Origin of the sequence: Hymenobacter artigasi (assembly GCF_012275535.1) — a bacterium.
Lineage (GTDB): Bacteria > Bacteroidota > Bacteroidia > Cytophagales > Hymenobacteraceae > Hymenobacter > Hymenobacter artigasi.
Genome location: NZ_JAAVTK010000006.1, coordinates 229,334 through 285,346, shown reverse-complemented (window position 1 = coordinate 285,346; position 56,013 = coordinate 229,334). Strand labels below are relative to the sequence as shown.

At 63.7% G+C, this 56,013-nt stretch carries 53 protein-coding genes (2 of these 53 only partly in view); 21 read left to right on the top strand and 32 right to left on the bottom strand.

All coding sequences use genetic code 11. From position 1 onward, the window contains the following. The 3 genes in view from HBN54_RS12265 to HBN54_RS12255 are tightly spaced (at most 48 nt apart) and all read left to right on the top strand, a layout consistent with a single transcriptional unit that may run on beyond the window. Positions 1-541 carry the end of an ABC transporter permease gene (locus tag HBN54_RS12265; protein ID WP_168673499.1) on the top strand. Its footprint begins 647 nt before the window's first position, so 541 of the gene's 1,188 nt are visible here — the last part of the coding sequence; its start codon lies off the left edge, out of view; its stop codon occupies positions 539-541. A 48-nt stretch (positions 542-589) separates the two neighbouring features. After that, positions 590-1,894: a PP2C family protein-serine/threonine phosphatase gene (locus tag HBN54_RS12260; RefSeq protein ID WP_168673498.1), complete on the top strand. Its 1,305-nt coding sequence runs from the start codon at positions 590-592 to the stop codon at positions 1,892-1,894. 6 nt (positions 1,895-1,900) lie between these two features. Next, positions 1,901-2,461: a DinB family protein gene (locus HBN54_RS12255; protein WP_168673497.1), complete on the top strand. Its 561-nt coding sequence runs from the start codon at positions 1,901-1,903 to the stop codon at positions 2,459-2,461. A gap of 2 nt (positions 2,462-2,463) precedes the next feature. On the opposite strand, the gene HBN54_RS24000 is transcribed toward HBN54_RS12255, so the two are convergent. Both HBN54_RS24000 and HBN54_RS12245 read right to left on the bottom strand, forming a co-directional pair. Next, entirely contained in the window at positions 2,464-3,951 is a 1,488-nt protein-coding gene (locus HBN54_RS24000) for an O-antigen ligase family protein (RefSeq protein ID WP_168673496.1), read from the bottom strand. After that, entirely contained in the window at positions 3,948-5,030 is a 1,083-nt protein-coding gene (locus HBN54_RS12245) for a GumC domain-containing protein (RefSeq protein WP_168673495.1), read from the bottom strand. The genes HBN54_RS24000 and HBN54_RS12245 overlap by 4 nt, the downstream gene beginning before the upstream one ends. A gap of 189 nt (positions 5,031-5,219) precedes the next feature. Here HBN54_RS12245 and HBN54_RS23995 point away from each other — a divergent pair, with 189 nt between their 5' ends. From HBN54_RS23995 to HBN54_RS12220, 5 genes are all read left to right on the top strand, one after another. Next, the gene (locus HBN54_RS23995; RefSeq protein ID WP_317170214.1) at positions 5,220-6,650 is read left to right on the top strand and encodes an oligosaccharide flippase family protein; all 1,431 of its coding nucleotides are present in this window, start codon (positions 5,220-5,222) and stop codon (positions 6,648-6,650) included. Positions 6,651-6,790: 140 nt separating this feature from the next. Further along, a complete protein-coding gene (locus tag HBN54_RS12235) occupies positions 6,791-7,936 on the top strand; it encodes a glycosyltransferase family 4 protein (protein WP_168673493.1) in 1,146 nt (381 codons plus the stop codon). A 61-nt stretch (positions 7,937-7,997) separates the two neighbouring features. After that, positions 7,998-8,543, top strand: a complete 546-nt coding sequence (locus HBN54_RS12230; protein WP_168673492.1) for a hypothetical protein — start codon at positions 7,998-8,000, stop codon at positions 8,541-8,543. Beyond that, positions 8,543-9,247, top strand: a complete 705-nt coding sequence (locus HBN54_RS12225; protein WP_168673491.1) for a polysaccharide deacetylase family protein — start codon at positions 8,543-8,545, stop codon at positions 9,245-9,247. The genes HBN54_RS12230 and HBN54_RS12225 overlap by 1 nt, the downstream gene beginning before the upstream one ends. After that, complete coding sequence (locus HBN54_RS12220) at positions 9,244-10,362, top strand: glycosyltransferase (protein ID WP_168673490.1); 1,119 nt, start codon at positions 9,244-9,246, stop codon at positions 10,360-10,362. The genes HBN54_RS12225 and HBN54_RS12220 overlap by 4 nt, the downstream gene beginning before the upstream one ends. Positions 10,363-10,545: 183 nt before the next feature. Here HBN54_RS12220 and HBN54_RS12215 read toward each other — a convergent pair whose 3' ends face one another. Next, the gene (locus HBN54_RS12215; protein ID WP_168673489.1) at positions 10,546-12,069 is read right to left on the bottom strand and encodes a M56 family metallopeptidase; all 1,524 of its coding nucleotides are present in this window, start codon (positions 12,067-12,069) and stop codon (positions 10,546-10,548) included. Then, positions 12,059-12,448, bottom strand: a complete 390-nt coding sequence (locus tag HBN54_RS12210; protein WP_168673488.1) for a BlaI/MecI/CopY family transcriptional regulator — start codon at positions 12,446-12,448, stop codon at positions 12,059-12,061. The genes HBN54_RS12215 and HBN54_RS12210 overlap by 11 nt, the downstream gene beginning before the upstream one ends. 153 nt (positions 12,449-12,601) lie before the next feature. Between HBN54_RS12210 and HBN54_RS12205 the strand changes: the two genes are divergently transcribed. Beyond that, on the top strand, positions 12,602-13,369 hold the full coding sequence (locus HBN54_RS12205) for a TatD family hydrolase (protein WP_168673487.1): 768 nt from the start codon (positions 12,602-12,604) through the stop codon (positions 13,367-13,369). A gap of 313 nt (positions 13,370-13,682) precedes the next feature. Here the strand turns inward: HBN54_RS12205 and HBN54_RS12200 are convergent, their stop codons facing one another. The 4 genes from HBN54_RS12200 to HBN54_RS12185 form a co-directional block, all read right to left on the bottom strand. Continuing rightward, positions 13,683-14,033 (bottom strand): hypothetical protein, encoded by a 351-nt coding sequence (locus HBN54_RS12200; RefSeq protein WP_168673486.1) that lies wholly within the window; start codon positions 14,031-14,033, stop codon positions 13,683-13,685. Positions 14,034-14,083: 50 nt separating this feature from the next. Continuing rightward, positions 14,084-15,409, bottom strand: a complete 1,326-nt coding sequence (locus tag HBN54_RS12195) for a PAS domain-containing protein (protein ID WP_168673485.1) — start codon at positions 15,407-15,409, stop codon at positions 14,084-14,086. Positions 15,410-15,522: 113 nt separating this feature from the next. After that, complete coding sequence (locus HBN54_RS12190) at positions 15,523-15,882, bottom strand: hypothetical protein (RefSeq protein ID WP_168673484.1); 360 nt, start codon at positions 15,880-15,882, stop codon at positions 15,523-15,525. Between the two features lie 102 nt (positions 15,883-15,984). After that, the gene (locus HBN54_RS12185; RefSeq protein ID WP_168673483.1) at positions 15,985-17,283 is read right to left on the bottom strand and encodes a PAS domain-containing protein; all 1,299 of its coding nucleotides are present in this window, start codon (positions 17,281-17,283) and stop codon (positions 15,985-15,987) included. Between the two features lie 422 nt (positions 17,284-17,705). Between HBN54_RS12185 and HBN54_RS12180 the strand changes: the two genes are divergently transcribed. Continuing rightward, on the top strand, positions 17,706-19,946 hold the full coding sequence (locus tag HBN54_RS12180; protein WP_168673482.1) for a TonB-dependent receptor: 2,241 nt from the start codon (positions 17,706-17,708) through the stop codon (positions 19,944-19,946). A gap of 227 nt (positions 19,947-20,173) precedes the next feature. Here HBN54_RS12180 and HBN54_RS12175 read toward each other — a convergent pair whose 3' ends face one another. Then, on the bottom strand, positions 20,174-20,839 hold the full coding sequence (locus HBN54_RS12175) for an outer membrane beta-barrel protein (RefSeq protein WP_168673481.1): 666 nt from the start codon (positions 20,837-20,839) through the stop codon (positions 20,174-20,176). 140 nt (positions 20,840-20,979) lie between these two features. Continuing rightward, complete coding sequence (locus HBN54_RS12170) at positions 20,980-21,687, bottom strand: outer membrane beta-barrel protein (protein WP_168673480.1); 708 nt, start codon at positions 21,685-21,687, stop codon at positions 20,980-20,982. Between the two features lie 239 nt (positions 21,688-21,926). Here HBN54_RS12170 and HBN54_RS12165 point away from each other — a divergent pair, with 239 nt between their 5' ends. From HBN54_RS12165 to HBN54_RS12155, 3 genes are all read left to right on the top strand, one after another. Then, on the top strand, positions 21,927-22,646 hold the full coding sequence (locus HBN54_RS12165; protein ID WP_168673479.1) for a hypothetical protein: 720 nt from the start codon (positions 21,927-21,929) through the stop codon (positions 22,644-22,646). A 155-nt stretch (positions 22,647-22,801) separates the two neighbouring features. Beyond that, positions 22,802-23,935 carry a sensor histidine kinase gene (locus HBN54_RS12160; protein ID WP_168673478.1) on the top strand — a complete coding sequence of 378 codons (1,134 nt, stop codon included), beginning with the start codon at positions 22,802-22,804 and terminating at the stop codon, positions 23,933-23,935. A 105-nt stretch (positions 23,936-24,040) separates the two neighbouring features. Continuing rightward, entirely contained in the window at positions 24,041-24,853 is an 813-nt protein-coding gene (locus HBN54_RS12155; RefSeq protein ID WP_168673477.1) for a LytR/AlgR family response regulator transcription factor, read from the top strand. 55 nt (positions 24,854-24,908) lie between these two features. Here the strand turns inward: HBN54_RS12155 and HBN54_RS12150 are convergent, their stop codons facing one another. The 6 genes from HBN54_RS12150 to HBN54_RS12125 form a co-directional block, all read right to left on the bottom strand. Next, complete coding sequence (locus HBN54_RS12150) at positions 24,909-25,493, bottom strand: Uma2 family endonuclease (RefSeq protein ID WP_168673476.1); 585 nt, start codon at positions 25,491-25,493, stop codon at positions 24,909-24,911. A gap of 37 nt (positions 25,494-25,530) precedes the next feature. Beyond that, on the bottom strand, positions 25,531-26,319 hold the full coding sequence (locus HBN54_RS12145) for a LytR/AlgR family response regulator transcription factor (RefSeq protein ID WP_168673475.1): 789 nt from the start codon (positions 26,317-26,319) through the stop codon (positions 25,531-25,533). Between the two features lie 70 nt (positions 26,320-26,389). After that, positions 26,390-27,424 carry a sensor histidine kinase gene (locus HBN54_RS12140; RefSeq protein WP_168673474.1) on the bottom strand — a complete coding sequence of 345 codons (1,035 nt, stop codon included), beginning with the start codon at positions 27,422-27,424 and terminating at the stop codon, positions 26,390-26,392. 20 nt (positions 27,425-27,444) lie between these two features. Then, positions 27,445-27,876, bottom strand: a complete 432-nt coding sequence (locus HBN54_RS12135) for a DUF3995 domain-containing protein (RefSeq protein ID WP_168673473.1) — start codon at positions 27,874-27,876, stop codon at positions 27,445-27,447. Between the two features lie 57 nt (positions 27,877-27,933). Continuing rightward, positions 27,934-28,779: a hypothetical protein gene (locus HBN54_RS12130; protein ID WP_168673472.1), complete on the bottom strand. Its 846-nt coding sequence runs from the start codon at positions 28,777-28,779 to the stop codon at positions 27,934-27,936. Between the two features lie 62 nt (positions 28,780-28,841). Next, positions 28,842-29,282, bottom strand: a complete 441-nt coding sequence (locus HBN54_RS12125; protein WP_168673471.1) for an ABA4-like family protein — start codon at positions 29,280-29,282, stop codon at positions 28,842-28,844. Between the two features lie 155 nt (positions 29,283-29,437). On the opposite strand from HBN54_RS12125, the gene HBN54_RS12120 reads away from it, so the two are divergent. Continuing rightward, a complete protein-coding gene (locus tag HBN54_RS12120) occupies positions 29,438-30,133 on the top strand; it encodes a hypothetical protein (protein WP_168673470.1) in 696 nt (231 codons plus the stop codon). A 28-nt stretch (positions 30,134-30,161) separates the two neighbouring features. Here the strand turns inward: HBN54_RS12120 and HBN54_RS12115 are convergent, their stop codons facing one another. The 4 genes from HBN54_RS12115 to HBN54_RS12100 form a co-directional block, all read right to left on the bottom strand. Further along, positions 30,162-31,016 (bottom strand): DUF481 domain-containing protein, encoded by an 855-nt coding sequence (locus tag HBN54_RS12115; protein ID WP_168673469.1) that lies wholly within the window; start codon positions 31,014-31,016, stop codon positions 30,162-30,164. Positions 31,017-31,020: 4 nt separating this feature from the next. Further along, a complete protein-coding gene (locus tag HBN54_RS12110; RefSeq protein WP_168673468.1) occupies positions 31,021-32,124 on the bottom strand; it encodes an AMP-binding protein in 1,104 nt (367 codons plus the stop codon). 32 nt (positions 32,125-32,156) lie between these two features. Continuing rightward, positions 32,157-32,606, bottom strand: a complete 450-nt coding sequence (locus HBN54_RS12105; RefSeq protein WP_168673467.1) for a hypothetical protein — start codon at positions 32,604-32,606, stop codon at positions 32,157-32,159. Positions 32,607-32,726: 120 nt separating this feature from the next. After that, positions 32,727-33,038: a rhodanese-like domain-containing protein gene (locus HBN54_RS12100; protein WP_168673466.1), complete on the bottom strand. Its 312-nt coding sequence runs from the start codon at positions 33,036-33,038 to the stop codon at positions 32,727-32,729. Positions 33,039-33,163: 125 nt separating this feature from the next. Between HBN54_RS12100 and HBN54_RS12095 the strand changes: the two genes are divergently transcribed. Beyond that, positions 33,164-33,352 (top strand): hypothetical protein, encoded by a 189-nt coding sequence (locus HBN54_RS12095; protein WP_168673465.1) that lies wholly within the window; start codon positions 33,164-33,166, stop codon positions 33,350-33,352. Between the two features lie 268 nt (positions 33,353-33,620). On the opposite strand, the gene menB is transcribed toward HBN54_RS12095, so the two are convergent. The 4 genes from menB to HBN54_RS12075 form a co-directional block, all read right to left on the bottom strand. After that, complete coding sequence (gene menB / locus HBN54_RS12090) at positions 33,621-34,445, bottom strand: 1,4-dihydroxy-2-naphthoyl-CoA synthase (RefSeq protein WP_168673464.1); 825 nt, start codon at positions 34,443-34,445, stop codon at positions 33,621-33,623. Positions 34,446-34,562: 117 nt separating this feature from the next. Beyond that, positions 34,563-36,287, bottom strand: coding sequence for a 2-succinyl-5-enolpyruvyl-6-hydroxy-3-cyclohexene-1-carboxylic-acid synthase (gene menD / locus HBN54_RS12085; protein ID WP_168673463.1), 1,725 nt, complete (start codon positions 36,285-36,287; stop codon positions 34,563-34,565). 113 nt (positions 36,288-36,400) lie between these two features. Next, positions 36,401-37,636: a chorismate-binding protein gene (locus HBN54_RS12080; protein WP_168673462.1), complete on the bottom strand. Its 1,236-nt coding sequence runs from the start codon at positions 37,634-37,636 to the stop codon at positions 36,401-36,403. Next, on the bottom strand, positions 37,637-38,074 hold the full coding sequence (locus HBN54_RS12075) for a hotdog fold thioesterase (protein WP_168673461.1): 438 nt from the start codon (positions 38,072-38,074) through the stop codon (positions 37,637-37,639). 133 nt (positions 38,075-38,207) lie between these two features. Between HBN54_RS12075 and HBN54_RS12070 the strand changes: the two genes are divergently transcribed. From HBN54_RS12070 to HBN54_RS12045, 6 genes are all read left to right on the top strand, one after another. Continuing rightward, a complete protein-coding gene (locus HBN54_RS12070; protein ID WP_168673460.1) occupies positions 38,208-38,831 on the top strand; it encodes a histidine phosphatase family protein in 624 nt (207 codons plus the stop codon). A 186-nt stretch (positions 38,832-39,017) separates the two neighbouring features. Further along, positions 39,018-40,751 (top strand): pyruvate dehydrogenase complex dihydrolipoamide acetyltransferase, encoded by a 1,734-nt coding sequence (locus tag HBN54_RS12065; RefSeq protein WP_168673459.1) that lies wholly within the window; start codon positions 39,018-39,020, stop codon positions 40,749-40,751. A gap of 153 nt (positions 40,752-40,904) precedes the next feature. After that, the gene (locus tag HBN54_RS12060; RefSeq protein WP_168673458.1) at positions 40,905-43,499 is read left to right on the top strand and encodes a TonB-dependent receptor; all 2,595 of its coding nucleotides are present in this window, start codon (positions 40,905-40,907) and stop codon (positions 43,497-43,499) included. Positions 43,500-43,623: 124 nt separating this feature from the next. Continuing rightward, the gene (gene hslV / locus HBN54_RS12055; protein WP_168673457.1) at positions 43,624-44,166 is read left to right on the top strand and encodes an ATP-dependent protease subunit HslV; all 543 of its coding nucleotides are present in this window, start codon (positions 43,624-43,626) and stop codon (positions 44,164-44,166) included. A 157-nt stretch (positions 44,167-44,323) separates the two neighbouring features. Then, positions 44,324-45,295: a deoxyhypusine synthase family protein gene (locus HBN54_RS12050; protein ID WP_168673456.1), complete on the top strand. Its 972-nt coding sequence runs from the start codon at positions 44,324-44,326 to the stop codon at positions 45,293-45,295. A 135-nt stretch (positions 45,296-45,430) separates the two neighbouring features. Further along, positions 45,431-46,033 (top strand): OmpA family protein, encoded by a 603-nt coding sequence (locus tag HBN54_RS12045; protein ID WP_168673455.1) that lies wholly within the window; start codon positions 45,431-45,433, stop codon positions 46,031-46,033. A gap of 268 nt (positions 46,034-46,301) precedes the next feature. On the opposite strand, the gene HBN54_RS12040 is transcribed toward HBN54_RS12045, so the two are convergent. The 8 genes from HBN54_RS12040 to HBN54_RS12005 all read right to left on the bottom strand — a co-directional run. Beyond that, positions 46,302-47,609 (bottom strand): cystathionine gamma-synthase family protein, encoded by a 1,308-nt coding sequence (locus tag HBN54_RS12040; RefSeq protein ID WP_168673454.1) that lies wholly within the window; start codon positions 47,607-47,609, stop codon positions 46,302-46,304. A 164-nt stretch (positions 47,610-47,773) separates the two neighbouring features. After that, the gene (locus HBN54_RS23245; protein WP_210428045.1) at positions 47,774-48,895 is read right to left on the bottom strand and encodes a flavin monoamine oxidase family protein; all 1,122 of its coding nucleotides are present in this window, start codon (positions 48,893-48,895) and stop codon (positions 47,774-47,776) included. Between the two features lie 470 nt (positions 48,896-49,365). Further along, positions 49,366-49,614 carry a heavy metal-binding domain-containing protein gene (locus HBN54_RS12030; RefSeq protein ID WP_168673284.1) on the bottom strand — a complete coding sequence of 83 codons (249 nt, stop codon included), beginning with the start codon at positions 49,612-49,614 and terminating at the stop codon, positions 49,366-49,368. Positions 49,615-49,689: 75 nt separating this feature from the next. Then, a complete protein-coding gene (locus HBN54_RS12025) occupies positions 49,690-51,162 on the bottom strand; it encodes an efflux RND transporter periplasmic adaptor subunit (RefSeq protein ID WP_168673453.1) in 1,473 nt (490 codons plus the stop codon). Next, complete coding sequence (locus HBN54_RS12020) at positions 51,155-52,567, bottom strand: efflux RND transporter periplasmic adaptor subunit (RefSeq protein WP_168673452.1); 1,413 nt, start codon at positions 52,565-52,567, stop codon at positions 51,155-51,157. Before HBN54_RS12020 ends, HBN54_RS12025 begins: the two co-directional genes overlap by 8 nt. Then, complete coding sequence (locus HBN54_RS12015) at positions 52,545-53,789, bottom strand: TolC family protein (protein ID WP_168673451.1); 1,245 nt, start codon at positions 53,787-53,789, stop codon at positions 52,545-52,547. Before HBN54_RS12015 ends, HBN54_RS12020 begins: the two co-directional genes overlap by 23 nt. Positions 53,790-54,006: 217 nt before the next feature. After that, complete coding sequence (locus HBN54_RS12010; RefSeq protein WP_168673450.1) at positions 54,007-55,899, bottom strand: efflux RND transporter permease subunit; 1,893 nt, start codon at positions 55,897-55,899, stop codon at positions 54,007-54,009. A 104-nt stretch (positions 55,900-56,003) separates the two neighbouring features. Beyond that, positions 56,004-56,013, bottom strand: partial view of an efflux RND transporter permease subunit gene (locus HBN54_RS12005; protein ID WP_235955506.1) — the end only. Its footprint extends 1,349 nt past the window's final position; the window shows 10 of its 1,359 coding nt (coding positions 1,350-1,359); its start codon lies off the right edge, out of view; its stop codon occupies positions 56,004-56,006.

The following is a 56,013-nucleotide window of genomic DNA, read 5'->3' as shown; positions in this document are numbered from 1 at the left end:
CGGCGGCTGGGTCGATTCCGTTTTGCTGGGGGTGATGACCGTGGTGTGGAGCATTCCGGGCATCATGCTGGTCATTGCTATTTCGCTGGCGCTCGATAGCAAAGGCGTGTGGGTCAGCTTTGTGGCGGTGGGCCTCACCATGTGGGTGGATGTGGCCCGCGTGGTGCGCGGCCAGATGCTGAGCCTGCGCTCGGCCACCTTCGTGGAGGCCGGCCGGGTACTGGGGCTGCCCACGTCGCGCCTCATTGCGCGGCACCTGCTGCCCAACATGCGCGGCCCGCTCATCGTGCTGGCCACCAGTAATTTCGCTTCGGCTATTTTGCTCGAAGCGGGCCTGAGCTTCCTGGGCCTGGGGGTGCAGCCGCCCGCGCCCAGCTGGGGCCTGATGGTGAAGGAAGGCTACGATTTGCTGGGTACCGAGGCCGGCGTGTGGCTCACGCTGCTGCCCGGCGCGGCCATTTCGCTGCTCGTGCTCAGCTTCAACCTGCTCGGCAACGGCCTGCGCGATGCCTACGACCCTAAAACGCCCGTAGCGGTGTAAGTTTGTGGCCCCGCGCTCGGATTTCCGGCGCATTGCTTACCTTGCCGCATGCCTGCTGTCGCTCCCAATTCTCCCACCGAACCACCGGCTGACTCCGCCGCCCAGCTCGCCACGCGCGATGAGCAGCTCAAGCAGCTGCGTCGCCAGTTGCAACTCAAACAGTTCGAGCTGGATACGGTGCTGGGCGTGGCCTACGACATGACGGCCCGCGACCACTCCGTGGATGAGCTGTACCACATGCTGCGCCTCACCCTGCAGGGCCAGCGCAACGTGGTGCAGCTGGTTCTATTTGCCCGCGAGGACGACCATTTTCGCGCCCGCCTTGCTTTGGGCTGCGACCTGACCACGGCCGAAAAGCTGACGCTCTCGCCCGCCTTGCTCGGTGGCGAAGTGCAGGAGCCGCAAGCCGTGGAAGACCTGTTGCTGGGGCCAGACTGGAGCAAATACGAGCTGGTGCTGCCCATTCTGCGGCAGCGCCGGGTAATGGCCTACGTGTTCGTGGGCGGCCTGCGCACCGACTTTGACCGCCAGCAGCTCATTCCCTTCCTCACCTCGCTGGCCAACACGCTGATGGGGGCCGTGGAAAACCGCCGCCTGCAGGCCCAGCGCGTGGCCGATGCCGCCGTGCGCAAGGAAATCGAGATTGCCCAGGAGGTGCAGGCCATGCTCTTCCCGCGCCAGCTGCCCAACGATGCCGACCTGGCCATTGAGCGCAGCTACGTGCCGCACACCGAAATCGGGGGCGACTACTACGACGTAGTCGAAATCGACGCCGACCGCCTGCTGCTGTGCGTGGCCGATGTGAGCGGCAAGGGCGTGCCCGCGTCGCTGCTCATGTCGAACTTCCAGGCCGGGCTGCGCACGCTGCTGCGCCAGGGCGTGCCGCTGGCTACCATCGTGCCCGAACTCAACCACTTGCTGTTTCGAAACTCGGGCGGCGAGAAATTTATCACGGCCTTTCTGGGCATCTATAACCGCCGCACCCGCCGCCTGCAATTCGTGAATGCCGGCCACAACGACCCCCTGCTGCTGGCCGACAACGGCACCGTGACCACACTCAAGGACGGCACCGTGATGCTGGGCATTATGGAAGAACTGCCGTTGCTGCAGGTGGGCGAAATCGAAATCCCGCACCAATCGCTGCTGCTGCTTTATACCGACGGCCTCACCGAAGTGTTCGACGCCGACGGCAACGAGTTTGGCGAGGAAGGCGTGCTGGCCGTGCTGCACCGCAGCCGCTACCTGCCGCTGCCCAGGCTGCACCAGGAAATGCTGCGCACCATCGACGCCTACAGCTCGCGCGGCTCGCACTTCGCCGATGACGTGACGATTCTTAGCTGCCGGTTCAAGTAGCCCGCGATGGCCCCCACCGTTTTAATTGCCGAAATCAGCCAGCAGCTGACCACCGCCTTCGACCAGCTCGACGGCTGGTTTGCGGCCCCGGCCCCTTTGCGAAGCTACCACCCCGCCAACGGCGGCTGGACCATCGACGAGATTCTCGAACACGTTGCCCTCACCAATCATTTTCTGCTCATTCTGATTGAGAAAGGGACGGCTAAAGCGCTCAAAAATGCCCATGGGCTGGACCTTGCCACCGAGCTGGCCAACCGGCAGTCGGTCCGCGTTCGCCTTGATGAGATTAACCAGCCGGGGGCCTTCAAATGGATGCGGCCCAACCACATGGCACCGCAGGGCTTGAAATCGGGGCCGCAAGTGGCTGCCACGCTCCGGCAGCAGCTGCAGCAGTGCCAAGCGGTGCTGGGCCGCCTGCCCAATGGCGAAGGCGTACTCTACCACACAACCATGTCGGTAAACGACCTGGGCAAGATGGACGTGTATGACTTCGTTTACTTCCTGGCCAAGCACGTTGAGCGGCACCTGGGCCAAATCGGACAGGTGGTGGCCGAGTACCGTTCGTAAGGTCAGGCTGGTGTCGTGTTGGCCGGGTCGGTGGCCTCATCCAGCCACGACTGCGCACGCACCAGCAGGGCCAGGCAGAGGAAAAACACCGGTCCAATCTTGTCCACCTCAATCAGCTCATTGAGCGTGAGATGGAAGATGATGACCACCAGCGACAGCGACGCGGCCAGCACCACGCGGCGCACCTCGGGCTGCGCGTGGGAGCGGTGGTAGAGGTTTTCGGCGAATACTAGCGACGTGGCAATCAGCGTGATGAACAGCAGAAAGCCCGGAATTCCCTGCTCGGCCAGCTGCAGCAGGAAGTAGTTGTGCGTGGTCGATTTTTCGGGGTTGTCGCTTACGTAGGTGCGGAAGCTCTTCACCGTGTAGCGCTTGTATTCGGGGTAGAAGGTGGCCGCGCCGCTGCCGGTGATGGGCTTGTCGCCAATCATGCGGGCGGCGGCCACCCAGCGGTACACCCGCTCCATGCCCGACACGTCCTGCAGCTTGTAGGTGGCTTCGAGGTGCTTTTCGAAGTTCTGGCCGTTGAACACCGTGCGCTCGTAGTTGGGCGCAAATTCCATGTACCGGTCGCCGGTCGCCACGTACGTCACGCCCAGCGTTACGGCCACGGCCACGGCCAGCAGCACCACCCGCGTGAGGCGCAGGCGCATCACCAGATAAAACAGCGCCGCGATGGGCAGCGACAGAATGGACGCCCGGGTGTAGGACGTGAGCAGGCCAAACAGCACAATGCCCAGCCCCACGCGCCACGCCAGCCGCGCGCCGCCCCGGCTCGTGGCCTGAATGGCAAACCAGGCAAACGGCACCAGCAGCGCCAGCATGGCCGCGTAAATAACGTGGTTGCGAAAAAACGGGTGCAGCGCCCAGTTAATTTCGGCGAAGCTGAAGCCCCTGGTAGCGTGGCGACTGGCCACGTACAGCACGCTCAGGGCGGCTCCGGCCACGTACACGGCCGCGAAGCGCCAGGTGTCGTTGGGCCGCCGCACTATCAGCAGCGTGCCCAGCAGGAAGGGCACGATATACCACACCTTGGCCAGCAGGTACTTAAAGGACTTGAGCGTATCAACCGAAAACAGGAGGTCGACGGCCGTCCACAGCAGCATCAGGGACAGAATGACCAGCAGCGGGTTTATCAGCTCGCGGCGCGGAATGTGGCCCACGCCCAGCATCATGGCCCCCAGCACGCAGGCCGTGAGCACCAGCATCAGCGGCTCGGAGGGCACGTCCATACTCAGCCCGCCAAACAGGCTGATTTCCTGCGAAAAAGGCAGCACGAAAAACAGCAGGTAGTACAGCCAGCGCCATTCCACTAGGGCCACCAGTAGGCCCACGGCCAGCAGCGCCGGCAGGAACAGGGCCGGCATCTGGGCCAGGGCCGCCGCCGCGCCGCCGGCCAGCAGCAGGCCCACAAACCCCATAAAGAGGAGCTGGGGCGTATCGAAAGACCGCCAGCGCTGGCCCGGCTGCTCGTTCACGGGCGGGTTCACGCCGGGCGCATGGCCCCGGGCCGGTTGTAGCGGTACAGCTCCAGCAGCGCAATGAACACCACCGAGAGCGCGAAGGTGAGCAGCACGGAACCCAGCACGATGAGCGAGCGCACGGGCTTAAATTTCTTGGTGGCCGGGTAGGCCTTCTGCACCAGGTACACGCTCGAAAGCCGGCCCTTGATGCTAAGCTCCGCCGTTTCGTAGGCGCTGCGCGCCGCGATGAGGCGGGTCTGCAAATCGGTTACGCGGGTCGTGAACATGGCCAGCGAATCGGTGCCCGCCACGTAGCTTTCCAGGTTGATGAGGTTGCCGGCATCGGCGCGGGTCAGGCCCCGCAGGCTGCGCTTGAGGCCGGCCACGTCGCCGCCGCTGGCTTCGGCCTTGCGCAGGGCGGCCTCGGTTTCGATGAGCTGCTTGGCCAGGTAGCGGCCCTGCATTTCGAGGCCAAAAATGCCATAGCGGCGGCGGGCGCCCACCAGCTCGCGGCGGCTGCGCTCGAAGCTGGTGCTCAGGTATTCGTAGCGCTGGCGGTAGAGCGCGAGCACGGTGCGGCGGTTTTCCAGCGTCAGCTGCTGGTTCACCGAGTCGATGGCCCGCACCATGGCGTTGGCCACGGCCGCGGCCAGCTGCTTGTCTTTGTCTATAAAGGTGAGCTCGATGGCGTCGCGCTCGTTGTGCACAATGCTCAGGTTGCTGCTGAACTCGCTCAGTACGTAGTTATCGGCGGCATCGGTGCCCGGCGCGCCGGCATGGTAGTGCTTGTAGAGGTCGAACTTCTTGATTACCACGTCGGCCACCGGCTGCGACTCACCGATGGTGATGACGCGGTCCAGGTCTTCGGCCCGGCCACCCAGCTCCAGCCTGGTGCCCATCTCCTTGTCCTGGTCCAGCAGGCGGTCGGGGTCGGCCGTTTGCGGGTTGGTGGGGATGAAAACGGCGGTGGAGCGGTACTGGTTGGGCAGTAGCAAGGCCACCACCACACTCACAACGGCGGCCAGCGCCACGGCACCGGCCACAAAATATTTCCAGCGGTTGATAATGGGCCCCAGGCCCACCAGCGAGAAAGAGGGTGCAGACATACAGAAAGGAAAACCGCCGGCTCCGCCTGCAAAAATTAGTTGGGCATAAAGCGGGAAAGCGGCGGGCAAAGATAGCCGGAAAATAGCCCTTCGGACCTAATAGTGCGGCTGCCCCGGCGCGGTGCGTAGCTTTGCGGGCCGTGCGCCGCGCCCCGGGGCACATTTTCAAAACCTAGCCCTCCCTTCCGCATCAAACGGTTTTTTGGCAATATCAGCTTCGTCGTCCTGCTCAACCTGCTGGTGAAACCCGGCTGGGTGGTGGTCGAAAACCTGGTGCAGGACCGGCTCGGGCACGCCACGTTTGGCCTCATCACGGCGCTCTCGGCGCTCACGTTGGTGGTGGCCGCCCTCTCCGATTTGGGCCTCACGCCCTACTCCGTGCAGCGCGTAGCGGCCGAGCCGGGCTTTATGGCCGAAACCTTCCCCACGCTGCTGCCCCTGCGCGGGGCGCTCAACTTCGTGGCCCTGGCCGCCATGCTGGTGGTGGGCTGGGCGCTGGGCTACCGCGGCCCCGAGCTGGGCCTGCTGGCGGCGGTGGGCGCGGCGCTGCTGCTGGCCCAGTACGGGCAGTTTCTGCGCGGTACCCTTCAGGCCCATCAAAAATTCAACACCGACGCCGTGCTCTCGGTGGTCGAAAAATTTCTGCTGCTCGGGGCCGTGCTGGTGCTCATTCCGGTGGGCCTCACGCTGCCGCGCTACGTGGGCGCGCGGCTGGGCGCGGCGGCCTTCACCACGATGCTGCTGTATGGACTGATGACGCGGTTTTTTGGCCGCGTGAAGTACCGCTGGAAAGGCCCCGTGGCCCGCACCGCCCTGCGCGCCAGCCTGCCCTTCGCCCTCATGACGCTGCTCTACGGCGTGAACGAGCGCATCGACATGGTGATGCTCGAACGCCTGGCCTCGCCCACCGAGGCGGGCTACTACGCCGGCGCTTACCGCTGGGTCGATGCCGTGATGATGTACGCCTGGACGGTGCTGCCGCTCTTTTTTGCCAAGTTTGCCAGTGTGCCGAAGGATGCCGGGGCCCAGCGCGAGCTGCTGCGCTTCGGGCAGCGCATCGTTACGCTGCCGCTGCTGTTCGTGGTGGCTTTTATCTTTTTTCGGGGCGAGGTGGTGTTCTGGCAGTTCAAGCACAGCAGCCCGGCCGAAATAGCCCGTATGACGCTCTGCCTGAAGATATTATTTGTGAACGTGCTGGTGCACGGCTTCTTCGCCATTTATAGCACGCTGCTCACCAGCACTACCCACGAGCGCGCCGTGAGCTGGCTGGTGGCCCTCAGCATCGCCCTCAACATTGGCCTGAACCTGGTGTTCCTGCCCAAGTTCGGAGCCATCGCGGCTTCCGTCGATACCCTGGTTTGCGCGGCGGCCGTGTCGGTGGGCTACCTGGTGCTGGTGGCGCGGCGCACCGGCGTGGGCGTGCCCGGCCGCCTGCTGGCCCGGCTGCTGCTCTGCTTCGGACTGCTATGCGGGGCCTGGGCCGGCCTGCAATACGGTTTGTTCCTGAGCTGGTGGCTGGAATCAGGCATCATGGCCGTAGTATTCGGGCTGATTGTGCTGGGCACGGGGCTGGTGCGCCGCAACGAAATCAGTCAACTCATCCCCGGCAGAGGGAAGTAAAAAACAAAAAGAACGTCATGCTGAGCGGAGCCGAAGCATCTCTACCGCGCAACTAATCCAGTAAGTAGGATTTACTATTGAGGTAGAGATGCTTCGACTCTGCTCAGCATGACGGGTATGTTTGAATGCGTAATCACCTAATGCACATCGCCGTAAACACCCGTTTTCTGCTGCCCGGCGACCACCTCGAAGGCATTGGCCGCTTCACCTACGAGACGCTTCTGCGCCTCGTGGCGCAGCATCCGGAGGTCACGTTTCACTTCCTGTTCGACCGTGCTTACGATGCCCGCTACCTGTTTGGGCCCAACGTAGTACCGCACGTGTTACAGCCGCCGGCCCGGCATCCGTTGCTGTACGTAGCGTGGTTTGAGGGCGCGGTGGCGGCGTGGCTGGCCCGGCACCGGCCGGCCGCCTTCCTAAGCCCCGATGGCTTCACGACCCTTAACACAAGCGTGCCCCGCGTCACGGTTATCCACGACCTGGCGTTTGAGCATTTTCCGCTCGATGTGGGCTTGTTGCAACGCAAGTATTATCACTTTTTCTCGCCGCGCTTCGCCCGCGCCTCGGCGCAAATCGTAGCCGTATCGGAAGCCACCAAGGCCGATATCGTGCAGACCTACGGTACCGCGCCCGAAAAAATCAGCGTGGCCTACAACGCGCCTGCCGATTTATTTCAGCCCCAGGCGGAGCCCGGCCAGCGGGAAGTTCGCCGAAAATTCAGCCACGGGCAGCCGTATTTTCTGTTTGTCGGAGCCTTGCAGCCGCGCAAAAATCTGGGCAATCTGCTGCGAGCCTTCGACCAGCTTAAAGCCACCGGCGGCGCGGCCGTGGTCGATGCCCAGCTGCTCATCGTGGGCCGTAAGGCCTGGAAAGCCGGCCCCATCCTGGCCGCTTATGAGCAGATGCGCCACCAGTCGGCGGTGCATTTCACCGGCCGCGTGGCCGATGCCGAGCTGGCCGGCCTCTACGCGGCGGCCCGGGCTACGGTGTACGTGCCTTATTTTGAGGGTTTTGGTATTCCGATTGTGGAGGCGCAGGCCAGTGGCTGCCCGGTGCTCACGTCGGGCGTCAGTTCGATGCCGGAGGTGGCGGGGGCGGGCGGGGCCTTGCTGGTGGACCCGCGCGATGTAGACAGCATTGCCGCCGGGCTGGCCCGGCTGTGGAACGACGCGGACCTACGCCGGCAGCTGGTAGCCCGGGGCCGCGAGAATCTGAGCCGGTTTTCGTGGGCGCAAAGCGCCGAAGTGCTGTGGCAGGCGATAGGTAAGGCCATCAGCCGGCAGTAAGGCCGGCAGCGGCGCGCCGTGCTTTATGTAGCGCCGGCCGGCCGTACTTTTGCCGGTAGTTATGGCCCGTTTGCACCCCTACAATTTTGTCCACGTTCTCCTGCCGCAGCTGGCGTGGCGCCGGCCCTTATCGGTGCGCCGCGAGCTGAGCGACCCGTATCTGGCCAAGGAGCTGCTGCATTACGTGTGGGATAAAGCGGCCGAAAACGTGGCTCCCGTTGACCGCGTGCCGCCCAAAGGCCTGCGCCTGAGCTGGCACGAAGTGGCTGGCCGCGTCACGGCCCTGTTCCATCTGCCCGCGCCCCAGGCCACCATGGAGGCGCATTTCTCGGCCCTCGTGTATGAGGAGGACGACGAGCCCGCCGAAACCGAAGCCGAGGAAACGCGCCCCCGCTACTTCACCCTCGAAGCCACGCTGGGCCTGAGCGGCCCCGCCGGCACACCCACCACCGTGAGCGAGTGGGCCGGCGATGTGCACCGGCAGCTGGGCCGGGGCCCCGCCGGCGGCCGCTCCAACACCGCCGAAGCCTTTCTCGAAGTGCTGGCCACCGTGCTCGGCCCGCTGCCCGATACCCGCGTGCCCTTCATGCGCATCGTCCGTTCCTGATGGCTGGTTTGTCGTCTGCCCGGCTCGAAGCGGCTGTGCTCACGCGCCCGCCCCGGCTGCTGCACGCCCTGCTGCCCGGCTGCGAGTGGACCGGCCCGGCTACCACGCCCGCCGGCGCGCCGGTCGTGTACCTGACCTTCGACGACGGCCCTATTCCCGAAGAAACGCCCTGGGTGCTGGAGCAGCTGGCGTTATTCCATGCCAAAGCCACGTTTTTCTGCGTGGGCGAAAACCTGCTGCGCTACCCCGAAATTGCCTGCGCCGCTCTGGCTGCCGGCCACCGTCTCGGCAACCATACCCACCAGCACCGCAGCGCCTGGGCTACCGCCCGCCCGGCTTATCTGACCGATGTAGCTGTTTGTCAAGCCCAAATTGACACGCTGGTGCAAAGCGTCCCGGAGAAACCGCTTTCCGCTTCCCGCTCCCCGCTTCCGCTGTTCCGCCCGCCCTACGGCCGCCTTACCTGGCCGCTGCTGCCCGCGCTGCGTCGTGATTTCAGGGTTGTCATGTGGTCGGTGCTCACGCGGGACTACGACCCCGGCCTGAGCCCCGAAAGCTGCCTGCGGTTTGCTCTGGAGGCTATTCGGGCCGGCGATGTGGTGGTGTTTCACGACAGCCGGAAGGCCAGCGCCCGGCTGCGCTTCGTGCTGCCCCGTGTGCTGGCCCACCTGGCCGGGCAGGGCTTTCAATTCGCCACGCTGTGAGCGGGCTGCTGCTGGATTTTCTGCTGCTTTACCTGGGGCTGTGGCTTCTGGGCATGGCGTTCACGGCGTGGCACTTCGCCAGTCGGCGCGGGGCACAGGCGGCCGAAACCCTGCCCGCGCCGCTGCCCCGCGTGAGCATCCTCATTGCTGCCCGCGACGAAGAAGCGGCCCTGCCGCGCTGCCTGGCCAGCCTGCGGGTCCTGCACTACCCGGCCGAGTTGCTCGAAATCCTCGTCGGCGATGATGGCAGCACCGACCATACCGCCGCCGTGGCCGCCGTTGCCATGCAGGGTTTCGCGGGCCAGTTTCGAGTAATACCCATCACCGAAAACCTGGGCCAGGCGCGGGGCAAAGCCAACGTGCTGGCTCACCTGACCCGGCTGGCTACCACCGACTACTTCTTCATCACCGATGCCGATATCAGCCTGCCCAAAACCTGGATTGCGGGTCTGCTGTCCCACGCCGCGCCGGGCGTGGGCACGGTCACGGGCATCACGGCCGTGCGCGGGGCCCGCTTATTCGACCAGCTACAGGGCATCGACTGGCTGCTCTCGCTGAGCATGGTGCAGGTGGTGAGCGACCTGGGCCGCCCCGTCACGGCCATGGGCAACAACATGCTCGTGACCCGCGCCGCCTACGAAGCCACGGGAGGATACGAAGCGCTGCCCTTTTCCGTAACCGAAGATTTTGCCCTGTTTCAGGCCGTGCTGGCGGCCGGTTTTGGCTTCCGGCAGGTGTTTCAGGCCGATATCCGGGCCGATTCGCTGCCTATGCCTACCTGGGCGGCGCTGCTGCGGCAGCGCAAGCGCTGGCTGCGCGGGGTGGCCGGGCTACCGCTGCGCCTGCGGCTGGAGCTGCTGTTTTTCAGCGGCTTCTGGCCGGCGCTGGTGGGCGTGGCGGTGCAGGCCGGGCCGGCGGTGGCGCTTGGGTTGTGGGGGGCTAAAGTGCTGGTGCAGGGGGCGCTGGCAGCGGCGGCGCACCGCCGGGCCGGCCTGCGGCTGCGCTGGTGGCTGCTGCCGCTGTTCGAGCTGTACACGCTGGGGCTGACGGCGGCTATTCTGGTATTTCAGCTGAGCGGCGGCAAGGTGGTGTGGAAGGGGAGGAGCTATGAGTAACCCCTGTGGCGGGGTAGCCGCGGCGCGGCGGCAGGTTTGTAGCAAGCCGGCCGGTATGGGTCCGAAGCCGCGTAGCGGTGACAGATTTTCTACCCTTCTGTCACCGCTACGCGGCTTTGGGCCTGGCTTCTGGTTTATTTACCACAAACCTTTCGCCGCTACATAGCTACCCCGCAACTTGGGTTATTGGGCTTTCTCAACCACTGCCAGCGCGATATTTACCAGGTCGGTGGCCTGATTGGGGCGCATTTCGGGGGCGGGGTTGATGGCCACTTTATTTGGGTCGAACTGACCTTGCTGGGCCAAAATGCGCTGCGTTTCCATCAGCTTGGCCCGGCTGAAATCCTCGCCCGAGCGCAGCGGAATCAGCTTGAGCAGCGCGGCCGTGGGCGTTTTGCTGTTGCCCGTGATGGTGATATGGCCAAGCTGAGCTTTGCGGCCTTCGGAAATGTTGAAGGCCAGGTCGGTGGTGCCGTCGGGCTGGCGGGTGGCTGTGGGCGTTGCCGAGAAAAACAGGTAGCCGTGGTCCATGTAGCGCGAGGTAATATCGCCGCCTTTGGGGTCGAAGCTCAGGCGGCGAACCACAGTGGCGGAGTCGTAGGCATCGCCGGATTTGAGGCCCAGTGCCTGGTTCAGCTCGGCCGCCGACAAGTAGGTGTTGCCCTGCCAGCTGATGCGGCCAATGCGGCCCGCTGCCGTTGCGGGCGCAGTGGAGGAATTAGCCGGAGTCTCGGCCGGAGCCGCTGGTTCCGTAGCCGGTGAGCCGACGCAGGCCGTGGCCGCCCAGGTGAAGGCGAATACGGGCACGATGAGCAGAAAACGAAGCTTTTTCATGGGAGAGGAGGTTGGTTGAGTGAGCATCTGGATTCGGAGAAAAATTTGTTTGTGGGCGAAGGCATGCACCAGGGCAAAGGGGAGCTGCTGCGCCGCCAGCTTTATCAGCAGCTCGCCGTAGCGGGTGGGGTCGTACCCGGTAGGGTCGTATCCGGTAGGACTGGCCAGGGTGCGGGCCACGGCGGCATCGGCCAGGTACTCGTGCACCACTTTCAGCTGCCGGCCGAGGTACGGCACGGCGGCATTGAACCAGAAAACCACGCCCAGCGCCTCCACCAGCAATAAATCAAGCGTGTGGCGCTGCCGCACGTGCACTTGCTCGTGTAGCAGGAGCTGCGCCCGCTCGGCCGGACTCAGCGCCTCGTGCAGCGGCGACAGAAACACGTAGCGCCCGAAGGAAAACGCCGGCAGGCCGGGCGTGGGCAAATGCACAATGGCGAAGGTGCCCACATCGGTCTGCGGGTTTTGCCGGGCCAGCCGGCCTAGCGCCCGCACGTTGCGCACCGCCATTGCCAGCTTGTAGAGCGCCCCCAGCGCATACATACTCACGGCCCCGATGAGTAGTAGCGCCATCCAATCCGGCCTGCTGGCCGTGGGAGCGGCCGTCGCGTGGGCCAGCGGTACATTCAGCTGCCAGCTGAGGCGGAACGGCAGCCCGGCCACGGCCGGCGCGGCGGCCGGGTTGGCCAGCCAGGCCGCCAGCCCCGGAAAGGCCACCAGCGGAGTTACCACGCTCACGGCCAGCGCGCCCAGCAGATACGCCCGGTTTGCGGCGAAGTAGGTGAGGCCGGCCAGTAGCAGGCGGTAGGCCAGGGCAAATATGGCCAGGCAAAAGCTGGCTTCGGTCAGGTAGAGGAGGAGGCTAGTGAGCATCGCCGTCGGGCTTGGAAATGTTTTCGGAATCGTGGAGCAGGTCGAGCAGCTGCTGCTTTTCGCGCTGGCTCAGCGTTTCCTCCACCATGAAGGACACCAGCGCCGTGGGCGAATTGTCGAAATACTGCGCCAGCATGCGCTTCAGACTGGAAGCCCGGTACTCCATCTTGCTGATGAGCGGGAAGTACTCATACGTCTTGCCATAGGCCTTGAAGCCCACGTAGCCCTTGCGCTCCAGAATGCGCACCACCGACGAAATGGTATTGTAGGGCGGCTTGGGGTCGTCGGGCAAATGGTCGATAACGTCCTTGATGAATGCCTTCTTCAGCTTCCACAGCGCCTGCATGATGCGCTCTTCCGTTTTGGTTAATTCTTCCATGTGCCAAATGTATAACGGATAAATCAGTTTCAAAACTTATTATTCAGTTTTGAAACTGATTTATCCGTTGATAGTCATTTTCAGGCCCGACGTTTGCTTTTTGCGGCGGAAAATTATTGTCGGCCCGCGCCTTCGCCCGACCTTTGCGTCCCTATGCACATCACCGATTCGCACGCCCACCTCTACTCCGAACAGTTCCGGCCCGACCGCCTCGATGCCCTGCGCCGCGCCCAGGAAGCCGGCGTGCGCACCATAGTCATGCCCAACATCGACCACAGCAGCATCGATGCTATGCTGGAGCTGGAAGCGGAGGCCCCGGAAACCTGCTTTGCCATGATGGGCCTGCACCCGTGCTCCGTCACCCGCAATTTTGAGCAGCAGCTGTACGAGGTAGAAACGTGGCTGGACCGCCGGCCCTTCGCCGCCGTGGGCGAGGCCGGGCTCGATTTGCACTGGGATAAAAGCCTGCTGGCCGAGCAGCAGCAGGCCCTGAAAATTCAGCTCGACCTGGCTAAAAAGCACAGCTTGCCCATCGTGCTGCACACCCGCGAGGCCTTCGCCGAAACCGTGGCGCTGGTGGAGGCCGCGCAGGACGGCACGCTGCGCGGTGTGTTTCACTGCTTCTCCGGCACGCCCGAGGAGGCGGAACAGGTTATTAAGCTGGGGTTCAAGCTGGGTATCGGCGGCGTGGCCACGTTCAAGAACGGCGGGGCCGACAAGGTGCTGCCCGGCATCGGGCTGGAGCATCTGCTGCTCGAAACCGACTGCCCGTACCTGGCGCCCGTGCCGCACCGGGGCAAGCGCAACGAGCCGGCCTACCTGCCGCTAGTGCTGCGCCGCGTGGCGTCGTTGCTGGGCCGGCCCGAGGCGGAAGTGGCCGAAGCCACCACGCGCAACGCGGCGGCGTTGTTCAATTTGTGATAGTATTCAGGAAGCCGTAGCAAAAGAACGTCATGCTGAGCGCAGCCGAAGCATCTCTACTGCGCAACTAATTAAGTAGTAGTGCAGAAGTAATCGCATTGAATATTGATGGTTCATGCAGAGCGCAGCGAAGCATCTTTACTGCTCAATGCAATCCAACTGTCAGGATTAGTATTGAGGTAAAGATGCTTCGCTGCGCTCTGCATGACGACCGTTTTTACTACGGTTACTTCTGCACCACTACTTAGTATTGAGGTAGAGATGCTTCGGCTCCGCTCAGCATGACGACCTTACTTATCGGCTGATGCCACTACTACGCGGCGCGTTCCAGGCTGGTGAGCAGGGTTTCAATCTGGTCGGAGAAAACATTGACCTGGTCGAGGCCGGCGCGGGCTTCTTCGAGGTGGCCGCGCTGGTAGCGGGTGGCCAGGTCCTGGCCGGTGTTCAACATGCGCTGCAGCACATGCTCCAGCTCGCGCACGGCGGGCTGGCCGGCGGCCTGGGGTTTGAGTACGGTTTGAATCCACTGGCCCAGTGGGTTTTCGGCCAGGGAAAAAAGGGCCGGCTCGGCTTCGCGCACCCCGTAGAGCACCGAGCGCAGCCGCGACTTAAAGAGCACCTGCTTCACGCGGGCCTGCTGAAAGTCGAAGGAAGAGAGAGGCATACTGGGGCTAAAAAAAGGCGGGCAGAAAGGACCACAAAGATACGCCGGTTTTAGCCGGCCGTGGCATCGCCGAGGGCGCGGGCGGAGGCTTCGCGCACTTGTTCCAGAGCCTGGCGGGCCTTCACCAGCTCGGTGACTTCGAAGGCAAAAACCATGATGCCGGCCGGCTCGCCGTTTTCGCGGAGCTGCTGGTAGATGAAGTTGAAATACGAATCGCGCGGCGGCTCTCCGGGCTCGCGCTCCAGCGGAATGCTGAGCTCGTTGCCGTGGAAGGTTTCGCCGGTCTGGAACACGTTATTGAGCACCTCGTAGATGGGCTGGTCCTTGATTTCGGGCAGGGCTTCGAGCACCGGGAGGCCCACCAGCTGGCGGTGCGGAAAGAGCTGCTGGTAGGCCGGGTTCACAAATTCGAAGCGGTGCTCGGGGCCGCGGGCAATGGCAATCATGGCCGGGGCCTGCATGAACAGGCTTTCGTAGGTTTCGCGCTGGTTTTCGGCCTTTTGGTAGAGCTGATAGGCCTGCTCGGAGAGGGCGGCCTGGTGCTCGTTGGCGGCGAGGAGCTCCTGCACCATCTGGCGCTGCTCGTGAATGTCGGTGCCCCCGCCCACCCAGAGGTTGACGCGGCCATCGGCGTCGCGGCGGGGCACGGCGCGCACCAGAATCCAGCGGTACTGGCCGTCGTGGCGGCGCAGGCGGTATTCCACCTGGTAGGTGTCGCCGGTATCAAGGGCGTGCTGCCAGGATTCAAGCACGCGGGCGCGGTCTTCGTCGTGAATACCGACGGCCCACTGCCGGCCGGTTTGCTCGGCCAGAGGCTTGCCGGTGAAGGTGAGCCAGCGGGAGTTGAAGTAGGCGCGGTGGCCGGCGGTATCGGACGTCCAGATGAGAACGGGCAGGTTCTCGAGAATGAATTGGGTGCGGTCCTGGGCTTCGTCGAGGGCGTGCTGCACCTGAGCGGCGCGCTGGGCAGCGCGGTGCGCCTCGGTCACGTTCTGGGTGCGTTGCAGGATGTATTCGAGCTGGCCCTGCTCGTCGAGAATGGGGTAGTGGGTGGCCTGCCAGTACATCTCCTCGAAGCCGCCACCCTGCTCGGCGGGCAGGGCCAGGTCGTAGCGAATGAGGGGCATGGTGTGCGGCGTGTGGTGCTGGCGCACATGCTCGTGCGATTGAAAAATGACATCGCCTTCGTTCTGGTCCACCGAGGGAAAGGCTTCAAACAGCGTTTTGCCCACCACTTCGGCCCGGGGCCTGAGAGAGGCTTCCACATGGCCGTCGGTATTGTCGACGATAATAGCATCGGGCGTCATCAGCAGCAGGTTTTCGGGCAGGGAGCGAAACAGGCGCTGATAATCGGGAGTGGCAACAGAAGCAGTCATTTTAACAAGCTGAGAAGCAATGCGCAATACAATACAAGCGGCCGGGAGCCGGCTTTGGGGCCCTAAAAGTACAGCCGGCTTCGCACCGCGCAAAGCTGGCCGGGGGGCAGGTCTCAGGCCACGGCCAGGCCGCGCTCCAACGAAAGGAGCAAGGTTTCGATGTGGGCAGCGAAGGTGTTGATTTGGTCGAGGCCGGTGCGGGCTTCCTCGATGTGGCCGCGCTGGTAGCGGGTGGCCAGGTCCTGGCCGGCGCGCAGCATCTGCTGCACGGTGCGGTCGAGCTCGCGCACCTCGGGGTGGGTGCCGTGCTGGGGCTGGAGCACGGTGTGCAGCCACTGGCCCAGCGGGTTTTCCTGGGGCGAAAAGAGGCTGGATTCGGCCTCTCGCACGCCGTAGAGCACGGAGCGCAGCCGCGACTTAAAGAGCACCTGCTTCACGCGGGCCTGCTGAAAGTCGAACGAAGTAAGAGGCATAAATAGGAAGAAGTAAAAATAAAAGAGCGACTCCGGAGGACTGGTAAATGGCGAATGAGGAGCCGCCCGCCACGCCAATGGTTGCGGACGGCCTACCACAAATCAGGCCAAGGGTGCCGCGGGGCCGGCATCGCGGAGCTTTTCGAGGACCTGGCGGGCGTGCACGAGGTCGGTGACTTCAAAGGAGAAGACGACAATGCCAACGGGCTGCCCGTTTTCGCGGAACTGCTGGTAGACGAAGTTGAAATACTGGTCTTCGGCGGCCCCCAAAAGCCGGACGGGCACCTCGTTGCCGTGGTACGTTTCGCCCGATTGATACACGTGGTCGAGGAGGGCGATGAAGCCCTGCTCAGCTACTTCGGGCAATGCTTCGGCCACGGTGCGGCCCAGCAGGGGGCGCTTGCCGAGAATATGCTGATAGGGCGGGTTCACAAACTCGTGGCGGTGCTCGGGGCCGCGCAGGATGCAAATGGCAGCCGGGGCCTGCATAAACAGGCTTTCGTAGGTTTCGCGCTGGTTTTCAGCTTTCTGAAACTGCTGGTAGGCCTGCTCGGAGAGGGCGGCCTGCTGCTCGTTGGCATCGAGCAGCTCTTCTACCATCAGTTTTTGCTCGTGGATGTCGGTGTTGCAGCCCACCCACATCTCAATCTGGCCGTCGGCCCCCAGGCGGGGCACGCCCGTAGCCAGGTGCCAGCGGTAGCTGCCGTCGTGCCGGCGCATGCGGTATTCGGCCTGGTAAGAGGTACCCTGGTCGCGGGCGGCTTGCCACCGCGCGGTGGTGGCGGGCAAATCATCGGGATGCAGGTCTTCCACCCAGCCCCAGCCCAGGGTGTCGGCCAGCGCCCGGCCGGTAAAACCGGTCCAGCGGGTGTTAAAGAACTCGGCTGTGCCATCGGGGCGGGTAGTCCACACCATTACCGGAAGGCTTTGCAGCGTGAACTGGTTGCGTTGCCGCGTTTCGTCGAGGGCTTTCTGGGCCTCGGTGGCGGCCTGGCCGGCGCGGTGCGCTTCGGTCACGTCCTGCGGCATTTGCAGGATGTACTGCAGCTGGCCCTGGGCATCAAGCAGGGGGTAGTGCGTAATCTGCCAGTACCGCTCCTCGGTGCCGCCGCCCAGCTCGGCGGGGCGTTCCAGGTCGTAGCGCAGCAGGGGCATGGTGTCGGGGCGCAAGGTGCGGCGCACCTGCTCGTGCGAGGCGTGCAGGTCGCGCTGGCTTTCGGGGGCCGAAGGGTAGGCATCGAAAATATTGCGGCCCACGGCCTGCGCGCGTGGCAGGAGCGATACGCCAACGTGCTGGTCGGAATTGTCGAGCACGGTGCCGTCGGGGGCCAACAGCAGGTAGGCGCCGGGGAGGGCGTGAAACAGGGCGCGGTAATCGATGGGCAGGGAAGTATCGGCCATGAGGCGTACTAATTGAAATGGTGCCGCAAACTTCGGCAGGTGGTGATGATGATGCCGTGAAGGTAGATAATAGCCGCCGGAGCCAGCCTTCGGGAGATAAGCGGCGTGGCGCGCTGGTTGTTTGGGGCTGAATGAGGAGCCGTAGGCGGGAGTACGGGGCGCGGGTAATTGCGGTTAGCATTACCCGGTTTTTGCGGTGGTCGCTCCGGTCTGACCGCTCTAAGCGGTCCGGCCGGTTGTCGTTGTTATGGCCGTCGTTCATCCTTCGGCGGGTCGGCCCGCAACCCCGTCTGGCGGACAGCTGGTAAAAAAGTCAACAGCCCGCGCCAACGGTTCATCCCTCTCATCCGACGGTTCGGCAACGGGAAGTTGAGGCCGGGGCCGCCCGCGGGCACCTTTGAGCCATCAAACCGCCCGCCGCCATGAAAACTTCGCTACTCCCGCTGCTCCTGCTGCTGAGCGCCGCCCCCGCTGCCTTTGCCCAAACCGCGCCCAGTGCTAAAACTAGCCAGCTCACCAGCTCACCAACGCACCTCAAAGGCACCGTGCGCGATGCCGCCGGCCAGCCCCTGCCGGGCGTGAACGTGTTCCTGAAAACCACCTTCGACGGAGCCAGCACCGACTCGCTGGGCCGCTTCGATTTCCGCACCGACCGCGCCGCCGGCCCGGCCGTGCTGGTGGTGAGCTTCATCGGCTACGTGCCGCAGGAGCTGCTGGTGAGCCTGGGCGAAGGCCCGATTTCCCTGCCCAATATCAAGCTGAAGCTGAACCCCGCCGCCCTCGGCGATGTGGTGGTGACGGCCGGGGCCTTCGAGGCCAGCGACACCAAGCGCGGCACCCTGCTCAAGCCCCTGGACATCGTGACCACGGCCGGGGCCCTCGGCGACGTGGCCGGGGCCCTCAATGCCCTGCCCGGCACCACGCGGGTGGGCGAGGACGGCAAGCTGTTTGTGCGCGGCGGGGCGGCCTCGGAAACCAAGTACTACATCGACGGCCTGCCCGTGCAGACGCCCTACGGCGGCGCGGTGCCCAACGTGGCGGCGCGGGGCCGGTTTTCGCCCTTCCTGTTCAAGGGGCTGGTGTTCAGCACGGGCGGCTACTCGGCCGAGTACGGGCAGGCGCTGAGCGCCGTGGTGGTGCAGAACTCCACGGATTTGGCCCCCGAAACGCAGTCCAGCATTTCGCTGATGAGCGTGGGCGGCAGCCTGGGGCGGACCCGGCGCTGGGAGCGCACCTCCGTGGCCGTGAGCGCCGACTATACGAATCTGGCCCCTTACTACAACCTCGTACCCCAGAATCTGGGCTGGGATAAAGCTCCGCTGGCCCTGGGCGGCTCCCTCAAAGTGGCCCACAAAGTAGGTCAGGCCGGCATGCTGAAACTATACAGCACCTACAGCCGCCAGCGCCTGGCCCTGCGCCAGCCCGATGCCAGCCCCGCCTACGCCGCCGACGGCCACCCCATCACGTTGGGCAACGACAACGCCTACCTCAACGCCACCTACCGGGCCCCGCTGCGCCGTGGCTGGAGCCTGAACACCGGCCTGGCCCTGACCGTGGACGACAACCGCATCAGCCCCGATGTGCAGTCGGTGCGCGACCTCGACCAGTCGGCCGTGGCCCGGCTGGTGCTCACCAACGACTCGGCCAGTACCTGGTTCAACCTCAAAATGGGCCTCGAAGGCTACGCCCAGCGCTACCGCCAGCAGTATCAGCCCACCGCCGAGGCCCCCACGCGGACCCTGGCCGTGGATGAGCAGCGCGGCGCGGGCTTCGTGGAAAGCGAGCTGGTGCTGAGCCACCGCGTGGCCGCCCGCGTGGGGGCACGCACCGAGTACTCGGCGCTTTTGCAGCAGCTCAACGCCGCCCCGCGCCTGGGCCTGGCTTACAAAACCGGCGAGCACAGCCAGCTCTCAGCCGCCTGGGGCTACTTCTACCAGACGCCTACTATCGACCTGCTCCGCATCAGCCACGCCCTCAACTTCGAGCGGGCCGAACACTACAGCCTGCTCTATGAGCGCACCGTGCAGGACCGTACCCTGCGCGCCGAGCTTTACCAGAAAAATTACCGCCAGCTGGTGACCTACGACCGCGCCAACGTTTTCAACCCCGCCGGCTACCAGAACGCCGGCAGCGGCTACGCCCGGGGCCTCGACGTGCTGTTCCGGGACCGCAGCACCTTCAAAATGGCCGACTACTGGATTAGCTACGGCTTTCTCGACACCCGCCGCCAGTACCGGGCCGACCCCGTGGCGGCCATTCCCACCTTTGCCGCCCGGCACAACCTGAGCGTGGTGGGCAAGTATTACGTGGCCAAAATGCACACCCAGTTCGGCTTCACCTACAGCTATGGCTCGCCCCGCCGCTACTTCGACCCCAACCAGCCCGGCTACAACCAGGCCGCCCTGCCCGCCTACCAGGACCTGAGCCTGAACGTGAGCTACCTCACCCACTGGTTCAAGCAGTTCACCATCGTGTACATCTCGGCCAGCAACGTGCTCAACCGGCGCAACATCTACGGCTACACCTTCGCCGGCACGTCTGCTGCCGACGGGCAGTTCCGCAGCGCCGCCGTGCTGCCGCCCGCGCCCCGCATGCTATTCGTGGGCGTGTTCATCTCGATAAATAAGACGACGAAAGTGGATTTGGAGAAGCGGCCGGATTAAGTACCTATCCAAATAGGCGGTCATGCAGAGCGTAGCGAAGCATCTCGCGTGTGGTAGTAATCAGACTTTTTCAACGATTCGAGCGAGATACTTCGCTACGCTCTATGACGTTCAGCTCCCTATCTGGATAGGCTCTAAGCATGGCGCAGGCGCTGAAATGCCAAAAGCGGCCGCCCCTTCTTGTGGGGCGGCCGCTTTTGGCATTTCAGCGCCTGCGCCGGGGTGGCTTACTTCCCGAACCGATACCGCAGTCCCAGCGCGCTGCTGCCCGTGAAGCCCGGTTGAGCCGTGGAGTTGTTCAGGCTGTGGTTGGTAGCGAGGTCGAAGTTGAGTTCAAAGCGCGGGGTGAGGCGGTAGCGCAGGCCCAGGCCGGCTGTCAGCAGGGAGGTGTTGCCGGAGTAGTGTGTGGAAAAGGAAGTGGTTTGGATGGTGCCGGAAAGGTCATCGCTCTGGAAACCGCGAGAGTAGTGCTGGCTATGCACCAGCGTGAAGCCCCCCAGCACGTCAAGCTGCAGGCGGTGGGCCAGCTGGCGCGTGAGCGTGTAGCGGGCCAGGGCCGATACGGAGGTGATGCGCTCCGTAAACGTGTCGCTGTATTGGGAATAGTAAGCGGTGCCGCCGGAGTAGAAGGTGGCGTCGTAGGCATAGGTGCCGGTGCGGCCGCTGTAGGCCCCGCTAAGCTCCAGGGCCAGGCGGGGGCGCAGCTGGTAGCCGGCGGTGAGCTGCACCGGCACCCGGAAGCCGGTGTCGCTCTGCCGCCAGCTGCCCAGGTTCTGGTAGTTGCTGTGGTAGGCGGCCAGGCCCACGTAGAAGCGGGGTGCGGGGGATTGGGCGTGGCCCAGCAGGGGAAAGGCCAGCAGCATAGCGCCGGGCACAATACGGGAAAGAGTCACGGAAAGGGTGTTTAGCGAGGAAGATGAGAACGCCGCCAGGCGCAGCTTATTGCCGCTGGTGTTGCATTGGATGGGGGGCGCAAATCAGGATAGGAGGGGGACGTGTTTCGGGAATCCGTCCGCGCTGTGTATCTCTCCCGCTACTTACCGAACCGGTAACGTACCCCCAGCGACTGCGCCCCGGTGAGGGCATTGGTGCCGTTGATGGCGTTGCCGAAAACGTTGTTTTCGTTGTTCAGGGCTTTGCTCACGGTGAGGTCGCTGGTGAGCTCGAAGCGGGAACTCAGGCGGTAGCGAATGCCCACGCCGGCCGTGAGCAACAGCGTATTGTGCGAGTAGGTGAAGTCGTAGTCGGACGTCTGGACGGTGCCTTGGGAAGTCGTAGACTGGGTGCCGCGCCCGTGCGATTGGGCGTGCTCCAGCCCGAATCCGCCCAGGGCATCGAACTGCAGGCGCTTGGTAAGGTCGTGCGTGAGCGTGTAGCGCACCAGGGCGGAGGCGGACGTGTAGCGGTCCGTCAATTTGCCAGTCGCTTCGTAGCCCGAATAAGGCGGCGGGGTCGAGAGGTCGTAGTATAAGTAGCTCTGGCCGTAGGTACGGCCGCTGTAGGCCACTGCCAGCTGCACCGCCACGCGCGGACTCAGCTGGTAGCCGGCCGTGAGCTGCAGCGGCACCGCGAAGCCGGTAGTGCCGGTGCGCCGGCTGCCAATCTGCTGGTAGAAACTGCTGTAGGCTCCCAGGCCCACGTAGTAGCGGGGCGCGGCCGGGGCTTCGGCGCTGGTTTGGGCGAGGGTGGGCAGGGCGGCGGTGAGGAGCAGGCCGCCGAGGGCAACGGAAAGAAAACGCATGAGCAGGAAGGTGGAAAGTGATTGGGAATACTATTAAGAGCGAATTGGCCGCCCAAGCGTTGCACGGCCGAAACAAGCATCCGCAAAAAAAGCCGCCGCCCGCTGGTCGGCCCCGGCCAACGGTTCATCCGCCTCATCCGACGCTTCGGGAACAGCCGTTTTCACCCGGCCCGGCCCGCTGCCACCTTTGAATCATCAACCACCGCAAATCAGCCCTCACCTTCACCAGTATTCGTCCCATGAAAACCCTCGTCCTCACCCTCGCTTTCGCTGCCGTTTCGCTGGCCGCCGCCGCCCAGTCGCAACCCGCCACTGCTGCCCTGCCGGGTACGACCCCGGCCGCCGCCGCCGCGCCCGCCGATGCCTACACCACCCTGATGAGCGCCACCATCACCGAGCTGATGAGCACCGGCGACCCGGCCGTGCTCAAGGCCGTGGCCGCCAAGCTGGAGCGCGCCGCCACCGTGGCCCCCGCCGACTGGCTGCCCCGCTACTATCAAGCCTATGCGCTGGTCATCAACGTGTTTCAAAGTAAGGAAGACGGCGACGCCAAAGACAAAACCCTCGACCAGGCCGAAACGGCCCTCGCCCAGGCCCGCAAGCTGCACGGCGACGAATCGGAGCTGCTCGCCCTGCAAGCCTACGCCTACCAGGCCCGCCTGGGCATCTCGCCCATGATGCGCTCGCGCAAATACTCCGAGCTGGTGGGCGAGGCCGTGGCCCAGGCCCAGTCCCTGAGCCCCGCCAACCCGCGCCCCTACCTGGTAGAGGCCAACAACGTGAACTTCACGCCCAAAATGTTTGGCGGTGGGCCCGAGGCTGCCAAGCCGCTCTACGTGCAGGCCCAGGCCAGATTTGCGGCCTTCGTGCCCGCCGGCCCGCTGGCACCCAACTGGGGCCAGCGCCAGCTCCAGGGCCGCCTGAAGCAGTACGAAACGCCGGCTACGGCGGCGAAGTAGGGGCAAAACCCAAGAACGTCATGCCGAGCGCAGCCGAGGCATCTCGCGTGCAGCAGTAAACCAATCGATTGAATTACTACCACACGCGAGATGCCTCGGCTGCGCTCGGCATGACGTTCTGTTAACTCTTTCTTCAGCCCCAGCCCCTTACTTTGATGGAAACTTGCCTGCCCCCCGCCATGGCCCCGCCCCATTCCATTCCTTCTGCTATTGACGGCCCGCCGGCCCAGCCCTGGGTCACCACCACCGAGCCGTCGCAGCTGCGCAGCATCTGGGAGCGGCGCTGGTGGATACTGCTGGGCACGTCGGCCTTCGCTTTTTCCAACGAGCAGCAGCCCTGGCTGCACCCGGTCAACTACGGCATCAGCTTCGTGATTTCGCTGCTGTATTTTGTGGGGCTGTGGCTGGCCAACGGCTACACGTCGGACTGGCTGAACCACCGCATGGGCTGGACCGAGCGGCCCGTGCGCCGCCTGCTGCTCACGGTGGGGGCTTCGCTGCTGGCCTCGCTGGCCGTGATTGTGGTGATAGGGGAGGCCATTACGGTGCTGCTGTGGCATAAGTCGCCGGACTTTCTCTTTCGGCATAACATAGCCGGCCAGATGGTGGCCCCGCTGGTGATGACCGTGATTATCTCGCTGTTTATGCACTCGCGCTCCTTTCTGCTGGGCTGGCGCGAAGCCACGGTGCGCGTCGAGCGGCTCGAAAAGGAAACCGCCATAGCCCGCCTCGACTCGCTGCGCCGGCAGGTCGACCCGCACTTTCTGTTCAACTCCCTGAACGCGCTGACCAGCCTGGTGGAGGAAAACGACCCGCCCCGCGCCGTGCGCTTCATCCGCCAGCTCAGCCAGGTGTACCGCTACGTGCTCGACAGCGAAAGTCACGAGCTGGTGCCCCTGGCCGATGAAATCGCCTTCGCCGAAAGCTACCTCTACCTGCAGCAAACCCGCCTCGGCAACGCTCTGGCCGTGGAAATGAACCTGCCGCCCGCCGCCGTGGCTCCGTACTTTGTGCCGCCGCTGGCCCTGCAATTATTGCTCGAAAACGTGCTCAAGCACAACGCCGCCTACCAAGCCGACCCGCTGCACCTGCGCGTGACGCTGGACCCGGCCGCCCACACCCTCACCGTGCGCAACACCCGCCGCCCGCGCCGTTTGGCCCCGGGCGAATCGTCGGGCCGGGGCCTGGCCAACCTGGCCGCCCGCTACGCCTTTCTCACGGATAAGCCGCTGCTGTACGGCGAAGAAGCCGGCGAATTTGTGGTGACGCTGCCGCTTTTAGTCATTTAACAATTGACATTTATCATTTAACAGCCGGTAGGTTTGCAGCAGTATTGCTGGCCGCCTCAGAATGCCTTTACGCTTGGGTGTTAAATGTTAAATGATAATTGTCGAATGAAACTAGCCGCCCTCATCGTCGAAGACGAACCCCTGGCTGCCCGCCGCCTGGCCGACATGCTGGCCCGCCAGCCCGAGCCCCTCGAAATTCTCGGCACGGCCGAATCGGTGGCCCAGGCCGTGGCACTGCTGCGGGAAATAACGCCCGATGTACTGTTTCTCGATATCCAACTCGCCGATGGGCTGAGCTTCGAGATTTTCGAGCAGGTGGCGGTGCGCTGCCCGGTCATCTTCACCACGGCCTACGACCAGTATGCGCTGCAGGCCTTCAAGGTGAACAGCGTGGATTACCTCCTCAAGCCCATTGATGCCGACGAGCTGGCGGCGGCCGTGGCCAAGCTGCGCCAGCGCCTGCCGGCAGCGGCCGCGCCGGCTGCCGCGCCCGCCTTCGACCCCGCGCTGCTGGCCCAGCTCATGCAGCAGATGCAGCAGGCCCTGCCGGGTACCAGCGCGCCGCCCGCCGCCAGTTACAAAACCCAGTTTGTGGTGCGCGTGGGCGAGCACCTGAAAGTGGTGCCCCTCGACCAGATTGCCTATTTCTTCAGCCTCGAAAAAGCCACCTTCCTGCAAACCATCGAGGGCCGCAAATTCGTGGTAGACTACACCATGGACCAGCTCGAAACGCTGCTCGACCCGCGCCGTTTCTTCCGTCTCAACCGCGCCTACCTGGCCCAGCAGACGGCCATTCAGGACATCATCCACTACACCAATTCGCGCCTGCAAACCGTGCTCAAGCCCGCCGCGCCCGACGCGCAGGTGCTCGTGAGCCGGGAAAAGGTGAACGTGTTCAAGAACTGGCTGGACCGGTAGTGAGGTAAGCTTTAGCTTGCCGTATGAGCAATGATACGGCAAGCTAAAGCTTACCTCACGTAGCCCGCAGCCGCCGCAGCTCCAGCGCAAAGCCCGGCAGCAGTGGCCCGGCCACCAATTCCTGGTCGAAGCCCACGATGGGGCGCACGGGCTGGCCGGGCTCGAAAATATAGACTGATTCCGTGCCGGGCGCGATGAGCCAGCCGAGCTTGGCACCGGCTTCGAGCCAGTGCTCCATCTTGCGCATGGTGTCGGGGAGGCGGTCGGTGGGCGAGAGCAGCTCCACCACAAAATCGGGGCAGATGCGGGCGAAACCGCGCCGGTCGTCAGGGCTAAGGGCGTTCCAGCTTTCCTTCGCTATCCAACTGGCATCGGGCGAGAGCATGGCCCCGGTGCTGAGCGTGAAGCCGGAGGACGAATCGAATGTTTCTCCCAATTCCGTGTCAACATTCCAGTTAGCCAGCTGGCGGCTTAGCTCGTTGTTTGATTTTCCGGTTTCGGAATTGGTGGGCGGCATCAAGGAAATTTGATGGTTGGCGTCGCGCTCAATGCGCAGGTCGCGGTTATCCATGCAGAACTGATAGAATTCCTCATCGTTGAGGCGTTCTAACACAGGACTTTTTAGCTTGATGGCAGTCATAGCAATAGGGAATTAGAACAACAAGATACGCCGAAACCTACCCTTCCAGCCAGGCTTTCAGGGCCGGCGCTTTCTCGCGGCTCACCAGCACCTCCTCGGCCGGCGCGGGGGATAATTCGACCAGCAGCTTGCCGCCGAAATGCGGGTGCAGGCGGCGCACGGCCGGCAATTGGGCAATTAGCTGGCGGTTGAGGCGGAAGAATAAAGCGGGGTCAAGCAGGCCTTCGAGCTGCTCCAGGGTGTAGTCGAGCACGAAGCGGCGGCCGTCGGTGGCTACCAGCGTCACGGTTTCGTTCCGGCTCAGAAACCAGGCAGCTTCGGCCACCGGCAGGGGCAACAGCTGCTCGCCCTGCCGCACCAGAAACCGCCGCTTGTAGGGCCGCATGGTATCGAGCATTCGCTCGAGGGAGTTAGGCGCTGGACCGACAGTACCCGCCGAATCAACACTTACCTCTTCGCTCCTGACACTTAGCTCCCACTGGCGCAGCTTAGCTAGGGCGGCCTGCAGCTCGGCCAGCTTCACGGGCTTGAGCAGATACGCCACGCTGTGGGCCTGAAAAGCGCGGATGGCATACGCATCGAAGGCCGTGGTGAAGATGACCGGGCTGGGCACCACGGCCTGCTCCCAGATTTCGAGGCTCAGCCCATCGGCCAGCTGAATGTCGCTGATAATGAGTCCGGGAGCGGGGTGGGTGGCCAGCCAGGCCAGCGCCCCGGCCACGGTGTCGAGCACCGCCAGCACCTGCGCGTCGGGCGCGGCTTGCAGCAGCAGGCGTTGCAGGCGCTCGGCGGCGGGGTATTCGTCTTCGAGGAGGAGAACGGTCATGGCAGTGCGGTAAGCTTTAGCTTGCCGTGGGGGCTACGGCGGGCAGAAAAAGGAGAAGTAACGCCCGGCCTTACCAGGGCAGCAGCGGCAGCCGCACCACGAATGTATCGGGCGTGGCGAGTACCTGCACCGCCGTGGACGCGCCCAGCAGGGCGTAGCGCTGGCGCACATTGGCCAGGCCCGTGCCGGTGCCGGGCACCAGGCCGGCCGTGCGGGGCCGCAGGGTGTTTTCGACCTGCAAGTGCGTGGCGGTTTCATCGGTGCTAAGGTGCAGGTGCAGCGGGTGTTCGCGCGAGGCCACGTTGTGCTTCAGCGCATTCTCTACCAGCAACTGCACGCTGAGGGGCGCTACGTGCCGGGCCAGCGCGGCGGGCGCAATGCTGATTTCTACCCGCAAGTTGTCCCGAAAGCGGGCTTTGTGCAATGCCAGGTAGGTTTCGATGAAGGCCAGCTCCTCGGCCAGGGGCACGGTGGGGCGGCCCTGGGCCAGCAGCACGTAGCGGTACACATCGGCCAGCTGCTCCACAAAATCCTGGGCCGGCGCGTTGCCGGGCTCGATGAGGGCGGCCAGCGTGTTGAGGTTGTTGAACAGAAAGTGCGGGTCGAGCTGGCTTTGCAGGGCATCGAGCTGGGCCTGCGTGGCGGCGCGGGCCAGCTGCTCGGCCCGGCCCAGGCTGGCCTTCCATTCCTGGAAAAAATACGTCGATTCGTAGAGCGTGAGCACGGCCACCGTAGGCACCAAGCTGAAGCGCACCTCCTCCAGCAGCTTGCCAGCCGACAGCAAATGCTCCTCGGGCCGGAGCAGGTGCACCGGTAGTATCAGGGCCACGGTGGCGGCGGTGGTAACGAGCACGGCCAGGCCCGCCAGCGCCCACAGGCGGCGCGGCGTTTGGGCGGGGCTGGGGAAGCGTACCGGCAGACCCCGCCATAGCTGCCGGTTGGCCAGCCAGTAGCCCGTAGTAAAGTATAACCCGATAAGCCAGTGCACCAGCACCAGCGGCCAGCGGCCATACGGCCCCGTGGGCAGGCTAAACGCCGCAATCAGTAGACTCAGCCCCGGAATGCCCCAGAGCAGAAAACGGCGGTCATTCAGCTTAGGCGTCATCGCAATGAAAAAACGCTAAATCAAAGCCTGACCGCCAGGGCGAGCCCCACAAAGCCCAGGGCCATTACCAGGCACAGAGGCGTGTAATAGCGCGTATCGAGGTGGGCAAAGGTAGTATCACGCACCTGCTTGTTGAGGCCCACAAACCTGAAGTCGCCCAGCACGCGCAAGCCCAGGCCAGCCGCTACGGCCCAGTCGGTGGCCCGTAGCCAACTGGCCGGCAGCCCTGCGCTGGCCGGCAGCAGGTGAGCCGTGCTCAACAGGGCCAGCACTAGCAGCACCACTGCCACCGCCCACACCATACCGCGGCCGGGCTGGAATACTACCGCGCCGGTGGAATGGGCCGGCAGCGCCGCCGTGAGGCCCCGGGTGCCGCCCGTGGCCCAATAGGCGTGCAGCCCGGCCAGTGCCAGAAAAATCAGGCTGTTGAAAGTGGTAATAAAAGCAAGCATATTACTGACTGCCAAGATGAATGGATAATGAATGCTGGCTGAAGGTGCCATCTCCCGTTAGCTGGCCCACAGCGGCCGTCCCGCCAGGGCCAGCGCAAACAAGCCCGCCACCGCCCCGGCATACAGCGCCGCGCCGGCCCAGGTGAGGGCAGCGGCCTGCTGCGGCACCGTGCGGCTCAGCGCCCAGCCCAGCAGGGGCAGGGCCTGCAGGGCGTGCATGCCCAGAAAGTGGGCCACGCGCAGGTCGCCGGCGCGGGTGCTCCAGCCCAGCCCGGGCAGGCCGGGGCCGCCGTCGGGTGCGCCCACGGTGTGCTGCAGGTTGTGAATCATAAAGCCGCCCAGCACCGAGCCCACCAGAAACAGCAGCAGCCCCAGGCGCAGGCCCCACACGTAGCCGGCCGGCCCGTGCGGTTGGTAGCGCCAGGCCAGGTACACGGCCCACACAGTCATCAGCGTATTCACCAGGATGAACAGGCCCATGAGCCCGAACAGGATGCCGTTGAGCGGGGTGCTGGCGTTGTAGTGCGAGGTGGTGCCCCGCGCCGCCTGCGTAAAAATTACGGCTTGCTCCACGGCCATGCTCAGGGCCACGCCCCAGCTTAACAGCAGCACGCTGCGTTGGGCGGCGGCGGGCAGGTCGGCCAGCAGCCAGCCCAGCGTCCAGGTAAAGGCCGTGATGGAGAGGGCAAACTTCAGGGGCTTGAGCCAGACCGGTGCGCCGGCCACGAGTCGGTGGTCCAGGAGCAGCAAGCCAAGGGCCAGCGCGGCCAGGGCCACGTTCGCCCAGCCGGTCCAGGACAGGGCGGGGTTCACGCGGTGCAGCACGCGCAGGGCCTCGCGCACCGGGCTGGCAGCTGGGCTGAGCGGCGAAAAAACAGCGGACGAAAGCAAGGCGATTTTCATGAGGTCAGCGCGTTGAAATCAGAAAAAAACAACCAGAATGAAAGGGGTGAACCAGTTGATAATCAGCCCGCCGCCGCCGACAGCGGATGCCGCTGCCGCACCCCGAAATAAAGCAGCAGCCCCACCGGCCCGAACATGAACGTGAGTAGCAGGCAGGGTATCAGCAGCCAGTGCGGCACCCCGCGCCGCTGCGCGTCACGCACTTCCCAGGCCCCCGTCCACATATCGAAGCAGAGGTAGTGCACCCAGCCGGCCAGTAGCGCCCACCGGTCGCGGAACAGCGCCGCCACGGCATCGAGCGACTGAAAGCCGCCTTCGCCGCCGTGCGGCCCCGCGTAGTGCGCCCCGATAAGCACCGCGTAAGCAGCGGCCAGCAGCAGGGGCAGCGCCCCGCTTAACACCACGGCGCGGGTGCCGCGCCAGCGCGGGGCCAGCACCAGCATCGCCCAGCCCAACAGGGCCACGGGATTGGCGAGGGAAAACAGGAAATCGGGCGTGAGCATGGGGCTAAAGCGAAGAAGTTGGGCCAAATCTAGTAGCCCGGCTGGCGGACGGGCCAGCTATTTCGGGGCGAAGCGGCAAAACAACCGGGCGAAACGGCGGTTGTGGCCGGGTGAAATTCCCGACCTTTGCCGGTGGTCCGTTTTTTGGGTTTGATATGGTCTGGTTGTTACGCGTTGTGTGGTTGAGTGTGGGCCTGCTGCCGGTGGGCGCGTGGGCGCAGTCGGCCCCGCCGGCCCGGCCCGATTCGGTGAAAGGCCGGCCGGCCGTGGCGCGCCTGGCCCGCAGCCGCTTCGTGGTGCAGTACGACTCGCGCTACTCCATCCTCAACCACCACCTCACCACCATCAACGGCCTCAAGCTGGGCATCGAGTTCAAGAACCGCTTCCGCACCGGGGCGGCCATCTACTTCCTGAGCACCGGCGTGCCCTCGCGCCAGGCCAAGCCCGACAACGCCGCCGAAGACGCCGACGCCGAAATCCGTTTCCGCTACCTGGCTGCCTACGCCGGCTACGTGCTGCTCGAAAACCGCCGCTGGGAGCTCAGCGCCAACATGCAGCTGGGCCTGGGCTCGGCCTACGTGCTCTACGAAGCCGACGATGGCGACCTCGACAAAACGCCCCGCGATTTCATGGGTATCGTGGAGCCCACGCTGGCCGCGCAGTACCGGGTGTTTCGCTGGGGCGGCATTGGCACGGGCCTGGGCTGGCGGCAGCCGGTGTTCGTGCCCATCGCCATCCAGAAAGAGCTGAACGGGCCGGTATTTTACCTGCGCGCCAACCTATTTCTGGGCGAATTATTCAAGGTGATGAAGGACAAAGAACCGCTCTTCACCCAAACCAACATGCGCTAAGCTGCGCGCCGGTTTTCGCGCTGCCCGCCTACTGGCCCGTGCTGTAGGCGAAGCCCACCGAGAGGGTGGCGTTGGCCCGGGCGCGGCTCTGCACCACCACGCTTTCGTAGGAATAGGTGTAGGACAGGTTCAGGGCCAGGTGCTGGTAGAGCTTGAAGGCCAGCACCGTGGCGCTGTTGAGGCGGTAGTCGCCGCCGGGGTCGCGCAGGCTAGGCTGATAAAAAAACAGCTCCGACGCGCTGAATACGCCCCGGTTCAGGCGCAGCTTGAGGCGGGTAGAATTGCGCACTACGTGCCGGGAAAAATCGGGCTCGGCATTGTAGTCGGTTCGCTCGTTGAGCAGGAAGGTGCTCAGGGCCACCGTGCTGTTGGTGCTGTCGGCATATAGCTGGTAGCCCACGCCGCCGCCCGTGACCAGCCGCCGCGTGATGGCGCGCAGGTTGCTGGTTTCGAACTCGCCCAGCGCGTAGAACTTCCACCGGCGAATGCGGTAGTCGGGCGTGCTGAGCAGCAGCAGCTCGCGCTCGCGCAGGGCCCCGTCCTGCCGGCCGTAGCTGTAGCTGAAGGCCGCCGGAAACTGCCAGTGCCCTGTAGTGAAGCCGCCCGTGTGGCTGGTGCTGAAATACATCCGTTCCACCGTGCCCGTGGTGTAGAGGCCGGTGAGGGCCGCCGTGTAGCGCACGCCGGTGCCGTCCACATTGTAGGTTTCAAACTCGGCCGAGGGCAGCCCGGCCGGCGGCGGGGCCATGCTGCCCGCGCCGTTCACCACCGCCGAATCGGGCGTGGCGGTGCCGGCTGGTTTCTGGTCCTGGGCCCGTGCCGCCGGGCTGGCCAGCAGCCCTGATAACGCCACCAGCAGCCCACAGGAAATTCGAAATCGCATAAACTTACAGGGTGCGTAGTGTGGCCGCCCGGTTGAGCTTGCCCGTGGCCGTTAGCAGAAATTCGGGCACGTAGGTGAACTGCCGGGGCTGCTCGTAGCGCCCCAGGCGGGCCGCCAGCAGCACTTTCAGCCGTGTTTCCTGCGCGGGCGTCAGCGCCGGACCTTCGATGAAAGCCGTTACGGTCTGGCCCAGGCGCTCGTCGGGCTGGCCGGCCACAAAGCAGCGGCGCGCCGCCCCGATTTCGGCCAGCGCCACATCCAGCACCAGCTCCACTTTCTCGGCGGGCACCTTCACGCCGCCCGAGTTTATCACGAAATCGGCCCGGCCCAGCCACTCAAACGTGTGCGCGTCGAGCAGCTGCACCACGTCGTTGGTGATGATGAGTTGGTCGTCGGTCACGTCGCCGCGTAGGGTGAGGCAGCTGCGCTCATCCTGCCCCGCCGCAATGCCCGTGAGCACCCGGAAGCTGGTGGCGGCGTGCGGCCCGTTCAGGCGGCGCAGGGCGACGTGCGAGCATGTTTCTGTCATGCCATAGGTGAGCCACACGGCGGCTTTCACGGATTGTACTTCCTGTTGCAGCGCGGCATCGGCGGGCGCGCCCCCCACCAGAAATGCCTTCATTTTATCGAGCCGGGGCGCGTGGCCGGCCGCCAGCACGGCTTTCAGCTGCAGCGGCACGAAGGCCGAAAAATCGAATTCCGCGGCGGCGGCTACGTAAGCAAACGGGTCGGCGTGCGGTTCCACGATGGTGAGGTGCAGGTTGCGCTCCAGCCCGCGCACCAGCATCATCATCCCGCCGATGTACTCGCAGTTGAGGCAAACCAGCGCCCGGTCGCCGGGGCCAAGGTCGAAGAAATCGGCCGTGCGGCGGGCCGACGCTTCCAGCTGCCGCCGCCGCAGCGTGATGGCCGAGGGCGTGCCCGTACTGCCCGAGGTGTGCAGCACAAATTCCTGCGTGCCGTTCAGCCACTGCCGGACAAAATCCAGCACCTTGGCCTCGTAGCCGTTCACGGGCACATTAAGCTGGGCGGGGTATTCGCGGATGGCCGCGTAGGTGAATTCGCGGCCGTTGAGGAGGAGGGAGGTGGGAAGTAAATCGGAAGCCATAGAAGTCGAAATAAAGGCCGGTGGCCGGGGCCTCAAGCCAGCAGCCACCGCTGATACGTCTCGGCCGAAGGCTGCGTTTGCCAGCCCAGCGCCAGCAGCACCGCCCCGCAAAGAACGAGGTCGAGCGGCTTGTGGCTGATAACGTACGACGCAAGCAAGGGCAGGGCCAGCAAGCCCAGTAAGCTATTGCGCAGCAGCACACGCCCTTGGTAAATGCGCAGGTTTTCTTCGGCCGGCCGGCGCACATTGGGCCGTAGGTAGCGCGAAACCACGAACAGCAGCCCGCCCACTACCGGCAGCAGCGCCAGGAGCCCCAGCAAAACCGGCCATGTAGTGAGGGCCGGTTCCAGGGTCGGCCCCACGGCCATCCGGCCGCTGGCCCCCAGCAGCCCCCCGCCCATCAAAAGGCCCTGCACGGGGTATTGCAGCCAATGCCACCGCCGAATGCGCCGGATATTCAGGTGAAACTCAGCAGTAGTCATGGCCGTGAAATGGGGAAGGTATTCCCGTTGCTTCAACAGCCTAACTGCATATAAGTATTGCAGGCTGAGGGCCAGCATGGCAGCGGAGGTGGGGCGATGCCTGAACCCGGGGGGCAAGGGCTACTCGAACCGGCGCAGCCCCAGCCAGCTGCCGCCGTTGTGCACCTCGGTAAAGCCCTGTTTTTGCAAAATGCCGCGCGCCGCCGAGCTACGCATGCCCGAGGCGCAGCAGGTGATTACGGGCTTGGTTTTATCGAGCTTGCCCAAGCCGGCGGGCAGGGTGTCGAGGGGCAGGTTGAGCGACTTTTTGAGGTGGCCGCCCTGGTATTCGCCCTTGCTGCGCACGTCGATAATAGTGGCCCCGGCCGCGATGAGCGCGCCCAGGTCCGGCCCCGGCTTCCGGCCGAATAGTTTTTTCAGGAAGTCCATCATGCGGCGAAGATAGGGCGGGAAAGGGCGGGCCTTCCTCGCTCCAAACAACCGGAAAAGTGCACACCTGGCTTGGTTTTCTCCCTCAAAAAGTGTAACTTACTCCCAGCGAACTAATTCCCACCGCCATGAAACCTGAACTCGTCACCCCGGTAACTGCCCCTTCCGTGCCCGTCCGCTTCGAGGTTCACTCAGCTGCTAATGAGCGGCCGGCCGTTACCCCCGCCAAGGCCCTGAAAAAAGCCCGCAAGCGTGAGCGGCTGCGCTTCTTCCTGGCCTGGTGCGCCGGCTGTCGATTCATGAGCGGCAGCTTCTGAGGGGTTTGATTGATGAGGGCGGTACTGCCAATGAAGCTGGTTAGGAATTTCAACAATACCAGAACGTCATTCCGAGCGCAGCCGAGGAATCTCGCTCGGGCTGGCTTGGGTATCGTTCACCGATTCACGCGAGATTCCTCGGCTGCGCTCGGAATGACGTTTTTGCTATTTTCGGGTGCTTTTTAAATAGCTTCAATACCAAAAAAATGCCCGTAGCGCAAGCCACGGGCGTTTTTGTCAGGCTGCGGCAACGCGATTCAGCCACCGCTTACGGAAATTTTGGAAATTTCGAGAAGTCGGGCTGGCGCTTCTCCATGAAGGCTTCGCGGCCTTCCTTGGCCTCGTCGCTGAGGTAGTAGAGCAGCGTGGCGTTACCGGCCAGCTCCTGAATGCCGGCCTGGCCATCGAGCTCGGCGTTGAAGCTCGACTTGAGCATGCGCAGCGAGAGCGGGCTTTTCTGAAGGATTTTGTGGCACCAGGCCACGGTGGTTTCTTCCAGCTTATCGAGGGGTACCACTTTGTTTACGAGGCCCATATCGAGGGCTTCCTGGGCATCGTACTGGTCGCAGAGAAACCAGATTTCGCGGGCCTTTTTCTGGCCTACCACGCGGGCGAGGTAGGAGGCCCCGAAGCCACCGTCGAACGAGCCCACGTTGGGGCCGGTTTGGCCGAAGCGGGCGTTGTCGGCCGCAATGCTCAAATCGCACACCACATGCAGTACGTGGCCGCCGCCAATGGCCCAGCCCGCCACCATGGCAATGACCGGCTTGGGAATGGAACGGATGATTTTCTGCAGTTCCAGCACGTTGAGGCGGGGGAGGGTGTCCTCGCCCACGTAGCCGCCGTGGCCGCGCACGCTCTGGTCGCCGCCCGAGCAGAAGGCCCGGCCGCCCTCACCGGTGAGGATAATCACGCCGATATCGGTGCGGTCCTGGCACATGCGCATGGCCTCAATCATCTCCTGCACCGTGAGCGGCGTGAAGGCGTTGTGCACCTGCGGCCGGTTGATGCTGATTTTGGCGATGCCGCCAAACTGCGTGAAGAGAATTTCTTTGAACTCCTTAATCGGGGTCCAGCTAATGGGTTCTGTCATAAAAAAAAGGTTTTTCTCCGCGAACCTCCGCGTACTCCTCTGCGGACCTCAGCGAGAAATAAAGTAGGGTTTCTCGCTGAGGTCCGCAGAGGAATACGCGGAGGTTCGCAGATAGGGTTACGAAAAAGCTTGTTTCACCGCCGCCCGGTATTCCTCAAAAAACGCCGCGTTGGTCATCGAGTCAGTGAAGACTTCCAGAATGGCCGCGCCGGTTTCGGCTGCAAAGAAAACCGGTAGCGCGGCTTCTAGTTCTTCAAACGATGAAACCGGGAAGTAGCGCAGGTTAAAATCCTTGGCGGTGTTCTCGGCCGTGAGTAGCTGGCGCGTCTCGAAAAACTCCTCCAGCTCCGGCTGCTGGCGTGGCCCGTCGATAATACGGAAGATGCCGCCGCCATGGTTGTTGAACAGCACCACCCGCAGGTTGGGCACGGGGTAGTTGTGCCAGAAGGCGTTGCGGTCGTAGAAAAACGCCACGTCGCCGGTCAGCAGCACTACCGGGCGCTCCGGCTGGGCCAGGGCCGCGCCCACGGCGGTAGAGTTGCAGCCGTCGATGCCGCTGGTGCCCCGGTTGGCGAAAACTTCAATTTGCTTGCTTTGCGGGAGGCCGAGGATGTTGGCGTAGCGCACGGCCATGCTGTTGGCCAGGTGCAGAGCCGTGGTTTCGGGCAGCGCCGCCAGCGCGTGGCGGAAGGCTGAAAATTCGTTGAAGGGCTGGGCTTCGTCCGTGAAAAAATGGTTGATAAATTCGGAAGACTGCTGATTTGTACGACGCCAAATCTTGCCATACGGCATGGCTTGCACGCGCATTTCCTGGGAGAATTCGTGCGCGAAATCGCTCAAAAAAACAAATGGACTGGTGCGAATAACTTTTGTTAGTGAGCGAAATACGTCGGCCACCTGACCGCCATGCGGCTGAAGATGCCATTGCTGCTCCGCTGGATATTTACGCAGATATAATTTCAGCGATTTTGATATCAACGACTTCCCTAAAGTAATTAGCAGGCTTGGACGTAATGATTCCCGAAATTCCTCATTAGCACTGCTAAGAAAAATATCCTGCGACATGACGGTTGGGATATTTGCCGAGAGGTTGCTAATAGAATCTGCAACTACAGTAGCTCCAGACTGATGCGCAAAATGCTTAAGGGCTTCAGCCAACGACGAGTCGCTGATATGCTGGCCAACGACTACCAGAATGCGATTTAAAAGGTCATTGTAAGACGGCGCTGCATGAGCCTCCGCATAAAATGTATTGGAAGGCACATCTGCATCATCCCGAATAATCTTCACATCCTGCTCATACTGAATTTCCTCGCCCGGCTTCGGATAAATCGGCTCGCGCAATGGCACGTTCACCTGCACCGGCCCGGCGGGCGCGGCCTGCGCCAGGTTAATCGCCTCGTTTACAATGCGCGCCGAATACCACTTAGCATCCGGGTGCGTGGTATCGACCGGAAACTCGAACGCGCCCTTGGCGTGCGCGCCGTATAAATTATGCTGCCGGATGGTCTGCCCATCGAGCTGGTCAATCCATTCCGGCGGCCGGTCGGCGGTAAAAATCACCAGCGGAATCTGCTGGAAAAAGGCTTCGGCCACGGCCGGCGCGTAGTTCAGACCGGCCGTTCCTGACGTGCACACCAGCGCCACCGCCCGCCGTTGCGCCTGCGCAATGCCCAGCCCGATGAAGGCGGCGGCCCGCTCATCGGGCACCACGCGCACGTTCAAACCGGGGTGGCGAGCGAAGGCCAGCGTGAGCGGGGCCGAGCGCGAACCCGGCGATAAAACGACATCGGTAATGCCGTGGCGGGCGCAGATTTCGGCAATGTTATAAACGGCCTGCATCGGTTGAATTAAAAATTAAAAATGAAGAATTAAAAATTGAGCTGAATATGTGAAATGGGCCTTTTTCAACGGGTAATAAACACGGCCATTTTTAATTTTTAATTCTCAATTTTTTAATTCAAAACAGCGCCCACGGTTTGCATCTTCATCTCCGTTTCCTGCCACTCCCGCGCCGGGTCCGAATCGACGGTGAGGCCGGTGCCGGCGTAGAGGATGACCTCGGTGGCGCGCACCTGCAGGCAGCGCAGGTTCACAAAGAGGCGGGCGATGCCGGGCGCTTCTACGTTCACGGGGCCCAGAAAGCCGCTGTAGTAGGCGCGGTCGTAGCCCTCGTGGCGGCGCAGGAAATCGAGCGCAGCCGTTTTGGGCATGCCGCCCACGGCCGAAGTCGGGTGTAGCAGGCGCAGCATGTCGGTGCCCAGCGCGGCGGCGTTGGGCACGTTTTGCAGGTCGACTTCAAAGTCGGTGCGCAGGTGTAGGAGCTGGCCGGCCGCCACGGTGCGGGGGCCGGTTTCGTGGTACTCGCGCAGCCGCAGCTGCTTGAAGCAGCTCACGATGTAGCGGGCCACCAGCGCCTGCTCCTCTATCTCCTTCTGTCGCCAGATGGCATCCTGGGGCCGCGTGCCCGGCACCAGCGGCTGCGTGCCGGCCAGCGCCATGGTATGAAACTGCCCATCGGCCGTGACTTCGGCCAGCACTTCGGGCGAGGCCCCCAGCCACGTGCCCACGCCCGGCACGCTCACCAGCGACACAAACGCGCGCGGGTACTTCTCGCTGAGGTCGGCAAACGCGGCCAGCGGGTCGAAGCCTGACGGCAGGGGGCGGCAGGCGGCGCGCGAGCTCACCACCTTCACCACTTCCCGGGCCTCGATGGCGGCCACGCCGCGCCGTACCAGCGCGGTGTATTCGGCTTCGGTGGCGGTGGGCGGCGCGGGCTGGGTGCCGTAGTGCCAGGCTAGCCCGGCAGGCGTGGGCAGCGCCAGCCAGGCCGTGAGGTTGGGCACCAGCGTGCGGGCGGCGGGGGCCACGGCCACGGCCTCGGGCTGGGCCAGGTCGTAGCGCACGTCGGCGGGCAGGAACAGGGCCGGGTTGTGGTCCGAGTCGCGGAAGGGAAAAAACGCAAAGCCAGCCGGCGCGTGGTCGTCCAGCGCCGGGGGCAGGCCGGTGTAAGTAGCTTCGAGCGAGCGGGCTACCAGCAGCTGCGGCTGCGCGGCCCCGGGCTCGCGCCACAGCGCCAGCGGCCGGCCCGTGCGCAGCGCCCCGGCCACGAGGTGGCGCAGCCGGGCGGGCGCATCGAGGCCGGTGGCACTGGCCGGCCAGGGCAGCAGGCGGTAGTCGGGCCGCACCATTTAGGGAGCTGGCTGGGGCTTGGGCGCAATGTCGACCACGGCCATGGTAATGCGGCTGATGCACACCAGCGCCCCCGTTTCTTCGTGCGTGATGCGGATTTCCCACACCTGCGTGCTGCGGCCGATGTGCACCGGCGTGGCGCGGCCGGTTACCCAGCCGTCGCGCACGCCCTTGAGGTGGTTGGCGTTGATTTCCAGGCCCACGGCGGCTTGCTTGCTGCGGTCGGGCAGGCGCAGGGCGGCGGCAATGCTGCCCAGGGTTTCGGCAAAGGCCACCGACGCGCCGCCGTGCAGCAGGCCCATGGGCTGGTGGGTGCGGCCATCCACGGGCATGCGGCCCTCCAGGTACTCGTCGGTCACGGCCGTGATTTCCATGCCGAGGGCATCGGCCAGGGTGGGGCGGGAGGCCGTCCAGCGCTTTACTTCTTCCAGATTCATGGGGTGGGGCAGGGGAGCGGCTGTGGGAGCGCTACTCAACGGTGAATATTAAAGAATAAAGGTCAACAGTTGGGGTTTAAACTCCGTACTTTGAGGAATTGTTGACCGATTGTTACGCAAAACTACCGCGAAAGTGAAGCCCCGGACCATCTTCCTTCTGCGCCACGGCCAGACCGATTTCAACGTGCGCGGCATTGTGCAGGGCAGCGGCGTCGATTCCAGCCTGAACGACACCGGCCGCCGCCAGGCCGCGCAGTTCTTCGCGGCCTATGGCCACGTGCCGTTCAACAAGGTCTACACCTCCGCCCTGCGCCGCACGCAGGAGTCGGTGCAGCAGTTCCTCGACCTCGGCCTGCCTCACGAAGCCCATTCGGGCCTCAATGAAATCAGCTGGGGCGTGCGCGAGGGCACCCGCATCACCGTTGAAGAGGATGCCGAATACCGCCAGGTACTGGCCGGCTGGGTGGCCGGCGATACCCACGCCCGCCTCACCGGCGGCGAAAGCCCCGAGGAAGTAGCCGCCCGGCAGCGCCCGTTTATTGAGTTGCTCAGGACGCGGGACGACGAAGAAACGGTGCTCGTCTGCATGCACGGCCGGGCCATGCGTGTCATGCTCTGCCAACTGCTCAACTACCCGCTCAGCCGCATGGAAGGGTTTGAACACAGTAACTTATGCTTGTATAAGCTGGAGTTTACGGGTACGGTGTTCACTGTCAAGAACTTTCTCGACGTGTCGCATCTGCAGGAGCCGGCCTGATTTCGGGACTGGAGTGTTAGCAACATCATGCTTCGACTGCGCTCAGCATGACCATTGTTTTGGCCTTGTCAAAATGACTTGCCGCCTTATTGTGGGCAAGTCCTTATATTCTCCCGATAATAACGTTGCCCCCGCCAACTTTTCCGGCTAATTTTGGCCTTCTCAACTCTAGCGCTTTTATATCCGATGGCCGAAATCATAAAAATGCCCAAAATGAGCGACACGATGACCGAAGGGACCATCGCGGCCTGGCTCAAAAAAGTGGGCGATAAAGTTAAATCCGGGGACATCCTGGCCGAAGTCGAAACCGACAAAGCCACCATGGAGCTGGAAAATTATGAAGACGGTACCCTGCTCTACATCGGGCCGAAAGAGAAGGATTCCGTACCGGTTGATGGCATTCTGGCCATCGTGGGCAAGGAAGGCGAAGACATTTCGGGCCTGCTGAACGGCCAGAGCGGCGGCGCTGCTCCGGCTGTCGAAGCTCCCGCCCCCGCCCCGGAAGCCCCCAAGGCTCCGGAAGCAGCACCGGCCCCGGCGGCTGCTCCGGCACCCGCTGCTGCGCCCGCCCCGGCACCTGCTGCGGCCGCTCCGGCCGCGCCCGCCAATGGCAAGAAAGCCACTGTGGTCCGCATGCCCAAGATGAGCGACACGATGACCGAAGGCACCATCGCGGCCTGGTTGAAAAACGTGGGCGACAAAGTAAAATCGGGAGACATCCTGGCCGAAGTCGAAACCGACAAAGCCACCATGGAGCTGGAAAACTACGAAGACGGCACCCTGCTCTACACCGGCCCCAAAGCCGGCGAAGCCGTAGCTGTTGACGGCATTTTGGCCATCATCGGCGAAGAAGGGGCTGATATTCAGGCGCTGCTCGGCGGTGGCGGTTCCGCCCCGGCACCGACCCAGGCTGCTCCGGCCGCCGAAGCTCCGGCTGCGGCACCTGCCGCCGCTCAACCAGCAGCGAGCAACGAGCAAGCAGCAACGCCAAATGGCCGCATCCTGGCCTCGCCGCTGGCCAAAAGCATTGCCAAAGAAAAAGGTATCAACCTCTCGCAGGTAGTAGGCAGCGGCGATAACGGCCGCATTGTGCAGCGCGACGTGGAGAACTTCCAGCCTTCCGGGGCGGCTGCCGCTCCTACACCGCAAGCTGCTCCGGCTGCTGCTGCGCCAGTTGCCACTCCCGCGCCACAGGCCGCCCCGGCTGCCCAGGCACCAGGCACCAACAACCAGGCACCAGATACCTACACCGACACGCCCGTGTCGCAGATGCGCAAGGTAATCGCCAAGCGCTTGTCGGAAAGCCTGTTCACGGCCCCACATTTCTATCTCACGATGGAAATCAACATGGACAAGGCCATGGAGGTTCGCGTGAAGCTCAACGAGCTGTCGCCGGTGAAGCTGAGCTTTAATGACCTGGTGCTGAAGTCGGCGGCCATTGCCCTGCGCTCGCACCCGGCCGTGAATTCCTCGTGGCTTGGCGACCGCATCCGGCAGAATAAAGTCATCAACATCGGCGTGGCCGTGGCCGTAGATGAAGGCCTGCTGGTGCCCGTGGTGCGCAATGCCGACCAGAAAGGCCTCGCCACCATCGCCACCGAGGTGAAGGAGTTGGCCGGCAAAGCCAAGAGCAAGAAGCTGCAGCCCGCCGAGTGGGAGGGCAGCACCTTCACCATCTCGAACCTGGGCATGTTCGGCATCGATGAATTCACGGCCATCATCAACCCGCCCGATGCCTGCATTCTGGCCGTGGGCGGCATCAAGCAGACCGCCATTGTGAAAGACGGCGCGCTGGCCATCGGCAACATCATGAAGGTGACGCTGAGCTGCGACCACCGCGTGGTGGACGGCGCTACCGGCGCGGCCTTCCTGCAAACGCTGAAAAGCCTGCTCGAAGACCCCATGCGTCTGATGATTTGAGGCGTCTAAAAACTTAAACTAAAAAACCAGCCCGGTAGGGCTGGTTTTTTTTATGCGCCATGCACTAGCTTGCAGGTAGCATAATACGGTTTTTCAAAGTATCGTATTCACTAAAAAAAGCCTGCGTCACTTTCCTCACCTACCGAATTTTGTATGAAACCAACCCATTTACTCCCAATCATTTGCCTGGCCAGCACTGCCGCCTGGGGCCAGGCGGCTACCACTCTCACTGGTCAGGTCAAGGATGCTGCCGGGCAGCCGGTTATCGGGGCCTCTGTTGTGGAGAAGGGCACCAACAACGGCACTTCCACCGATCCCAACGGCCGCTTCACGCTGCGGGCCCGCACGGCCGCCCCGAGGCTGGTTATCAGCTCGCTGGGCTACACCAACCAGGAGGTGGCTGGCACCAGCGGCCTGAGCGTGACGCTGGCCGAGAACAGCACCAGCCTCGACGCGGTGCAGGTGGTGGGCTCGCGCAGCCAGAACCGCTCCGTGACGGACTCGCCCTCGCCGGTCGACATCATTGATGTGCGCGAGGTGACGGCCAAAACCGGCCAGCTCGATGTGAACCAGCTGCTGCAGTTCGTAGCGCCCTCCTTCAACTCGAACCGCCAGACCGGGGCCGACGGGGCCGACCACGTAGACCCCGCCAGCCTGCGCGGCCTCGGCCCCGACCAGACCCTGGTGCTGGTGAACGGCAAGCGCTGGCATCAGTCGGCGCTGGTGAACCTGTTTGGCAGCCGGGGCCGGGGCAACACCGGCACCGACCTGAACACGATTCCGGCCGCCAGCATCGAGCGGATTGAGATTCTGCGCGACGGGGCCTCGGCCCAGTACGGCTCCGATGCCATCGCAGGCGTCATTAACATCGTGCTGAAAACCAGCGTGAACGAGTTGACGGCCAACGCCAACTACGGCGCTTACACCGCCAAATACCGCTTCGACGACAAGACCTTCGACGGGGGCAATTTCAACGCCAACCTCAACTACGGGGTGGGCGTGGGCAAGGGCGGCTTCGTGAATGCGACCGTGGACTACAACCAGCGCCAGCACACCCAGCGCGCCAACGTGCCCGCCCCCGACGGCATTCAGCGCCGCCAGTACGGCGACCCGAAAGCCAACAACACGTCGGTTTACCTCAACAGCAAGCTGCCCATCAATGAGAATATCTACGCGTATGCCTTTGGCGGGGTGAATTTCCGCAAGGGAGAGGCCTACGCCTACACCCGTTTCCCGACGGTGACGGACGATAACGGCAACGCCATCCCGAACCCTCGCAGCAACGCGACGCTCTATCCCAACGGCTTCGACCCCATCATCACCAGCAACCTCACTGATGCACACGGCGCAGTGGGCCTGCGCGGTACTTTCGGCGGCTTCGACGTGGATTTGAGCGAGGGCTTCGGCTCGAACCGCTTCCACTACGGCCTGACGAACACACTGAACGCCACGCTGGGCGCAGCCTCGCCCACCACATTTGATGCCGGCGGCTTCCAGCTGCAGCAGAACGTGGTGAACCTGAACCTGAGCCGCAACTACAAAACGGTGCTCCAGGGCCTGAACGTAGCCATCGGCAGTGAATACCGCCGCGAGTGGTACGCGCTGTTTGCCGGCGAGGAAGGCTCGTACCGCAAATACCCTGGCGCGCTAAACGACCGGCCGGGCGGCTCACAAGGCTTTCCCGGCTTCCAGCCCCGCAACGAGCTGAAGGCCAGCCGCAACAACGTGGGCGTGTACGCCGATGCTGAGCTGGACGTGACCAAGGCCTTCCTCGTGGCGGCGGCGGGCCGTTTCGAGAACTACTCCGACTTCGGGAGCAGCTTCACGGGCAAGCTGGCCACGCGCTACAAGTTCAGCGAGAGCTTCTCGCTGCGCGGCACTTTGAGCTCGGGCTTCCGGGCCCCTTCGCTGGCGCAGATTAATTTCAACACGGTGTTTACCAACGTGGTGGGTGGCAAGCCGGTCGACATTCTGCTCGACCGGAACAATGGGCCGGTGTCGAAGGCGCTGGGCATTCCGGCGCTCACGCAGGAGCGGTCGCAGTCGGCCAGCGTGGGCTTCACGGGCCGCGCCGGCTCGGTGCTGAGCTTTACCGTGGACGGCTATTACATCCACATCAAAGACCGCATCGTGCTCACCGGCACTTTTGCCGACGACGACCCGCAAATCGGGACCATTCTGCAAGGCCTGAACGTGGGCCAGGCCCAGTTCTTCGCCAACGCCGTCTCGACCGATACCTGGGGCCTCGATGTGGTGCTGGCCAACACCATCGGGGTGGGGGAAGGCCGCCTCACCACCACGCTGGCCGCCAACGCCAACCGCCTGCTCATCGTGGGCCAGGCCAAAACCACGCCGTTGCTGGCTGGTAAGGAAGAAACTTTCTTCGGCCAGCGTGAGCAAGCCTTCGTGAAAGCCTCGGCCCCGCCGTATAAAATCAACCTGACCTTCGATTACAACGTGGGCCGCTTTGGCGCGCTGGTGCGGCTGGTGCAGTTCGGCCACGTGCTGCTGTACGACTACAACGGCGACCCGAACCCCTACCGCGACCGCCTCACCACCGACGTGGCCCTGTCGTACGCCCTCACCAACCAGCTGCGCCTCTCGGTGGGCTCGTCGAACCTGTTCAACGTGTACCCCAACTTCTTCAACCCGCAAGCCACCGAGAACGGCGGTGCCTGGGATGCCGTGCAAATGGGCAGCAACGGCCGCTTCCTGTTCGCCAAGCTGCAGTTCCGGGTGAGCAAGTAGGTTTTGTGCGGTAAGCTTTAGCTTGCCGTTTTGTGGAGGCCCAGGGCTTTACGCAAAACGGCAAGCTAAAGCTTACCGCACAATTGCATGCCGCTGGCCCCAGCCGTTGTATTTTTGCGCCCTTATGCAAGCAAAAATCCGCTCTACTACCGTGCTCGGCATCCGGCACAACGGCGAAATCGCCGTTGGGGCCGACGGGCAGGCCACCATGGACAAGCACGTGGCCAAGAATAACGTCCGCAAAATCCGTAAGCTGCTCGATGGCAAAGTCGTGACCGGTTTCGCCGGTTCCACGGCCGATGCCTTCATGTTGCTCGACCGCTTCGAGGAGAAGCTCACCAGCTACAGCGGCAACCTCAAGCGCGCCGCCATCGAGCTGGCCAAAGACTGGCGTAAGGACCAGTATCTGCGCAAGCTCGAAGCCATGATGGTGGTGGCCGATAAGGACGAATTACTCATCCTAAGCGGCACCGGCGACGTACTGGAACCGGACTCCGACGTGGCTGCCATCGGCTCCGGCGCGATGTACGCCCAAGCCGCCGCGCTGGCTCTCAAGAAGCACGCGCCGCATTTGACGGCCCGCCAGATGGTGGAGGAAGGCCTGCACATCGCGGCTGATATCTGCATCTATACCAATCATAATCTGATGATTGAGTCGCCGTCGTAGGCAGTAGTGAATAACCAGAACGTCATGCCGAGCGTAGCCGAGGCATCTCGCTCGCTTCGTTGCAACGGTATTGATTACCAATGCACGCGAGATGCCTCGGCTACGCTCGGCATGACGTTCAAATTGTACAGACATTAAACACTCCCAATTCCCCCAAATGCAAGTTTCCAATTTCCTCCGTCACCATTACCGCCACTTCAACGCCGCTGCCCTCATCGACGCGGCCGATGGCTACAACAAGCACCTCGCCGAAGGCGGCAAAATGATGATTACCCTAGCCGGGGCCATGAGCACCGCCGAAATGGGTATTCAGCTGGCTGAGCTGATTCGCCAGGACAAAGTGCAGATTATCAGCTGCACCGGTGCTAACCTGGAGGAGGATATCTTCAACCTGGTGGCCCACGATTTCTACGAGCGCGTGCCCAACTACCGCGACCTCACGCCCGCCGACGAGCAGGCCCTGCTGGAGCGCCACATGAACCGCGTGACCGATACCTGCATTCCCGAGGAAGAGGCCATGCGCCGCCTCGAGCACGTGGTGCTCAAGTTCTGGGAGAAGGCCGACAGTGAAGGTAAAGCCTATTTCCCCCACGAGTTTTTCTACCAGATTCTGCTGAGCGGCGAGCTGGAGCAGTACTACCAGATTGACCCCAAAGACAGCTGGATGCTGGCCGCGGCCGAGAAAAACCTGCCAATCATCTGCCCCGGCTGGGAAGACAGCACGCTCGGCAACATCTACGCCGGCCACGTCATCACCGGCGATATCAAGAACGTGCACACCATGCGCACGGGCATTCAGTACATGATTTACCTGGCCGACTGGTACACCCAACAAGCCACCAACGAGAGCAAAGTAGGCTTCTTCCAGATTGGCGGCGGCATTGCCGGCGACTTCCCCATCTGCGTGGTGCCCATGTTGCACCAGGACCTGGGCCGCACCAGCGTGCCGCTGTGGGGCTATTTCTGCCAGATTTCGGACTCCACCACCAGCTACGGCAGCTACTCCGGCGCCGTGCCCAACGAGAAAATTACCTGGGGCAAGCTGGGCCAGGACACGCCCAAATTCATCATCGAAAGCGACGCTACCATTGTCGCGCCGCTGGTGTTTGCCATCGTGCTGGGGCAGTAATTGCTGCTTGACTTCGTGTAAAAAGAGCCTGCCGCTTCTCAGCGGCAGGCTCTTTTGGGTTTGCATTGGTTGGGCGGCGGCCAACGTTAACGGCTTGCTACTCGTAAGCCAGAGTTAACCTCAACCTCTCTGGCTATGAAAACCACTTTCCTCTCCCTGCTGGCGACGGCCACCGTTGCCCTGGTGGGCTGCGACAATTTGAGCAAGCCCTCTACGCTGGACCAGCCCCACGAGGCAACGGCCGACACGGCGGTAGTATACCGCAACAACCAGTCGGCTGCCGAGGCGCTCGAACGTTCTTTCGATAGGAGCAAGAACGTTTTATCGACTCAGACCCTTCCTGAAATCAAGCAAAAGTCGGTGACAGTGACTGGCGATGCGGATTTTGAGGTGTACTCGGTAGATGAAACGGTGCTGTTTGACACCGATAAGTCCATGCTGAAACCAACGGCGGCGGCCACACTGGACGAAATCGTTGCTTCCATCGGCCAGCGCTTTGCCAATAAGAACGTGCGGGTAATGGGCTTCGCCGATTCGCGCGGCGATGCCAGCTACAACCTGCAGCTGGGGCACGACCGGGCCGATGCCGTAAAAAAATACCTGGTTGAATCCGGCAAATTGCCCAACGATAAAGTGAGCACCGAAAGCTTCGGCGAGCAGAAGCCCGTGGCGACCAATGAAACTGCCGCCGGCCGAAAGGCCAACCGGCGGGTTGAGATTGCCGTTAGGGTCCGGTAGTTTTAAGGACATTGAAAAGCAAATAGCCCGGCTGCAGCAATGCGGCCGGGCTATTCATTTGTAGTATTTGCTGGGCCTTCACTGGCGCGAGTTTAGCGGAGCGTAACTCGTGCCGATAATCTGGGCGAGGCTGCGCCTCGCATAGAACATCCTACCGCTTTGGTTGAGCCGCGCCGCATTGCCGCTGGCGCGGCAGGGGAGGCGCAGCCTCCCCGTCATGGCAAGGCACGAGTTACGCTGCGCTAAACTCGCGCCAGCGGCATCATGGCTATGCCATCTCCAGTTCCCGCTCCTTTACCATTCCCACGGCCTCGAAGGCCTGGCTCAAATCGAGCATCAGGTCTTGCGGGTCTTCTACGCCGATGCTCAGGCGAATCATCTGGGGGGTGATGCCCATTTCGCGCTGCTCCTCGAGGGTGATGTCGGAGTGCGTCATGGTGCCGGGGTGCTCGGCGAGGCTTTCGGTGCCGCCCAGGCTCACGGCCAGCTTGATGAGTTTGAGGGCATTGAGGAAGCGGAAGGCTTCGGCCTCGCCGCCCTTTATGTCGAAGGAAATCATGGAGCCGGGCGAGAGGCAGTGGCGCTGGTAGATGTCCTGCTGGGCGGGGCAGTGCTCGAGGTGGGTGAGGTAGTAGGTGCGTTCCACCAGCGGGTGGGTGCGGAGCCAGTTGGCAATGAGCTGGGCTGACTGAGCGGCGCGCTCCATGCGCAGCTTCAGGGTTTCGAGCGAGCGCATGAGCATCCAGCCGGTGTTGGGGTCGCACATGGTGCCCATGAAGGTGCGCATGGCCTTGATTTCCTTCATGAGGGGCTTGCTGGCCAGGGCCGCGCCGGCAATGAGGTCGGAGTGCCCGCCCAGAAACTTGGTGGCGGAGTACAGCACCACATCGGCCCCGTGCTTTAGTGGATGCTGGAAAACCGGGCCCAGAAAGGTGTTGTCGACCACGAGGCGCACGGGTTTTTCGTCGGTGGAATACTGGCGGGCCAGGGCGGCGCAGGCTTCGAGGTCGACGAGGTGGTTGGTGGGGTTGGCGGGCGTTTCCACGAATATCATGGCCAGGCGGCCGGGCGCGATGGCGGCGGCGCGGGCGGCCATTTGCGCGGGCGTATCGGTGGGGCGGAAGCCCACGGCCTCAATGCCAAACTTGCGCAGCACGTTTTTCAGGAAGAAATCGGAGCCGCCGTACACGGGCTCGGAATGCAGCACCACATCGCCGGGCTGCAGCAGGGCCAGCAGCGTGGTGCTGATGGCGGCCATGCCGCTGGCGAAGCTGGCGGCTTCCTCGGCCCCGTCCCAGAGGCAGAGGCGATGCTCCAGAATCTCCAGGCTGGGATTGTTGAGGCGGGAGTAGATGAGGCCCATTTCCTCGTCGGGGCCCTGCTGGCGCAGGCCGTAGGCCAACTCGAAGAAGGCTTTGCCTTCCTCGGCATTCTTGAAAACGAAGGTGGAGGTCTGAAAAATGGGCGGCTTGATGGCTCCCTCGCTCCAGGCGGGGGTGTAGCCGTAGCTCATCATGAGGCTTTCGGGGCGCAGCTGCTGGCCGCCGATGTGGGCGTGGTCGTGAAGGGTGGACATAAAATGGGGGTTGGGTGGGATGGGGAATTACGTGGGGCGAAGGTAGGATTTTGTTTTTAGAGGCACGAAAAAGCCCCGCCGCTGGGGAAGCGGCGGGGCAGTAGTTCGGATTTTACAGCCCGCGTGGCTACTGAGAGTGGTTTTTTCGTTTCCTGGGAAGACTCCTACAAGTTGCCCAGCAGTTGCGTAGCCGCCCATTGCCCGGACTCAATGGCCCCATCCAGCCGGCCCCATTCGCTGACCGACGTTTCGGCCCCGGCCCAGCAGAGCCGATTATTCCAGTAGGGCTGGCGAAGCTGCGCCGGCCCCTGAAGAGGAATCTGGTCGGGGAACTGCTCGTCGCCGGGGATACTGGTCAGCGGCTCCCGGCTCCAGTCCAGCTCGTGGTAGGCCAGCGGCTGCAGGGCGGCCGGGCCAAACAACCGGCCCAGCTGCTGCACCACGGCTGCCTGCCGTTGCGCAAGCGGCGCATTCCGCAGCGGATGCAGCGGCGCGAAAAATCCAAACAAAGCCCCTAGCGGACCCGTAGCCGGCGAGGCATCGTGGATTTCGCCCAGCGGCCCCAGCTGGCTGGCCCCGTAACCCGACCAGCCGTCGGCCCGCCAGAAGGGCGTGGCATATACGGCTACGGCCTTCATGGAATAGGCCATCCAGGTGGGCACTTCCCGCAACGCCTGTTGCAGCGCGGCCGGCAAGCCCGGCGTAAAGTGCAGGCTATGCGCCGCCAGGCGCGGGGGCAAGGCCACGATGACGGCCGAACCCCGGTAAGTGCGCGCGACCCCTTCGTGTTGAGCCTCGACCACGACTTCCGCGCTGCCGGCCGGGGCGTGCAGCTGCGTTACCCGCGCATTGAGCAGCACACTGCCCGCCGGCAGCTGCCGGGCCAGCGTGCGGCAAAGAGCCGCCGTGCCTCCCGGCAGGCGCAGGTAACCCGTTGAGCCGGAAGGATGATGTGGCAGGTGGTGCGTGCCGGCGGCGGTTTCGTAGGCTGTAGCGCCGGCGCTGGGCTGCACAAATGGCTGCAGGCCCAGCTGCTGGCACAAACCGAGCAGGTAGGGGTGGTGCGACCACCCCCAGGTGGCCCCCAGGTCCAGGCCTTCCGCTTCCGGCGAGCCAGGCAGCGCGGGCACGGCCAGGGTACGCCCGCCCACCCGGTCCCGGCCTTCGAGGACCAGCACCGGGCGGCCGGCCGCGTGCAGTGCCCGGGCCGCCGTGAGGCCTGCCAGGCCGGCACCAATAATAATGACCGGTAGGGTGGCTGAGGCTATCAGTGATTCTTTATGCAAGGGGATAAGATTTAGCCGGGTGGTGCGACGAGCTGCCCGCCGGACAGCGTCGTACCACTCACTGCTGGTGAACACGGCAATGACACGGGAGTTTGGTAATACAACGACCAAAAAGCCGTGGTACCACTCCAGTTTGGGCCATCGCCGGACGATTTTAGTTTAACTGCTCGCTGAGGCGGGTGTGCCAGGGATACCAGTAGGAGCCGTGCTGCTTGAGGGCAAACCGGCTGGGCGCGGCGCAAAAGCAGCGGGTAAGGTACCCGGCATTCACCCGGCCGCAACCTATATGTGCCAGCAGGAATGCCCGAAGTAGCCGGGCATCCTTGCTGGCACACCTTGGAAATACACTGAAGAAATTCCGGATGCAAGGGGCAATTAACTAACCATCAGGCCAGTACTGGGATAGGCCACGACGCGAGTAGGCAATTATGCCAACTTGCTTTCTAAACTGGTGTTATTCAGGCCAGCGGCTACTTTTTTACCACTAGGTCCATGCCGCATTTCGGGCACTGGCCGGGCTGGCTGGCCACCACTTCGGGGTGCATGGGGCAGGTGTAGACTGTGGCCGTGCCAGCGGGCGAAGCGGTGCTGTCGGAGGCTGGCACTGTAGCGGTGGGGGTAGTTGTGGTGGTTTCGGTGGTGCTCTTGTTATCGGAGCAGCTGGTGGCGAATAGGGTGAGGCTGGCCAGGGTCAGGCTGTAAGCGAGGAACTTGTTCATGAGGTTAAGAAAAAATGGAAATAAAAACGAGCTGAGCCGCAGCCCGAAGCGGGGTTGAATTAGTTGGTTGAGGCGCTACATGGCCATGCCGCTCATGTGGTCGTCGTCAGCTCCCTGGCGCAGGGTGAATTCGCTTTCCAGCAGGTAGGCCCCGGTGGTTACCACCGCGTCGCCAGCCTGCAGGCCGTCCAGCACCGGCACGGCGGCACCGGTACCCTCGCCGAGGCGCACCCGCACCCGCCGAAACTGCCGCTCGCCGGTTTGCTTCCATACGTAGCTCACGGCCCCGTTGTGGATAATTGCGGCCGGCGGTACGCGGAGCGTAGGCTCGTTAGCAGCGGCCACCGACGCCTCGGGGCGGGTAGCAAGGGCTGCTGGAAGGCTGTTGACCAGCACGTTGGCCTGGGCCCCGGGCTGGAGGCGGCCGGCGGGGTTGGGCACCTCGATGCGGGCCAGCGTCAACTGGCTGCCGCCGCTTAGCTCGGGGCTGAGGAATACGACTTTGCCCCGCACGGGGTTTGCCTGGCCGGCTACCTGCACGGCCACCGTTTGGCCCAGGGGCAGCCGGTTGGCCTCGGCCGGGTAAAGCTGCGCTTCCACCCACACGCTGCTCAAGTCCGTGAGAGTGAGGAGGGGAGAGCCCTCGGCCACGTACTGGCCCTGCACCACATCCAGGGTTTGCACCGTGCCGGTGCGGGGGCTGTAGTAGGTGACCAGGGGGCTGGGCTTGCCGCTTTGGGCCAGCTGCCGCAGCTGCGCGCCCGACACGCCGAGCAGCCGCAGCTTCTGAGCGGTGGCTTCGGCGAAGTGGCGGTAGGTGGGCTCAGCCACCTGCAGGTCCTGGGCCAGCGCCAGCAGGTACTCGCGCTGCAGGGTTTGCAGCTCCTCGCTATATACCGCAAACAGCGGCGCACCCCGTCGCAGCAGCTGCCCGGTCTGGCGCACGTAGAGCTTCTCGACACGGCCCGCCACGCGACTGCTGATGCTTTCGGTGCGCCGAGCATTGGCCGTGACGGTACCGGTCAGCACGGCCTGGGGTGCGGGTATTTCGGTTTGGAGCGTGCCGGCGGTGGCAGCCGGGCCGGAACCCAGCGTCTGTACCTGGATATTGCCCAGCGCCAGCTGCTGGGCCGTGAGGATGAGGTCGTTGGTAGCCAAATCGGTGTCCGGCAGTTGGCTGATGGCCGGGCGGCTCGACGTTTTCACGAGGTCCATGCCGCAGATGGGGCAGCTGCCGGGCTGCTTTTCGCGCACCTGCGGGTGCATGGGGCAGGTGTAAACGACGGAGGCCGCCGCCGGCTTCTTTTGGGTGACGGCCGGCTGCACCGCCACCAGGTGCATGTGGCAGATGGGGCAGTCCCCCGGCGCATCGGCGTGGATTTGCGGATGCATCGGGCAGGTGTAGTAAGCCGCCGACTCAGCCGTGTTTTCAGGGTCGGGCTTGGCCTGCTGGCAGGCCGCCGCGCCGAGCAGCAGCCCGGCCATCAGCAGCAGCAGCCACCGCCGCCAGCGGGTTTGCAAGGGCTTTTTGGGGAGGAGCTTAGTCATGGGCGGGCGGGTTAGTAGCGTTGGCGGAGGTCTGAATGAAGCCTTCGCTATCAATCAGATACTGGCCATTGGCGGCCACTTCTTCGGAGCCGGTGAGGCCGTGCAGCACCTGCACCTGGCTGGCAGTGCGCTGGTCCACCTGCACGGCCACCGGCACAAACGTGGCCCCACGCCGCACAAAGGCCACCTGGCGCGTGCCTAGGTCTACCACGGCGGCGCGGGGCAGCCAGAAGCTCCCGGCCCCGGCCGGCGCGGCGGTGGGCACCAGGTGCCCGGTCAGGCGCTGGCCGCGCCGCAGCCGGCCCTGCGGGTTGGGCAGGTACACCCGCACGGCCGCCACGCTGGCCCCGGAGCGGAACTCGGGCTCCACCAAATCGAGGCGGGCCGTCCGGGGGGGCAGGTTGGTGCCCTCGGCCACCACGCGCAACGTCTGGCCGGGGTGCAAGCGGCCCAGCTCGGCCGGGGTGGGCTGAAAAATGCCCCACACCTGGTCGGTATTTACCACCTGAAACAAGGTCTGGCCGGTGCTCACGTAGGCCCCTTCCCGGAGGGTGAGCGACTGAGGCTGCGCCGGGCCGGCAGCCGAACTACCTGCCGTAGCGCTGGCCGCGCCGGCACTCATGCCCGGTTCGGGGCTGGCGCTCATGCCCCCGGTAGCGGCGGCCCCAATAGCCGGAGCGGGCGCGGCAGTCGCCAGGGTTTCCACCACATAGCCATCATAGGGGCTGAAAACGGCCACCCGGTAGCTAGGCCGGCGCGTGCGGGCCAGACCCGCGAGCTGCTGGTCGGTGAGGCCCAGCAGGCGCAGTTTCTGTCGGGCCCCGGCCACCAGCGGCGCGTTGTCAGCGTCGTTTTCCAGCACGAAAATCAGCTCCTGCTCGGCCGTTACCAGCTCGGGACTGTAGAGCTCAAGCAGCTTCTGGCCCCGCCGCACGGGCTGGTAGTTGAAGCGCACCGCCAGCTGCTCGATGCGGCCGCCGAAGCGGGCCGCTACCGCCCGGCTGCGGCGCGGGTCGTATTCCACCACGCCCGGCAGGGTGAGGGTATCAACTGCCACGCCTTCGGCTACGGGGCGCACCGTGGCCACGGCTGCCAGCACGGCGGCGTTGGGAGCCTGGCTCACTTGGTTTAGGTCGGTGGGGGCAGCAGCGGCGGCGGCCGCGTTGTCGAGCACCTTGGGCACCAGGTCCATGCCGCAGATGGGGCACTGGCCGGGGGCGTCGCGCACAATCTGGGGGTGCATGGGGCAGGTGTACTGCATGGCTGCCGTGCTGGCGACCGGCTGGGCGGGGGCTTGCGACTCGGGGCCGTGGGCCTGGCCGTGGCAGCCGGCCAGCAGGGCTAGCACTAGGAGTAGGGACAGCCAGTAGCGGCGGCGGGGGCTATTGCTCAAGTTCCTGGTCATAGCGCACATGAAGGGTCATGAGTTCATATTGGGTATCGAGGTACTGCAACCGGGCCATTAGCCAGGCGTCGAGGGCTTCGACCACGGCGGGCAGCTGGGCGGTGTTCTGCTGATAGGCCAGCAGCGTGACCTGGTAGGTTTTGCGCAGGGCGGGCAGCACGCCCCGCTCGTAGTTGAGCAGCTGCTCGCGCTGCACCCGCAGGTCCGATTGCAGGGTGGTGATGCGGCCGGCCGCGTCGTTGAGCAGGCTGGCGCGCTGCTGCTGCACGGCCTGCGCCTCGTAGCCCAGGGCAGCGGTGTTGGCCTTGTACTCGCGGGCCGACCACGGCGCGAAGGGCAGCGTAACCATGCCCATCACCGAAAACTGGTTGGGGGTGTTGCCGATGCCGTTCATGTGGTCGTAGCGCAGGCCGAAATCGGGGCGGCGGCGGCTGGCTTCCACCTGCTGGCTGAGGCGGACCACGGCCAGGCTGCGGTCGAGGCGGCGCACGTCGGAGCGGCGGGCGGCCAGGGCGGCGGTGTCGGGGTACGGGCCGGCAAATGAGGTGGGCAGCAGGGTATCCACGGCAAACTCGTCTTCGGGGTTGCGGGCCATCAAGGTATTCAGGCCGATGGTTTGCTGGCGCAATTGGCCGTAGAGGCGGGCGTGGTCGTTGCCGTGCTGGGCCACCCGGGCCTGCACCTGGTAGATGCTGGCCAGCGTGGTCTGGTTATACGGGTAGCGGGCCTGGGCAATCTTCAGCAGGAAGTCGAGCAGCACGTCGCTCTCATCCAGTACTTTCAGCTTCTTTTCGAGCACTGCCCGGCCGTAATACAGCGTGCGGGCCCGGGCGCGCAACTCGTTGAAGCTGGCGGTCTGGTCGGCCTGCTCCACGGCGGCCTGGCTGGCCAGGTAGTCGCGCTTGGCCCGCTGCTTGGCCGGGTTGGGCAGCTGCTGCTCCACCGACACCATCTGCATGCCCATGCCCTGGCCGTTGTTCATCTCCTTGATGGGCCGCTGGTTATAGGGCGTCATCCAGTAGCCGGCGCTGATTTTGGGCGGCTCCCAGGTGGTAGCACCAGCCACGGCGGCGTCTTTGGCGCGGGCGCGGGCGTCGTACTGGCGCAGGGCCGGGTTGCGGGTCTGGATGGCGTGCAGCACCGAGTCGAGCGGCAGCCGGGGCTGCTGGGCGCGGGCCGGTAGGGCCAGCAGGAGCAAAATGATTTTTAGGTAGTTGAGCATGGTCGTTCTGGCGGGTAACCCCACCCCCCGGCCCCCTCTCCAAAAAAGAGGGGGCACCGGTTCGGAGAAGGTGTTGTTATTTATTGTTTAAACTTATTGACTATCAGTATTTAAAATAAATAATGTGCCCATCAAAGGCATTTCCGGTGCCCCTCTTTTTTGGAGAGGGGCCGTGCCCGGCAGGGGTCAGGGGGTGAGGTTGACGCCAGAATGTCCTTTAATGCGTCACCGCCAGCACGTCCAGCTTGCCGAACTTGCGCAGCTCGTATTCCTTGGTCATCAGAAAAATGAGCGGTGTAACCAGCAGAATGTGCGTCGAGGACGTGAACACGCCGCCAATCATGGGCAGTACGATGGGCAGCATCACGTCGGAGCCCGTGCCCGTGGCCCAAAGCACCGGCACCAGCCCGAACAGCGCCACCGACACGGTCATCAGCTTGGGCCGCAGCCGCTTGGCCGCGCCGTGAAAAACGGCGTCGCGCAAATCCTGCTTCGTGATAGTCTCGCTCGAATTGCCTTTGCGGGCCACCAGCTGCTGCATGGCGTCATTGAGGTAGATGACCATGATGACGCCCGTCTCTACGGCCAGCCCGAACAGGGCGATGAAGCCCACGGCCACCGCCACCGACAAATGCACCCCATAGAAATACACCATGTAGGCCCCGCCAATGAGGGCGAACGGAATGGTGACCAGGCTCAGCAGCGCCTCGCGTACTGAGTGGAAGGCGAAGTACAGGCAGCCGAAAATCACCACCAGCACGATGGGCAGAATGAAAAGCAGCGTGCGCTGCGAGCTGATGAGGTTTTCGTACTGCCCACTCCATTCCAGGTAGTAGCCGGCGGGCAGCTTGCCCTGCATGCTCTGCACCTTTTTCATGGCCTCGCTCACGGTGCCGCCCAAGTCGCGGCCCCGCACATTGAAGAGGACTGCGCCACGCAACTGGGCGTTTTCGGAGTTAATCATGGGCGGGCCGTTCTCGAAGCGCAGCGACGCCACGGCCGAGAGCGGTACCGGGCCGTAGGCGGTGGTCTGGATGGGGATGCGGCCCAGCGCGGGCAGGCTGTTGCGGAAGTCCTCGGCCAGGCGTACGCCGATGGCGAAGCGCCGCCGGCCTTCCACGGTGCTGGCCACTGGCGCGCCCCCGATGGCCATTTCCACTACCTCATTCACCTGGTCCACGGTGAGGCCGTAGCGGGCCAGCTGGTCGCGTTTCAGGTCAATCTGTAGGTACTTACCGCCCGTGATGGGGTCCACGTAGAGGTCCTGCACGCCGGGCACGCCGGTCAGGGCCGCTCGTACCCGCTGCGACACTTGGTAAATGGTATCGAGCTGCTGGCCGTAAACTTTCACGCCCACGTCGGTACGGATGCCGGTGCTCAGCATGTTGATGCGGTTGATGATGGGCTGGGTCCAGCCGTTCACCACGCCGGGGATTTGCAGCTTGCCGTTCAGCTCCTCAATCAGCTTGGCTTTGGTCATGCCGGCCCGCCAATCGCTGCGCGGCTTGAGCTGAATGATGGTTTCAATCATGCTCAGCGGGGCGTTGTCGGTGGCGGTGCTGGCCCGGCCGGCCTTGCCCAGCACGCCCTTCACCTCGGGCACCTGCATGATGATGCGGTCCTGCACCTGCAAAATGCGCTTCACCTCGGTGTTCGACACGTCGGGCTGCGTGATGGGCATGAACAGAATCGAGCCCTCGTCGAGCGGGGGCATAAACTCGGTGCCCAAACTCAGGAGCAGCGGAATGCTGATGGCCAGCAGCAGCAGGTTGATGGCAATGGTGGTTTTGCGCCACGTCAGGCACCAGTTGATGAGCGGCGCATACACCCGCTCCAGCCCCCGGTTGATGGGGTTTTGCTCTTCGGTTTTAAACTTGCCCTTCATGAAAAAGGACAGCAGCACAGGAGCCAGCGTCACGGCCAGCACGGCATCAATCAGCAGAATAAACGTCTTGGTATAAGCCAGCGGGTGAAACAGCTTGCCCTCCTGCCCGGTGAGCAGAAAAACCGGCAGAAACGACGCCACGATGATAATCGTGGAGAAGAAAATGCCCCGCGACACCTGCTGGCTGGATTTCTCGATGATGGCGAGGCGTTCGTCGTTAGTCATGATGATGGGGTCTTGGGGACTTTGGGTCTTGGGGACTTAGCTTGAAAAAACGTCATGCTGAGCGAAGTCGAAGCATCTCGCTCGCTTCGTTGCAATCGGATTGATTACTGCTGC

Excerpts from the sequence above, each read along its gene's own strand:
- HBN54_RS12100 (WP_168673466.1), bottom strand. The coding sequence starts at position 33,038 with ATGATGGACTTCCTGAAAAAACTATTCGGCCGGAAGCCGGGGCCGGAC.
- HBN54_RS12245 (WP_168673495.1), bottom strand. The coding sequence starts at position 5,030 with ATGTCTGCACCCTCTTTCTCGCTGGTGGGCCTGGGGCCCATTATCAAC.
- HBN54_RS12215 (WP_168673489.1), bottom strand. The coding sequence starts at position 12,069 with ATGCTCACTAGCCTCCTCCTCTACCTGACCGAAGCCAGCTTTTGCCTG.
- HBN54_RS12020 (WP_168673452.1), bottom strand. The coding sequence starts at position 52,567 with ATGACCAGGAACTTGAGCAATAGCCCCCGCCGCCGCTACTGGCTGTCC.
- HBN54_RS12065 (WP_168673459.1), top strand. The coding sequence starts at position 39,018 with ATGGCCGAAATCATAAAAATGCCCAAAATGAGCGACACGATGACCGAA.
- HBN54_RS12015 (WP_168673451.1), bottom strand. The coding sequence starts at position 53,789 with ATGCTCAACTACCTAAAAATCATTTTGCTCCTGCTGGCCCTACCGGCC.
- HBN54_RS12150 (WP_168673476.1), bottom strand. The coding sequence starts at position 25,493 with ATGACTGCCATCAAGCTAAAAAGTCCTGTGTTAGAACGCCTCAACGAT.
- HBN54_RS12155 (WP_168673477.1), top strand. The coding sequence starts at position 24,041 with ATGAAACTAGCCGCCCTCATCGTCGAAGACGAACCCCTGGCTGCCCGC.
- HBN54_RS12185 (WP_168673483.1), bottom strand. The coding sequence starts at position 17,283 with ATGGCCGATACTTCCCTGCCCATCGATTACCGCGCCCTGTTTCACGCC.
- HBN54_RS12205 (WP_168673487.1), top strand. The coding sequence starts at position 12,602 with ATGCACATCACCGATTCGCACGCCCACCTCTACTCCGAACAGTTCCGG.
- HBN54_RS12125 (WP_168673471.1), bottom strand. The coding sequence starts at position 29,282 with ATGCTCACGCCCGATTTCCTGTTTTCCCTCGCCAATCCCGTGGCCCTG.
- HBN54_RS12260 (WP_168673498.1), top strand. The coding sequence starts at position 590 with ATGCCTGCTGTCGCTCCCAATTCTCCCACCGAACCACCGGCTGACTCC.
- HBN54_RS12010 (WP_168673450.1), bottom strand. The coding sequence starts at position 55,899 with ATGACTAACGACGAACGCCTCGCCATCATCGAGAAATCCAGCCAGCAG.
- HBN54_RS12095 (WP_168673465.1), top strand. The coding sequence starts at position 33,164 with ATGAAACCTGAACTCGTCACCCCGGTAACTGCCCCTTCCGTGCCCGTC.
- HBN54_RS12040 (WP_168673454.1), bottom strand. The coding sequence starts at position 47,609 with ATGTCCACCCTTCACGACCACGCCCACATCGGCGGCCAGCAGCTGCGC.
- HBN54_RS12110 (WP_168673468.1), bottom strand. The coding sequence starts at position 32,124 with ATGGCTTCCGATTTACTTCCCACCTCCCTCCTCCTCAACGGCCGCGAA.
- HBN54_RS12200 (WP_168673486.1), bottom strand. The coding sequence starts at position 14,033 with ATGCCTCTCTCTTCCTTCGACTTTCAGCAGGCCCGCGTGAAGCAGGTG.
- HBN54_RS12225 (WP_168673491.1), top strand. The coding sequence starts at position 8,543 with ATGGCTGGTTTGTCGTCTGCCCGGCTCGAAGCGGCTGTGCTCACGCGC.
- HBN54_RS12080 (WP_168673462.1), bottom strand. The coding sequence starts at position 37,636 with ATGGTGCGGCCCGACTACCGCCTGCTGCCCTGGCCGGCCAGTGCCACC.
- HBN54_RS12025 (WP_168673453.1), bottom strand. The coding sequence starts at position 51,162 with ATGACTAAGCTCCTCCCCAAAAAGCCCTTGCAAACCCGCTGGCGGCGG.
- HBN54_RS12180 (WP_168673482.1), top strand. The coding sequence starts at position 17,706 with ATGAAAACTTCGCTACTCCCGCTGCTCCTGCTGCTGAGCGCCGCCCCC.
- HBN54_RS12045 (WP_168673455.1), top strand. The coding sequence starts at position 45,431 with ATGAAAACCACTTTCCTCTCCCTGCTGGCGACGGCCACCGTTGCCCTG.
- HBN54_RS12255 (WP_168673497.1), top strand. The coding sequence starts at position 1,901 with ATGGCCCCCACCGTTTTAATTGCCGAAATCAGCCAGCAGCTGACCACC.
- HBN54_RS12115 (WP_168673469.1), bottom strand. The coding sequence starts at position 31,016 with ATGCGATTTCGAATTTCCTGTGGGCTGCTGGTGGCGTTATCAGGGCTG.
- HBN54_RS12060 (WP_168673458.1), top strand. The coding sequence starts at position 40,905 with ATGAAACCAACCCATTTACTCCCAATCATTTGCCTGGCCAGCACTGCC.
- HBN54_RS12230 (WP_168673492.1), top strand. The coding sequence starts at position 7,998 with ATGGCCCGTTTGCACCCCTACAATTTTGTCCACGTTCTCCTGCCGCAG.
- HBN54_RS12170 (WP_168673480.1), bottom strand. The coding sequence starts at position 21,687 with ATGCGTTTTCTTTCCGTTGCCCTCGGCGGCCTGCTCCTCACCGCCGCC.
- HBN54_RS12195 (WP_168673485.1), bottom strand. The coding sequence starts at position 15,409 with ATGACTGCTTCTGTTGCCACTCCCGATTATCAGCGCCTGTTTCGCTCC.
- HBN54_RS12145 (WP_168673475.1), bottom strand. The coding sequence starts at position 26,319 with ATGACCGTTCTCCTCCTCGAAGACGAATACCCCGCCGCCGAGCGCCTG.
- menB (WP_168673464.1), bottom strand. The coding sequence starts at position 34,445 with ATGACAGAACCCATTAGCTGGACCCCGATTAAGGAGTTCAAAGAAATT.
- HBN54_RS12130 (WP_168673472.1), bottom strand. The coding sequence starts at position 28,779 with ATGAAAATCGCCTTGCTTTCGTCCGCTGTTTTTTCGCCGCTCAGCCCA.
- menD (WP_168673463.1), bottom strand. The coding sequence starts at position 36,287 with ATGCAGGCCGTTTATAACATTGCCGAAATCTGCGCCCGCCACGGCATT.
- hslV (WP_168673457.1), top strand. The coding sequence starts at position 43,624 with ATGCAAGCAAAAATCCGCTCTACTACCGTGCTCGGCATCCGGCACAAC.
- HBN54_RS12075 (WP_168673461.1), bottom strand. The coding sequence starts at position 38,074 with ATGAATCTGGAAGAAGTAAAGCGCTGGACGGCCTCCCGCCCCACCCTG.
- HBN54_RS12050 (WP_168673456.1), top strand. The coding sequence starts at position 44,324 with ATGCAAGTTTCCAATTTCCTCCGTCACCATTACCGCCACTTCAACGCC.
- HBN54_RS12030 (WP_168673284.1), bottom strand. The coding sequence starts at position 49,614 with ATGAACAAGTTCCTCGCTTACAGCCTGACCCTGGCCAGCCTCACCCTA.
- HBN54_RS12190 (WP_168673484.1), bottom strand. The coding sequence starts at position 15,882 with ATGCCTCTTACTTCGTTCGACTTTCAGCAGGCCCGCGTGAAGCAGGTG.
- HBN54_RS12210 (WP_168673488.1), bottom strand. The coding sequence starts at position 12,448 with ATGGAAGAATTAACCAAAACGGAAGAGCGCATCATGCAGGCGCTGTGG.
- HBN54_RS12165 (WP_168673479.1), top strand. The coding sequence starts at position 21,927 with ATGAAAACCCTCGTCCTCACCCTCGCTTTCGCTGCCGTTTCGCTGGCC.
- HBN54_RS12120 (WP_168673470.1), top strand. The coding sequence starts at position 29,438 with ATGGTCTGGTTGTTACGCGTTGTGTGGTTGAGTGTGGGCCTGCTGCCG.
- HBN54_RS12135 (WP_168673473.1), bottom strand. The coding sequence starts at position 27,876 with ATGCTTGCTTTTATTACCACTTTCAACAGCCTGATTTTTCTGGCACTG.
- HBN54_RS12235 (WP_168673493.1), top strand. The coding sequence starts at position 6,791 with ATGCACATCGCCGTAAACACCCGTTTTCTGCTGCCCGGCGACCACCTC.
- HBN54_RS12140 (WP_168673474.1), bottom strand. The coding sequence starts at position 27,424 with ATGACGCCTAAGCTGAATGACCGCCGTTTTCTGCTCTGGGGCATTCCG.
- HBN54_RS12105 (WP_168673467.1), bottom strand. The coding sequence starts at position 32,606 with ATGACTACTGCTGAGTTTCACCTGAATATCCGGCGCATTCGGCGGTGG.
- HBN54_RS12160 (WP_168673478.1), top strand. The coding sequence starts at position 22,802 with ATGGAAACTTGCCTGCCCCCCGCCATGGCCCCGCCCCATTCCATTCCT.